The organism is Shewanella septentrionalis (genome assembly GCF_025370265.1).
Lineage (GTDB): Bacteria > Pseudomonadota > Gammaproteobacteria > Enterobacterales > Shewanellaceae > Shewanella > Shewanella hafniensis.
In genome coordinates this window covers 57,672-102,266 of the sequence record NZ_JAMTCC010000020.1, presented here as the reverse complement: position 1 = coordinate 102,266, position 44,595 = coordinate 57,672, and the positions used below count along the sequence as shown (strand labels likewise).

The 44,595-nt window shown below is 46.0% G+C and carries 41 protein-coding genes (1 of these 41 cut by a window edge); 25 read left to right on the top strand and 16 right to left on the bottom strand.

What is annotated here, in order from left to right:
* The coding region (locus tag NE536_RS13070; RefSeq protein ID WP_261272958.1) for an IS3-like element ISSba5 family transposase at positions 1-907 on the top strand (907 nt) is incomplete at its 5' end.
* 40 nt (positions 908-947) lie between these two features.
* Here the strand turns inward: NE536_RS13070 and NE536_RS13065 are convergent.
* Together NE536_RS13065 and NE536_RS13060 are read right to left on the bottom strand one after the other, a co-directional pair.
* Positions 948-1,775, bottom strand: a complete 828-nt coding sequence (locus tag NE536_RS13065; RefSeq protein WP_261272957.1) for a hypothetical protein — start codon at positions 1,773-1,775, stop codon at positions 948-950.
* Positions 1,776-2,183: 408 nt separating this feature from the next.
* Positions 2,184-3,095 (bottom strand): LysR family transcriptional regulator, encoded by a 912-nt coding sequence (locus NE536_RS13060; protein WP_261272956.1) that lies wholly within the window; start codon positions 3,093-3,095, stop codon positions 2,184-2,186.
* A gap of 111 nt (positions 3,096-3,206) precedes the next feature.
* On the opposite strand from NE536_RS13060, the gene NE536_RS13055 reads away from it, so the two are divergent.
* The 3 genes from NE536_RS13055 to NE536_RS13045 are packed head-to-tail and all read left to right on the top strand — an operon-like array spanning position 3,207 to position 5,970.
* Positions 3,207-4,343 (top strand): alkene reductase, encoded by a 1,137-nt coding sequence (locus NE536_RS13055; protein WP_261272955.1) that lies wholly within the window; start codon positions 3,207-3,209, stop codon positions 4,341-4,343.
* Positions 4,343-4,981, top strand: a complete 639-nt coding sequence (locus NE536_RS13050) for an ester cyclase (RefSeq protein ID WP_261272954.1) — start codon at positions 4,343-4,345, stop codon at positions 4,979-4,981. The genes NE536_RS13055 and NE536_RS13050 overlap by 1 nt, the downstream gene beginning before the upstream one ends.
* Positions 4,978-5,970: a polysaccharide deacetylase family protein gene (locus tag NE536_RS13045; RefSeq protein WP_006087074.1), complete on the top strand. Its 993-nt coding sequence runs from the start codon at positions 4,978-4,980 to the stop codon at positions 5,968-5,970. The genes NE536_RS13050 and NE536_RS13045 overlap by 4 nt, the downstream gene beginning before the upstream one ends.
* Positions 5,971-6,090: 120 nt before the next feature.
* Here NE536_RS13045 and NE536_RS13040 read toward each other — a convergent pair whose 3' ends face one another.
* The 5 genes from NE536_RS13040 to NE536_RS13020 all read right to left on the bottom strand — a co-directional run bounded on the left by NE536_RS13040 (position 6,091) and on the right by NE536_RS13020 (position 12,406).
* Positions 6,091-7,251, bottom strand: coding sequence for a putative sulfate/molybdate transporter (locus NE536_RS13040; RefSeq protein ID WP_261272953.1), 1,161 nt, complete (start codon positions 7,249-7,251; stop codon positions 6,091-6,093).
* Between the two features lie 239 nt (positions 7,252-7,490).
* Positions 7,491-8,879: a tetrathionate reductase family octaheme c-type cytochrome gene (locus NE536_RS13035; protein ID WP_261272952.1), complete on the bottom strand. Its 1,389-nt coding sequence runs from the start codon at positions 8,877-8,879 to the stop codon at positions 7,491-7,493.
* Positions 8,880-8,934: 55 nt separating this feature from the next.
* Positions 8,935-10,659, bottom strand: a complete 1,725-nt coding sequence (locus NE536_RS13030; protein WP_261272951.1) for a DUF3373 domain-containing protein — start codon at positions 10,657-10,659, stop codon at positions 8,935-8,937.
* Positions 10,660-10,851: 192 nt separating this feature from the next.
* Positions 10,852-11,187: a c-type cytochrome gene (locus NE536_RS13025; RefSeq protein ID WP_261272950.1), complete on the bottom strand. Its 336-nt coding sequence runs from the start codon at positions 11,185-11,187 to the stop codon at positions 10,852-10,854.
* Positions 11,188-11,674: 487 nt separating this feature from the next.
* The gene (locus NE536_RS13020) at positions 11,675-12,406 is read right to left on the bottom strand and encodes an SDR family oxidoreductase (RefSeq protein ID WP_261272949.1); all 732 of its coding nucleotides are present in this window, start codon (positions 12,404-12,406) and stop codon (positions 11,675-11,677) included.
* Between the two features lie 190 nt (positions 12,407-12,596).
* On the opposite strand from NE536_RS13020, the gene NE536_RS13015 reads away from it, so the two are divergent.
* Entirely contained in the window at positions 12,597-13,436 is an 840-nt protein-coding gene (locus NE536_RS13015; RefSeq protein WP_261272948.1) for a LysR family transcriptional regulator, read from the top strand.
* A 21-nt stretch (positions 13,437-13,457) separates the two neighbouring features.
* Here NE536_RS13015 and NE536_RS13010 read toward each other — a convergent pair whose 3' ends face one another.
* The 3 genes from NE536_RS13010 to NE536_RS13000 all read right to left on the bottom strand — a co-directional run bounded on the left by NE536_RS13010 (position 13,458) and on the right by NE536_RS13000 (position 16,957).
* Positions 13,458-14,246 (bottom strand): substrate-binding periplasmic protein, encoded by a 789-nt coding sequence (locus NE536_RS13010; protein ID WP_261272947.1) that lies wholly within the window; start codon positions 14,244-14,246, stop codon positions 13,458-13,460.
* A gap of 217 nt (positions 14,247-14,463) precedes the next feature.
* Entirely contained in the window at positions 14,464-16,002 is a 1,539-nt protein-coding gene (locus NE536_RS13005) for a tetratricopeptide repeat protein (protein WP_261272946.1), read from the bottom strand.
* Between the two features lie 118 nt (positions 16,003-16,120).
* A complete protein-coding gene (locus NE536_RS13000; protein ID WP_106649274.1) occupies positions 16,121-16,957 on the bottom strand; it encodes a mechanosensitive ion channel family protein in 837 nt (278 codons plus the stop codon).
* 169 nt (positions 16,958-17,126) lie between these two features.
* Here NE536_RS13000 and NE536_RS12995 point away from each other — a divergent pair, with 169 nt between their 5' ends.
* From NE536_RS12995 to NE536_RS12985, 3 genes are all read left to right on the top strand, one after another.
* Positions 17,127-17,606: a hypothetical protein gene (locus NE536_RS12995; protein WP_261272945.1), complete on the top strand. Its 480-nt coding sequence runs from the start codon at positions 17,127-17,129 to the stop codon at positions 17,604-17,606.
* 302 nt (positions 17,607-17,908) lie between these two features.
* Entirely contained in the window at positions 17,909-18,097 is a 189-nt protein-coding gene (locus NE536_RS22925; RefSeq protein ID WP_261272944.1) for a hypothetical protein, read from the top strand.
* Positions 18,098-18,249: 152 nt separating this feature from the next.
* Positions 18,250-19,425 (top strand): type III PLP-dependent enzyme, encoded by a 1,176-nt coding sequence (locus tag NE536_RS12985; RefSeq protein ID WP_006087063.1) that lies wholly within the window; start codon positions 18,250-18,252, stop codon positions 19,423-19,425.
* A 64-nt stretch (positions 19,426-19,489) separates the two neighbouring features.
* On the opposite strand, the gene NE536_RS12980 is transcribed toward NE536_RS12985, so the two are convergent.
* The gene (locus tag NE536_RS12980; RefSeq protein WP_006083288.1) at positions 19,490-19,702 is read right to left on the bottom strand and encodes an HP1242/YdcH family protein; all 213 of its coding nucleotides are present in this window, start codon (positions 19,700-19,702) and stop codon (positions 19,490-19,492) included.
* Between the two features lie 413 nt (positions 19,703-20,115).
* On the opposite strand from NE536_RS12980, the gene udp reads away from it, so the two are divergent.
* Positions 20,116-20,874 carry a uridine phosphorylase gene (udp, locus tag NE536_RS12975; protein WP_006083287.1) on the top strand — a complete coding sequence of 253 codons (759 nt, stop codon included), beginning with the start codon at positions 20,116-20,118 and terminating at the stop codon, positions 20,872-20,874.
* A 101-nt stretch (positions 20,875-20,975) separates the two neighbouring features.
* On the opposite strand, the gene NE536_RS12970 is transcribed toward udp, so the two are convergent.
* Complete coding sequence (locus NE536_RS12970) at positions 20,976-21,728, bottom strand: outer membrane protein OmpK (protein WP_261272943.1); 753 nt, start codon at positions 21,726-21,728, stop codon at positions 20,976-20,978.
* Positions 21,729-22,202: 474 nt separating this feature from the next.
* On the opposite strand from NE536_RS12970, the gene NE536_RS12965 reads away from it, so the two are divergent.
* From NE536_RS12965 to NE536_RS12955, 3 genes are read left to right on the top strand one after another with little or no spacing between them, the layout of a single operon-like run.
* Positions 22,203-22,673, top strand: a complete 471-nt coding sequence (locus NE536_RS12965) for an NfeD family protein (protein WP_106649276.1) — start codon at positions 22,203-22,205, stop codon at positions 22,671-22,673.
* 12 nt (positions 22,674-22,685) lie between these two features.
* A complete protein-coding gene (locus NE536_RS12960; RefSeq protein ID WP_012586651.1) occupies positions 22,686-23,621 on the top strand; it encodes an SPFH domain-containing protein in 936 nt (311 codons plus the stop codon).
* Positions 23,621-24,559 (top strand): SPFH domain-containing protein, encoded by a 939-nt coding sequence (locus NE536_RS12955; protein ID WP_198555603.1) that lies wholly within the window; start codon positions 23,621-23,623, stop codon positions 24,557-24,559. Before NE536_RS12960 ends, NE536_RS12955 begins: the two co-directional genes overlap by 1 nt.
* A gap of 210 nt (positions 24,560-24,769) precedes the next feature.
* Here the strand turns inward: NE536_RS12955 and NE536_RS12950 are convergent, their stop codons facing one another.
* The 4 genes from NE536_RS12950 to priA all read right to left on the bottom strand — a co-directional run bounded on the left by NE536_RS12950 (position 24,770) and on the right by priA (position 30,125).
* Positions 24,770-24,994: a hypothetical protein gene (locus NE536_RS12950; protein ID WP_006083282.1), complete on the bottom strand. Its 225-nt coding sequence runs from the start codon at positions 24,992-24,994 to the stop codon at positions 24,770-24,772.
* A 335-nt stretch (positions 24,995-25,329) separates the two neighbouring features.
* On the bottom strand, positions 25,330-26,046 hold the full coding sequence (locus NE536_RS12945; protein WP_261272942.1) for an SPOR domain-containing protein: 717 nt from the start codon (positions 26,044-26,046) through the stop codon (positions 25,330-25,332).
* 3 nt (positions 26,047-26,049) lie between these two features.
* Positions 26,050-27,795 (bottom strand): arginine--tRNA ligase, encoded by a 1,746-nt coding sequence (gene argS / locus NE536_RS12940; RefSeq protein ID WP_261272941.1) that lies wholly within the window; start codon positions 27,793-27,795, stop codon positions 26,050-26,052.
* Between the two features lie 134 nt (positions 27,796-27,929).
* A complete protein-coding gene (gene priA, locus NE536_RS12935) occupies positions 27,930-30,125 on the bottom strand; it encodes a primosomal protein N' (RefSeq protein ID WP_261272940.1) in 2,196 nt (731 codons plus the stop codon).
* Between the two features lie 102 nt (positions 30,126-30,227).
* Between priA and NE536_RS12930 the strand changes: the two genes are divergently transcribed.
* The 13 genes from NE536_RS12930 to NE536_RS12870 form a co-directional block, all read left to right on the top strand.
* Entirely contained in the window at positions 30,228-31,289 is a 1,062-nt protein-coding gene (locus NE536_RS12930) for a FimV/HubP family polar landmark protein (RefSeq protein ID WP_261272939.1), read from the top strand.
* 181 nt (positions 31,290-31,470) lie between these two features.
* Positions 31,471-31,683, top strand: coding sequence for a 50S ribosomal protein L31 (gene rpmE / locus NE536_RS12925; RefSeq protein WP_063883331.1), 213 nt, complete (start codon positions 31,471-31,473; stop codon positions 31,681-31,683).
* 536 nt (positions 31,684-32,219) lie between these two features.
* On the top strand, positions 32,220-33,464 hold the full coding sequence (locus tag NE536_RS12920) for a malic enzyme-like NAD(P)-binding protein (RefSeq protein ID WP_106649282.1): 1,245 nt from the start codon (positions 32,220-32,222) through the stop codon (positions 33,462-33,464).
* Between the two features lie 185 nt (positions 33,465-33,649).
* Entirely contained in the window at positions 33,650-35,593 is a 1,944-nt protein-coding gene (gene csrD, locus NE536_RS12915) for an RNase E specificity factor CsrD (protein WP_261272938.1), read from the top strand.
* A gap of 246 nt (positions 35,594-35,839) precedes the next feature.
* Positions 35,840-36,718, top strand: coding sequence for a type IV pilus biogenesis protein PilM (locus NE536_RS12910; protein ID WP_261272937.1), 879 nt, complete (start codon positions 35,840-35,842; stop codon positions 36,716-36,718).
* Entirely contained in the window at positions 36,715-37,317 is a 603-nt protein-coding gene (locus tag NE536_RS12905) for a fimbrial assembly protein (protein WP_261272936.1), read from the top strand. The genes NE536_RS12910 and NE536_RS12905 overlap by 4 nt, the downstream gene beginning before the upstream one ends.
* Positions 37,314-37,964 carry an MSHA biogenesis protein MshJ gene (locus tag NE536_RS12900; protein ID WP_261272935.1) on the top strand — a complete coding sequence of 217 codons (651 nt, stop codon included), beginning with the start codon at positions 37,314-37,316 and terminating at the stop codon, positions 37,962-37,964. Before NE536_RS12905 ends, NE536_RS12900 begins: the two co-directional genes overlap by 4 nt.
* Positions 37,951-38,271, top strand: a complete 321-nt coding sequence (locus NE536_RS12895; protein WP_261272934.1) for an MSHA biogenesis protein MshK — start codon at positions 37,951-37,953, stop codon at positions 38,269-38,271. Before NE536_RS12900 ends, NE536_RS12895 begins: the two co-directional genes overlap by 14 nt.
* A gap of 14 nt (positions 38,272-38,285) precedes the next feature.
* Positions 38,286-39,965: a pilus (MSHA type) biogenesis protein MshL gene (gene mshL, locus NE536_RS12890; protein WP_261272933.1), complete on the top strand. Its 1,680-nt coding sequence runs from the start codon at positions 38,286-38,288 to the stop codon at positions 39,963-39,965.
* Between the two features lie 6 nt (positions 39,966-39,971).
* Positions 39,972-40,880, top strand: a complete 909-nt coding sequence (locus NE536_RS12885) for an ExeA family protein (RefSeq protein ID WP_261272932.1) — start codon at positions 39,972-39,974, stop codon at positions 40,878-40,880.
* Positions 40,877-42,109 (top strand): tetratricopeptide repeat protein, encoded by a 1,233-nt coding sequence (locus NE536_RS12880; protein ID WP_261272931.1) that lies wholly within the window; start codon positions 40,877-40,879, stop codon positions 42,107-42,109. The genes NE536_RS12885 and NE536_RS12880 overlap by 4 nt, the downstream gene beginning before the upstream one ends.
* On the top strand, positions 42,106-43,866 hold the full coding sequence (locus tag NE536_RS12875; RefSeq protein WP_261272930.1) for a GspE/PulE family protein: 1,761 nt from the start codon (positions 42,106-42,108) through the stop codon (positions 43,864-43,866). Before NE536_RS12880 ends, NE536_RS12875 begins: the two co-directional genes overlap by 4 nt.
* Positions 43,867-43,868: 2 nt before the next feature.
* A protein-coding gene (locus tag NE536_RS12870) for a type II secretion system F family protein (RefSeq protein WP_259511419.1) crosses the window boundary here: on the top strand, positions 43,869-44,595 show its 5' portion. 494 nt of this gene lie beyond the right edge of the window; 727 of the gene's 1,221 nt are visible here — the first part of the coding sequence; it begins with the start codon at positions 43,869-43,871; its stop codon lies off the right edge, out of view.

Genomic DNA, 44,595 nt, shown 5'->3' with positions numbered 1-44,595 from the left:
CCGCTCTCTTGATGTCAGACTCGATGAACAATTTACGCTAATCAGCGCACTCAAGCAGAGCCACTCTATTCTCACAATTTGTAATGCATTCAAAGTGCATCGAAGTAGCTATAAGTATTGGCTAAAAAGAAAAGAACATATTGATGCAGACTTTACTATTTTATGCAGTGAAGTGAAGGCTGCACATCGTATTAGTCATGGCTCTGCCGGTGCGCGAACGATAGCGCAATTAGTGACTAACAAAGGGATTGGTCTCAGTCGTTATCGAGCCCGTAATCTAATGAAAAAGCTTGGGTTATTAAGCTGTCAGCAGCCTAAGCATTCTTATAGAAAAGCGACACAAGAGCATGTTGCAATCCCCAATACGCTTAATCGACAGTTTGCAGTAACTCAACCAGATCAAGTGTGGTGTGGCGACGTGACGTATGTTTGGGTCGGTAATCGTTGGGCCTATCTAGCTGTTGTTTTAGACTTATTTTCCCGCAAACCTGTTGGATGGGCTTTGTCATTATCACCAGATAGTGAGCTGACCTGTAAAGCTTTGAAAATGGCATTTGAGTTAAGGGGTAAGCCTGAGAATGTGATATATCACAGCGATCAAGGTTCACATTACACGAGCTTGAAATTCAGACAATTAATATGGCGTCTTCAGATTGAGCAAAGTATGAGTCGTCGCGGGAATTGTTGGGATAACGCACCAATGGAGCGTTTCTTTAGAAGTTTGAAATCTGAGTGGATACCCGCAAGTGGTTATGGGAATTTTACAGAAGCAGATAAAGAGATCACAAATTACATCACTGGATATTACAGTGAGACCAGACCCCATCAATATAATGGTGGGTTAACGCCAAATGAGTCAGAACGTTTATATTGGAATGACTCTAAAACCGTGGCCAATTTTACTTGACCATATATAAAGCCATCGCTTGACCTCTGATCCACTTCATTCATAACTGTAGATATTTACCAAAATATTCATCGACAGTTTTATGGCAGTATTTATCTTCACCTCGCCAATACTCAGCGAACACCCAGTCATTTTTGCCTTTAGAAGGGCGATTGTAGCTCCTTGGTCGTAACACTCCAATACTGGCTAAAATCTCTATTAATACCTGCCTTTCTGCTTTACTGGACTTTACGACCTTAGCCAATCTTTTTTCAAGAGCACTGGGATAATCAGTAGGTTCCGAACTTTCGATAGTGTTTAATATTTCTTTGAAACAATTTAAGTCTTCATCAGTTGGGTCAGGTATATCCTTATTTATAAATTGGTTTAAGTCAAAATATGTATATAAAATATCGCCATGACGGACACCACCCCATTTGATACGCTCGAAATTCAATACGTTTATATCTGTGTTGTTATAGTTGTGACTACCCCTTATCCCGTATTTGCAGTCTCGGCATACACCGCAGGTGTAGGAGTGTGAAGTTGGTTTTCCGTCGGAATATGAAGTGCCGGATATAACGGGTGTATATTTATGCTCTGGGATATTTTTGGCAATTGAATAGGATGATAAAGAAGATCTTAAGTCTAAGCGGCGAGTTGTCAGGCTACTTAAAAAACCTTTAGCAATTTGTGCTCTGGATATTATTTTTACTACTTTTGCAATGGTATCTATGCAGTCATCGTGAGAAATCGAAATCGGATCAAACATCAATCCTTGTGACTTTGCGTACTCAAAATCTCCATCAGATAAGAGTCTATCTTTTGAGTCTATCCATCCATTCTTCCAGTAGGTGGAGAATAATATTTTCTTCGCTTTCTTATCCATATTTGAATTTATGCTTTCACTTAACGTTTGAGTATTAATGTGTAGCGTTGTTTGCGAGACATAAATTACTTGTTCGACTTGGCTACTACGACGATGTTAATTGGTGTGAATGATGCTATAGGAATTTGTTTTGATAGAGTAGTGGTTTTTATACAACTTTGGTGGTAATTGCTTGATATCGTTTTAGCTTTATCATTACGTTTGCATTATTAGTGACGTTGATTTCGAGTATTCTGGCCTTACATTTTGGTTGACACAGGTACTACATCATCTCAACGACATTAAACCTATAAGGCATATTTACTTTTAGTTTTCTATCATCTAGCAACGACTTGATGGTGGTTATTTTCTTCACATGACCACTTGTTTATCGTGGTTTTCTATTAGGATACTTTGGACGTTTGTAATTTAGGGCAGTGGATAGTTTTGGGAGAACTGGCTGAGCTTTTCTACTAAAAACTCTATGGTGCGACGGATCTTATGGCTGGGATAATCGGTTTGTAGGTATACCAATTGCAGTGGGATCGGCGGGGCTATTTTATCGGCTAGCACTAGGTTGAGTCTGCCTTCGGTCACATCTTGCGCCACATCGAGCCAACTCTTATAGGCAATTCCACGACCTGAGAGTGCCCAGTCGCGGATCACTGCGCCATCGTTACAGAAACGTTGGCCCCTGACTTCGATTTCAACGGGTGCGCCGTTATGACTTAACTTCCATTTCTGCCACGGCTCACCGCCGCGATTTAAGATCAGTACTGCGTGTTGGCTAAGTTCATTTAGCGTGCTTGGTGTGCCGTGTTGTGCCAGATAAGCGGGTGAGGCGACCAGTACCCTTGGGGTCATGGCGAGCTGACGCCTTTTAAGGTTTGAGTCGTCAAGCTGGCCATAGCGCAAAGCCAAATGGATATTTTGGTCGATTAAGTCTGTCATATGATCGCCAAAATACAGCTGCACTGTCAGTTCTGGGGCGCTGTCCATTAATTCATCGAGCCAAGCACGGATCTGGCTGCGACCAATATCCGAAGGTAACGCGAGGCGTACTTCGCCCTTAAGCTCACCCCTGTGTTCGGCTAAATTGGCGCTGGCGGTTTCGAGAATCACCAGTGCGGGTTTCGCCGAATCGAGAAAAATCCGCCCTTCTTCTGTGAGCTGTAAGCGCCGCGTCGAGCGAGCAAATAGCTGACATCCTAGCTTTTTCTCTAATCTTTGCAGCGCGGCACTTGCCGCTGCCGGCGTCATGCCTATTTCTTTACTGGCTGCCGAGAGACTCTCTAAGGCTGCGATACGCAGCGCTAATTGCAGATCGTTTAAATGATACATATCAAATTATTTTTGAAAATGATTTTAATAATAGCCTGATTATCAATATAGATTAACTAATGCACAATTGCACCACTGATGTTTCATCTTAATTTCTGGTTCGGAGTGTGTATGAGTCTATTCATGTCTTATAAATTAGCGTCACTGGCATTAAACAATCGCATTGTGATGGCCCCTATGACTCGGGCGCGTACTACGCAGCCAGGCAATATTCCTAATGATCTGATGGCGCAATATTATGCCCAGCGCGCCTCGGCGGGGTTAATCATCACAGAAGCGACACAAATCTCCGATGACAGCCAAGGTTATTCATTTACGCCGGGCGTGTATACCGCTGAGCAAATTGAGGGCTGGAAAAAAGTCACAGCGGCAGTGCATCAGGCTGGTGGTAAAATCTTCAATCAAATTTGGCATGTTGGCCGTGTATCGCACCCGATTTTTCAGCAAGGTAATGCCCCTATTGCGCCATCGGCCATTGCGCCCGTTGGTACTAAAGTATGGATTGTGGATGAAGCGCATCCTGAAGGGCAAATGGTGGATTGCCCAGAACCTAAGGCTATGGTGCAAGCGGATATCGACCGCGTTGTGGCCGATTTTGCACAGGCGGGTGTGAATGCGGTTGCGGCGGGTTTTGATGGCATCGAAATTCACGGCGGCAATGGTTATCTGATTGACCAGTTTTTACGCACCAATTCAAACCACAGAACTGATGCCTACGGCGGTTCTCAGGAAAATCGCATTCGTTTTTTACTCGAAATTGTCCAAGCCGTGAGTGCGAAAATTGGTGCCAATAAAGTCGGGGTTCGCCTCGCCCCTTACGTGACGTTTAAAGATATGGCGTGTCCTGAAATTGTAGACACTATTCTGTTAGCGGCTAAGCATTTATCGGCATTGGGCGTGGCATATTTACATCTTTCAGAGGCGGATTGGGATGATGCGCCCAAGGTGCCAGAATCCTTTAGAGTCGAGCTGCGCAGAGTCTTTAAGGACAGCATTATTGTTGCGGGTCGCTATGATGTGGCGCGTGCCAATGAAGTGATTGATAACGGTTATGCGGACTTAGTTGCCTTCGGTCGACCTTTTATTGCGAATCCTGATTTGCCTTACCGTTTAATGCATCAATTGCCTTTATCTGCATTCGACAAAGGGCCCTTGTTTGGCGGCAGTGCGGCGGGTTATACCGATTATCCTACACACAACGAAGCATTGAGAGCCGTCATCCGTTCGGATGACGATGAGGTGGCATAATGGATAGGGTTAACCGTTTATCTGTGCAGCGATATCCCGCATGGCTCAGTCTAAGCTTATGGTTTTCAGGCGTTATTGGTATCGTAATTGTGGGTTTTAGCTTAGCAAGTCTGAGCATGGATGCGTTAGCCGCTCAAGGGGCAACAACACAGGATAGTGCTAAAGTGCGAGCGGCGTTAGTGCCAAAAGTGGCGGCAATGGAAACAATTTCTGATGAATCACCGCAGGTACAAGCTATCGCCCGCGCCGCTTTGTTATATGCCAGTTTTTGGCACACGGGCGATGCAAGTTTTGCCCACGGCGCATTGGCGACTGGGTTTATCGACCGTACTCTGCCCGCTGGCCGCGCACAGGGAATCACGGGGCCACTCGAAGCCTCAAAGGCATTTAGGGCAGCGGTCCCCGATCTCTCTGTTTCAGTTGAGCATTTGCTAATAGTTGGCGATCGTGCAGTGGTGCGGCTGCGTTTTAATGGCCGTTTTACTGGTGTCTTTGGTGAGCAACAAGGCCAGGGGCAGAAAATCGATTTTCGTGCTGTTGACATGTATAGAGTACGGGATGGTTTCATCACAGATAACTGGCACCTCGAAGATTATCAAACGCTATTTTCTCAATTAGCTGCAGGGACTCAATCATGAATCAACGTCGACGATTTTTAATGGCAGGTGGCGCCATCGCTGCTGGGTTCGGCCTAAGCCAAACGGCGCTTGCTATTGGTTTACCCTCATTAGATACCTTAGAAAATGACTCCAAAAGTTCAGGTGGCAGTGGTATGAACAAAATATTTTGGCCAAGTGGTGAGCAGTTAGTGATTTCAATCTCAATGCAGTTTGAAGCAGGTGCTCAAGATAAAAATGCCGAAGGGCCGTTTCCGCCGATGGAAAAGGGCTATCCAGATACCATCACCCCGACTTGGTACGACTACGGTATGAACGAAGGCATTCCAAGGCTGCTGCGTCTGTGGCGTAAGCACAATATCAAGGTGACTTCTCACATGGTTGGGCGCGCCGCTGAGCTACATCCTCAGCTTGCCAAACAAGTTGCAGATGAGGGGCATGAGATTTCGGGCCACGGACAAACATGGACGCCACAATACAGCATGTCGCCAGCAGAGGAACGCGCCTCCTATGTGGCGAGTATTGAGACGCTGCAAAGGATCACAGGTCAGCGCCCCTTAGGTTTTAATGCCTTTTGGATGCGCCACAGCACTCAAACCCTCAATATTTTGCAGGACTTAGGTTTTATTTATCACATCGATGACCTATCGCGGGACGAGCCTTCAATTATCCCTGTAGGAAATAAGCCCTTTGCAGTTGTGCCTTACACTTTACGTAACAATGATATCGGCCGTTTTGGTGGCAATACTGCTATGACTGCCGCGGCCTTTTTGCAGGAACTAAAGGATGAGTTCGATATGCTCTATCAAGAAGGTTCGACGCAGCGACGGATGATGTCGATCAGTGTGCATGACCGTATTGGTGGCGCTCCTGGATTGGTGACCGCTTTAGATAAGTTTATTCAGTACGCTAAAGGTCACACTAACGTAGGCTTTATGCGTAAAGATGCCATTGCTAAATGGGCGCTGGCGCAAAAGGACACACCGACCAATCCTGCAAGAACCTTTTAGCCTGCTATAACTCTTGCTCTCGTTGATGGCAGTTGGAAGAGGTTTGAATGGTTAACAAAAAGCGCGTTGTTTAACGCGCTGTTTGATTTTGGGAACCTTATTACTGCGGGTCGGAAGCGATTAACGCGTGGCGAACATGGCCCAAGTGCGGCGACCTTGCTCCAGAATGATCCCCACGGCAAGTCCCGCAGCGGCGTTGATAGCGAGGCAAGTCACAGCGGTTGATAAAATCACAAAGATACAGAAGGGCTTACCATCGATTAAGCGTTTCGACCATGCTAATTGTAGCCCCGCAGTGGTCAGTAAACTGCCGAGGATTGCCATAGGAATAAGGCTTAATAGCCAAGCGATATTAGTACCCCAGCACAGGGCTATCATTAAGCACGTACTGCCAAAAATTAACGGCGCCAGATAAGTGCGAGCGCCAAAATGGTATTGCACCGCAAGTCCGCCCGCACCGTGGCACATGGCCGAGGCACCAAAGGGCGCGAGCAATAAGTTGGCAAGACCTGAGCTAATGGCGAAGTTTTTGGGTGTGAGTTTGGCGGCATCTTCGGGGAACTTCTCCTGTGCCATTACAGAGGTGGCAATCACCGCATTGGTTAAGGTTAATGCCAGTTGTGGTAGCACTAATAAAATGGCGGCGGAAGTCCACTCAATAGAGGTCGGCCAAGCTAACTGAAATGGCGCTGTCATGGCTTGGATATCAAAGTTAGTGGCTAGATTAGTTTGTGTATTGGCCTGCCAAATCATCCCTGCCGCTATGACTAAGGGCATGGCAAGATAACGCAGCGGTAAAAACTTACTGATAAATAACAGGATAAAAGCGCCCACCCCAAGCAGCCAAAACTCACTCATCATCTTAGCGCCCATCCACATGAGTTGCAGACCAATCGCTAATTGAATGCCGACACTCACAGCTTGGGATAACTGTTTGGCTAACCAAGTAATGGCGCCGCTAAAGGCCAATATTAGCAGGATTACGCCCATCAACATGGCACTGGCTTGGAGCATTCCTGGCGTTAAGCCTTGGGCTATGACGAGGGCCGCAATGACTTTCATCGGTTGTATGGGAATGGGGCGGCGATAAAACAGCGCGCTTAGAATGGCGAATAGACCAAACCCCAAAAATATCCCTTGGGGCGAAAATTGATTGAGGGCAATCAGCCCTAATACTAAAGGCAAAAAAGTACCTAAGTCGGCGAAGGCGCCACTGGTTTCACCGAGTAAACGGTTGAATGAAAGATGGGATACAGTTTGGGGGATTTTGCCCGAGGTCATATAGGTTGCCGCAATTGAACACGTTATGACTACGCAAAATAAATGCCATAAAAATCAGATGATTTGGCGGATAGACAGAGTCAAACTACCGTACGGCGTCACTCAGTGAGACAAACTGGGGCAAGGCTGAGAAATGGCTGAGTCTAAATGTCTGTGTTTGTGCCAGAGTGGCAACATCATAAAAAAGAGATCTTAGTGAAACACTAAGATCTCAAAGGGTATTGCAGGGAACGGGCTAGTTAAGGCTGTTTATGTTTCGGTCCTTGTTTAGTTTTCATTGGGTCACCTTGATAACCTAGGGCTTGCCAATCGAGTCTTGAGCCTTTGTTATGGCAGTCGTTGCAATTTAAGGCTTGTGCTTTAGGTGAAACCATATGGTTGATACGCCACCACATTTCTGTTTCAGCAAAGCCATATTCGCCACTGTATTTCAGGCCTTTTTCTACCATAGTCGGGTTGGCTTCCATTCCAAGTTTGGCAGCTAAGCTCCAATCGAAATCGCTCCAGTAACCGCCTTTGCCATAGACTTTAGCGGTCACAAAGATATTGAGTTTTTTGTCGTAAATTTGCTTACCAGTGTGAACTTTAAAGGGATAAATTTTCGCTTTTGCATCATTGATATCGCCTATGGGGTAGGTGAGTTTTGTGATGGCATTCGGGTCCATTTTGTCGCCAGTCATGTACGCATTGGCTGTACCGTTATACCAAGCGTATTGGGGTTTAACCATTTTCTCCCAGACAAAATTGCCTTTTTTCTTCTGGTAGGTGTGTTTGCCGTATTGATCAACGGCTTCTGGTTTATCCTCGCCTGCGGTTGACCAATCCCAACGCATTTTGGTGGGTTCATTCTTAGCAAAGTAAGGGATATGGCAGGTTTGACAGGCAACCGTTGCCGTATGAGTGTTGAGCTTCTTATTGCTGTGCGGTGCGCTGTCGTGGCAGTTTTCACAACCAATATGGTCAATACCGCCAGGGGATACGCCCATCGCATTGCCCGATATCTGATGTTTTTCAGTGGTGTGGCAGTTCTGACATTGAAAGTCATTACCGTCGCTATCCATGTGTACATCGGTCGCTTTGTCTGGGTAAGAGATGGAAGAGTCAAGATCGCCATGTTTCACCGCATCGCCACCTCCGCCATAGAAGTGGCAACTGCCGCAGTTGTCGCGAACGGGCTTACCGACATTTTGGGCGATTTTAGCTAAGTCGAGTTTTGCCATTGGCTCGCCCGCGCCTGCAGGATCTTTTACATAAGTTCCAGTCGTATCGTGGCAGACAAGGCAATCGACTTTAGTTTTATCTTTAAAATCAAAGTCGTTATCTTTCCAGCCGTAGCCAGCATGGCAGCTGGTACAGCGAGGTTCGTTGCCTGAAATTGAGGTGCAGAAGTTATTGATACTGTTCTTTTTGCCCCTAAGTACGGTTCTGTCGGGCAGCTTTTGTTCTAACTCCCAAGTCCAGTGGGAGGTTTTCATAACGTCTGTGGCTTGGTCTTCATGGCATACTAAACATTGTGCCGTGACTTGCGTACCCGTCGCAAAGGGGCCCTCGAGCACCTCTTTATGGGGATTAGCGGCATAGGTATTTAATGTCATACCCGCCAAGGCAATAAGTAAGAGTCTTCTCATTTTTTACTCCCACCCTCGGCTTGACCGAGGGCTGATAGCTGTTATTTATGACGGATTAGAAGTTAATTGTGAGTGAGGCGTTCATGTCGAAGGCGGTATCGACCACTGGCAACATGGAGTAAGCCGAACCTGCTAACACATCATCAATTTTTTGCGGAGCACCCACTGGTGTGCCGCTACCTGTGTATTCATAGTCGTAGTAAAGCCCGGCCAGTTTGATAAACATTTTTGGATTGATATCAAAGATATAATAGGCTTCGGCCACATGACCACGGGTGGCAAGTTTGCTACCGATAGGGTCGTCTTGGGCTTGGGTGAAGGGTGTCCAATATTTAGAACCATAGTTATATTCCAGACCAAACTTGCCGTAGGGTGCAGGAATTTGTACGCCGACATAAATGCCGTAACCGTCTTTGGTATCACTATCGTCACTGGTTTTAGGCACCATGATGATCTCAGTGCCAGTGCTATTTAACTCAGCCTCGAAGATAGCGTCGGATAACATGCCACCAAACATACCTGCGTTGCCATTGGGCTCGGCGCGAGTCCAGCCGAGTGAGGCAAACCATTTAATATCGTTTGCTTCTTCACGCGCAAAGCCAATCCCGCCTAGGTACATGTCACCAATCACACCGCTGGGTTGTACTCGGGTAACAAAGTTAAAATTGTCGAACTTTTGCATATCTTGGTACATGGTCGGAGCAAAAATGCCCGCAAGCTGGGTCGGAAAGGCCATAGTGCCTTTAAAGCCGTCATTCACATCTTTAGCGCCAAACAGGGTGAACTGGAGGAAGTTGGTGCCATCGTTGATGGCATCGATATTAAAACCACCGAGGTGGGTATCTTTAGTGACTATGTCACCAAACATTTCGCCATTGCCCCATTGTGATTCAAAGCCTTGGCCGTAACAAAAACGGACAACTTGCCCTTCTACCCCGGTGATTTCCCCTAGGTTATAACCTAAGGTGGCGCCATCGAAGTTGAAGTTAACTAAATGGCCTGAAGGCGTGCCGCCACGTAGCTCGTTTTCACGGTAGTGGCTTGGTGGGCCATAGGTGGAAGGGCGACGGCCAATGGAGAGATAAAACTCGGAGCCGTTGATTTTTTTCCAGTCAAAATAGGCGCGTTCGACCCGCAACCAGTCGCCACTGGTATTGCCGCTGCTGGTGCCATCCATAGTGAAAGATCGCCAAGAGTCAAACACTTGCACTCCTGTGGAGTCGCCCCAGTTTTTGAACATACTGAGACGGCCAGCAAAGCTGACGTTATCCCATACTTTTGCCTTAAGGTTGAGGCGCAGTCGAGTGGTGTAGTAGATGTCGTTATCTATGTCTTGTACGCTTTTGGGGGCGAGCACATAGGGCATCACGCCCTGCAACATGCCATTTTGGAAGGCGGCGGCAAGGTCTGGATTGGCTTGCATCATTTTGCCAAGAGGCGAATTTAGATCGTTGGGCATGCCAAAGGCGCCCGACATAGCTTTGGCGCCAAAGTCGTTGAAGTTAACCTTCATCGCAGGGCTCCAAACCACATCTTGGAAATGCAATGAATGGGCTTTAGTGCGGAAATCACCTGTAATTTCAAGACGATCTAATGATGTGTGTCGCTCTGTTTTATCTACGCGATTATTAAGGTCATCCAATTGCTCGGTAATATCGGCAAGCTGTTGTTTAAGTTCGGTAATTTTTTGCGTTTCATTTTGCACATCGTTCGGTGCAGCAAGGGCTTGGCCCGACATAAACAAGGCATTAGCAACGAGTATTGAGATAAGGGTACGCATAAGGTTTCTCCCTGAGTTTTTTTGTTGGCGCTATCTCGCTAAGAAGCATTTCGCCAAATTTACCCAATAGGAGTCCCTGAGGTGTTTCCCCATTTTTTCTCGCATTGGGTTTTAAATTTTTAAGTCAATGATTTAGGTCGCAGTTGCAGGGCTGCTTTCTAGCATTGCCTTAGGCCGTTAAATGGGCAGAGATCAGCCGCAGGTTTGTGGTTGGTCTGAGTCGGCGGCGTGGTCATACAAAAATTGCTGTATGTCCTTGAGGTCTTGTTCTGTGAAGCCGTTGAATACCTCTGGTTTGAGTTTGTGCTTATCTTTATCAAAGAAGCGATCCCATTGGCTCATTGTCTTGGTCATAGGGGTAAGTTCACCGCCTTCGCCACCTTGGCTATGGCAGGCTTTACATTCTTTTTTGTATAAATGTTTACCTTTCTTTGGGTTACCACCGTCTGCTGCGTAGGCATTGATACCTAAGCTGCCTATTACGGCCATTGCTATTGCTATTGCTATCTTGGTTAATGTTTTCATCATCTCATTCCTTACTTTTGTGGCCATTTGTATAACTTTGTTGGCGAAGTGTTTTTATTGATTCCGCCTTGTGAACAAATTTATCAAAAACCACAGTGAGTAAATTTGAGGTGTATCACTTCCATTAAAAAAATCTAATTGATAAAAAATTCATTGATAAAAATCTAATTGACTGTGTTTTGTCGCGGTTTACGCTATTTTTATTTCAGTAAAACCAATAGGTTGATTTTTGGCTAAATTAGTCATGACGATTTTACTTGTCGTGTTTGGTACTTAACACGCCAAAAGCGACTGTGATTTAGCTAACACTTTGTAAAATATGCATTAACTAAAGTAGCTATTTTAAAATTAGCGAGATGGTTGCGGGATGTGGCACTAAGCTACAAATGCTAGAGCATGATCTGACATTTTTAGTTTTTGGCTTGGGTTGATGAGTGTTTCTGAACCGTATTCGCCTAAACAGTCTAGGCGAATACGGACTCGAGACGGATTAAGGCTGCTGGCGTGTTGGCGCTAAAACGATTTCGCGTACGCACACATTTTGCGGTTGTTGCCATGCAAACAGTGCGGCAGCGGCGACGTTTTCAGGCGCGATAACGCCGCCCATTTCTTCTTTCCAGTCATGGTAACCGGCTTTAATGTCATCGCTGGTGGTATGACTTAGCAACTCAGTTTCTACTGCGCCTGGGGCGATAGTGATAAGGCGTACGTCATCCATGGCGACTTCTTCACGAATGTTTTCTGTTAAGGCGTGCACGGCAAATTTAGTGGCGCAGTAAGCAGCGTGGTTTGGAAAGGTTTTACGCCCCGCCACTGAGCTGATATTAATGATAGTGCCAGTTTTGCGAGCTTTCATGTCGGCTAATACCGCATGAATGCCATTAAGCACGCCCATCACATTGATATTGAGCATGCGGCTCCATTCGTTAGGATCTTGCACATCGATCTGACCCAGCAACATCACACCCGCGTTATTGATAAGACAGCCGACAGGGCCAAATTGTGCTTCTGCTTGAGTTATGGCGATTTTAATGGCTACAGTGTCGGTGACATCGACGCTGATAGAGAGGCTGTTAGGTAATTCAAGTGCTTGCATTGCTTCAACCCGGCGTGCCAGTAATAACAGTGGGTGGCCTGCGGCGCTAAAACTTTTGGCCATAGCGGCGCCAATACCCGATGAAGCGCCCGTGATGACAACCAGTGATTTAGTAACTTGATTCATTAGTATTTCCTATTAATTGAAGCCAATCTGAGCCGTAAACAAACTGTTGTTCGGCGTCTTTAAGTTGGCAATCAGTATAGGCTGGGGATTTTTAGCCGAAAAATACTTATTCCAGCTGGATATGATAGTCTCAGCCTATGACACTATTATCGAGCTTTGTACTTAATTTGCCGTTGTCGGAGAAGATAAAATGGTTGATTTACGTTTACTGCGTTTCTTTATCGCAATTTTTGAAGAGAACAATATTACCGCAGCGGCTAACCGTTGCTTTGTGAGCCAGCCTTCACTGTCAGCTGGCTTAAAGCAATTGGAAGAAGAGTTAGGCGGCCAGCTATTTGAGCGTAGTAAGAAAGGCGTTAAACCCTTAGATAGCGCCCATTATTTGTATCCTTTGGCGGTTAAATTAGTCGAGGAGGCGAGTAAATTGCCGGGTCTGTTTATGGCGAAGGCGAGCCGACAAAAGCTACGTTTGGCTGTGATGCCAGATCTCAGTCAGCGGCGTTTGGCGGGTTTTTTACAGCAGGTGAATCAAGCCATTGAGAAGCTAGATCTGGAGCTGGTGGATTATCAAAGCCCCGCAGATTGTCGTTTAACTATCGACAGTTTACGCCATGAAGATGAAGTGTTTTTCCCGCTGTGGGAAGAAGATTATGTGCTGTGCGTCCCCAAGGAGCATGCCCTCGCCCAAGTCGATAGCCTACGCCCCGAGCAGCTAAATGGTTTTGACTTTATCGAGTGTCCACCCTGTGAAGCTCATCAGCAGACGATAGGTTTACTGGCGTGCAGCAATATGTCGCTCAATTTAGTCGCTAAGGCCGAATCTAAGTCTCTCGTGATGTCGCTGGTGTTGGCTGGATTTGGCGTGAGTTTTTTGCCTGATGGTTTAATTGAGGATGAGCCTAGACTCAAGCAAGTAAAATTTGATGGTTCGAGAATGTTTCGTCGTATTGGTCTGTGTTACCCGTCCCATCAGACGATTGCGCCAACGCTGGCAGCCTTGTTACGGCATTTAGCCGCACGCGCGAATTAATTCCAAGTTAGTTTTGGGTTATCAGTATTCAGAACAGTGAGTCGCTAAGGGCGATTCAGTGAGATTAAGCGGAGGCTCGACGCCATAGGACTCAAATAGCCGAGTGATTTCACCTGAGGTGCGCATATCGTTGACTATCTGGTGAACTTGCTTGGCATATTGATGCAGCGGCGACATGAGCGGAATGCTGAAGTAACGGCCGTTCTTGCTGATGTCGACGTATTCCATTTGCTTAAGCTGGGGATCGTTAGCAAAGAATTGCATTTCATGTTGTTCGGAGGTGATGGCTAAATCGATACGTCCAGCCTTCAACATATTGATTAACTGACCGTTATCATTAACAAAAGACACTTTTAGTTGGTTTTGATTGTCATTGAACTGCGGACAGTAAAAAGCGCCTCTGAGTGCGCCAATGATATGGGGTTTTAATTCATCGAAATGTTTGACCTCAAGCTGTCGATTCGCAAGCGCAAAGTAATAGACGTAGCGTTTGTCGTAGCCCAACAGCATAGGGTCTAGAAAATCCTTACGCTCGGGTGTCATCGAATGGACGGGAATGAGGTCGACTTGTCCCGTTTCGGCGACTTTAATCGTGCGTGCCCAAGGCACATTACTCCAATTTACCTTGTGACCTAGGCGGGTGATGACTTGATTGATCACCGCAGCACCTGGGCCTTTACACTCACCCTTTTCGACATAAATAACAGGATGCCTATCGCGGCAGTGTGCTTGCCAGACAACAGCAGAAGTTTCTGCCTTCGCTTGGGACAGAAATAAGCATGAAATGACAATGGTCAGTATCAGCCTCATTCATCTTGCCTATTAAAATGGTCAGTTTTAATTATCGGGCTGGACAGTTAATCCGACTAGGTTTTATGTCTAGTCATTTAGCCGTACAGGTTTAGTGAATACAATGATTGTAGTGCTTATATATCTACTGTGCTTTTTAAGGATTTATAAATGCACTCTATTTTGCCACTAAAAGGTTTGGCTTATTTAATTTGGCCAAACCTTTTTGGGACTAAACTTACCTTTCTGACTCAAGATAGGGCATAAATTGGGTTTCAATGGCCTCAATTTGGGTTTCGGCGTAGGCAAGTTCGGATTCTGTTAAGCAAGATTTAGCGCTGGTTTGATAGAGCAACTGAGCGCTATTCATCCCGTATTTACCAAAATGACGTAGCAATAAACTAGACCAAATAAACACTTGTACTGGCTTGTTTAATCGCTCCGCGCTGTAAATATTGACCAGTTCCCGCATCGCAATTTCATTACCTAGCTCTGCCGATTTGATGAACCAAGTTTCTGCTGCCTGTAGAGCCTCTTGAGTGGGTTTTTCACCACTTAAAAATGATTCAGCCTTATAGGCATAAAAATATTGTTGTTGCTCAGCGGGGATTGGATACTGATGCAAGAAACTGTCACGCAGCCGCTCGGCCTCTCTTATCTCTAAGGTGCCTAGTTGCTGACTGAATCTGGCTAATTCTTTTAGATGATCGGCTCTATTGCTCATGGCCGCGAGCTGGTAATACATTAACGCTTTAATCGGTTGGCGACTCACGCCTAAACCTTGCTCATAAATCTTGCCTAGGCCTAGCAGTGCGTCTTCATTCCACTTAAGTGCGAATTCTTCAAAGTCAATTTTAGCCTGTTGGTAATCACTTTCATTTTGTGGCGCTTTCAGTAAAAGATGAGCAAATTCAATCTTAGCGAAGTCATTACCTCTAGCTACAGATTGGCTTAACCAATGGCGCGCCTTGTCATAGTCGACAGCAAAATCTTCACCGTAGAGGAAACGTTTACCAAGATAATACTGGCGGAAATCATCGTCTGCGGCGCGCTCGCTAAGTAATGCCTCTGCGCGAGCTAAATCTTTAGGTCCACCTTGGCCTGCGGCAAGCATATGCCCTAGATCATCTTTTGCTAATTCATCACCAGCGGCGGCGGATTTTTCAAAGTATTCCCGTGCTTTGGAATAGTCCGAAGTAACGCGTCCATCATGCCAATAAAGCGCCCCTAGGTGGTAATCGGCATCTGGATGTTGTTGGGCTGCGGCTTTTTCAAACCAATTAATGGCTTGAGTCGCATCTGGATCGAGTAGAGGCTGCCTTTCATATAAAAGCCCAAGTTCATACTGAAACGTGGCATCGCCTGCTTCAGCATTGGGTTTGAGCTGAGCCTCCAGCATTTCTAGATCTTCCCGAGTTTGCGCCTCAGGCGAAAGCAAATTCGATAGCGTTAACAGTGATAAGTATTGGGCATCGAGTTCGGCCGCTTTTTTATACCAATCGTTAGATGCCTTGGGATCGGCGGGGATTTGTGGGAATCGGCCCGAATATAATTCGGCAAGGGTGATAGCCGCAACGGCCAGCCCTTTATCCACGGCTTGATGAATAAAATCTAAGCCAGCTTCCACTTGATTTTTATTAATCAGTGCGATGCCATGATGGAGTAGCGCATTGGGCTCTCCTGCGGCAAGCGCTTCGGCTTGAGCTTGTTTTTTTTGATATTTAGCGAAAAAAATAAACAGTACAATAAAAGCAATAATTATGAGTATCAACAACATAGTAGTCCATCACTATCGATATTTGGGAGTGTAGTAAACGTAAGTTTTTACAAGAATGCAAGTTTACCATGTGCGCTAGACTGACCGACTACGCCGGTCAACTCCATGAGCATTAGCGTTATTTATCTTGCAGATGGATCTCTCTGATGGGGCAGGCAATCTCGATTCCCGCCTGCTTAAGGGCGTTGTAGAGGGCTAAGTTCACCTTATATTTATGCTGAAAATAGCTTTGCGTTGGCACCCAATAGCGCACTCCCATTTCAATCCCAATGGCATTAAAACCATTGATGCCAATATTGGGTGCAGTCTCTTGATAAACATAGGGATTGTTACTCAATAATTCAGTGATCACACTAATGGCCCGTTCGGGATCTGTGTTGTAACTGAGATTGAACTGGGTTTCGACCAGTTTATTGCTAAAGGAATTATGCAGGATCTCACCGACGATATGCTTATTAGGAATGCTGATTTGCTCGCCTTCCTCATTGGTGAGTATGGTCATGCCTAAGTGGATACGTTTAACGACGCCGCTTTCCCCTTTGATTTCGATAGTATTCCCTACAACGAAAGGACGGGTGACGATAATGGTCACGCCGGCGGCATAGTTGGCTAACATGCCTTGCAAGGCTAAGCCTGCACCTAAGGAGGCTGCACCAATGGCTGCCACCATAGGGGTGACGCTGATGCCGATTTTGCCGAGAGCGATGATTCCAACCATTATGATGATCAGAATACGGATAAGGTTACTGACAAAATTACTTAAGGTAATGTCGATATTGTGTTTTTCGAACTGCTTTGCGACTAAGCGTGATGTCTTACTGGCGACCCACAAGCCCAGTAAAAAGATCAGTAAAGCGCCGACCAATTGGAAGCTGTAGGTGACTAAAAACTCAGTGATCAGTTGATAAACGCCTTGTAGTTGCTGCAATTCCTGATCGAGTCCAGGTGTTATCATTATGATATCCTTGTAATAAAATTAACTGTGCGATTATAGCGCAGAAATCCCATCAAATGCTTATTCACCTGCATGTGTGAAGCGTATCATGTAATCGCGGTTGATTTAATGAGTCGATAGGGGGAGTCAGGTATGCTGTCCGCCTATCCAATAATGGAGTCGAGTGTTTATGAAAACGCTGTTGTTATGTCTGTCTTGTTTATTAACCCCCATGTGGGCCTATGCTGCGAGTTATGTTGCGGGCGATGCGATTAATCCTATTTCACTTCTCGATCAAAATGATCAAACTGTAAGTGTGACAGATGAAACTCAAGTGTTGCTCTTTAGCCGCAGCATGAAAGGCGGTGATGTGACTAAAGAAGCACTCACGCCTCTAAGTACGGCTCAAATGCCTGCGGGTTTAGTTTATGTCGCCGATATCAGTGGTATGCCTTCTTTAATCGCTAAGTTTGTTGCTGTGCCACAAATGCAAGATTTACCCTTTGCGATTGGGTTAGATAGGGAAGGTGAGATCAGTCGTTTACTACCAGATACCAAAGATATGGCCACTATGATATTGCTCAATCAGCGTAATATTTTAGATATCGCCTATTTTGATTCCAGTGAAGCCTTGGGCCAAGCACTCACAAAACTCAATCAGCCGCAGTAACGATTCAATTTAATTGACCTAATTTAAGGCGCCACATTAGCCTTTTTTCGTGGCGCGCTTGCCCCTCAAGCTTATCACTTTAGGATGGATATGTTGGCTTGAGCCAGTCTATCTCTCTCCTTTGCGATAATGTCGTAAAAAATTCACTTTTTATTCTGATAATGCACACAAATTTACCTTATACCAATCACATTAAATATCTAATCAGTTCAGAGCCTCACAGGCATCTCAATCCAAGGCGCATTGACGCAGAAATGGTCATTCCCTTTTAAGTCAATGTAACACCGGAGTGGGATGCCTGTGTGGCTCCCGAAGGGCGGGTTTCAACGCGCTTTATACTGCGTTTAAGGCTTTCGACAGAGCACCACTATGCCTTCAAGCCTTCGCCTTGTCTAAAGCGCGTTGAACTCCCGCTGAATGAACAGATATTTAATACGATTGGTATTAGAGTTTGTGTGCATAATCATTTGTTTTATAGAGGCTTTTTTTGATGGTTTAGCCCCTTAAAACATTGTGGAATAAAAAGTTATGAATTCAGCATAAAAATTCGTTGCGTAAAGCGATAAAATATCGTTTACTGCGCACGTTTTTTAAGACATTACACTCACTTTTTTCTACTTGACCCAAAGGAGACTCTGGCCCAATGAGCCAATTTCAATCTATTGATGTTGCTGACTATTATGACGTGGATACATTCAAGCGTATTGAAGCGTTTGCCAAAGACAAAGCAACCCCGTTCGTAGTAATTGATACCAGTATCATAGCGAAACAATACGATGACATGGTTAATAGTTTTCCTTACGCCAACGTTTATTATGCAGTTAAGGCAAACCCAGCGGCCGAGATCTTATCTTTACTGAAAGATAAAGGGTCAAACTTTGATATTGCCTCAATTTATGAACTAGATATGGTCATGAATGTCGGCGTGACAACCGACCGAGTCAGCTACGGCAATACCATTAAAAAGCGTCAAGATGTACGTGCATTTTATGAGCGCGGCGTGCGTATGTATGCATCCGACTCAGAGGCCGATCTACGTATGATCGCCGAAGAAGCACCGGGATCGCGTATTTACGTGCGCATTTTGACCGAAGGTACAGACACGGCTGATTGGCCGTTATCGCGTAAATTCGGCTGCCAAAACGAAATGGCCTATGAGCTATTAGTATTGGCGCAGGAATTGGGCTTAGAACCTTTTGGTATTTCTTTCCACGTAGGTTCACAGCAACGTGATATCGGTGCTTGGGATTCTGCCATTGGTAAAGTGAAAAGCATTTTCGACCGTCTGCGTGATGAGCACAATATCACCTTGAAGATGATCAACATGGGCGGCGGTTTCCCTGCTAACTATATTGATAAAACCAATCAATTGGGTGTGTATGCCGAGCAGATTACTCACTTCCTGAAGGAAGATTTCGGTGACGATTTACCGCAAATTATTCTGGAGCCGGGCCGTTCGTTGATTTCTAACGCGGGGATTTTAGTGTCTGAAGTGGTACTGATCAGCAAAAAATCCTACACAGCGTTAGAGCGTTGGGTGTTTACCGATGTGGGTAAATTCTCAGGCTTGATTGAAACGATGGACGAGGCGATTAAGTTCCCGATTTATACTGATCGTCAAGGCGAGCTGGATAAATGCGTGATTGCCGGCCCAACCTGCGACAGTGCCGATATCATGTATGAGCACTACAGCTATGGTTTACCGAATGACTTAGCCATTGGTGATCGCATGTATTGGTTAACCGCTGGCGCTTATACGACGACGTATTCGGCAGTGTGCTTTAACGGTTTCCCACCGCTGAAAGATTACTATCTGTAAGCTATTGTGGTGACATGAATAAGGGCGCTTAGGCGCCCTTGTTGTTCGCTAAAGAAGTTTGGGATTACTCGTGGGATTTGAGGATCTGATAAATCTCTTCTTTTAGGTGTAACTTTCTGCTTTTGAGTTCTTTCACTGTCGGATTGAAATCACTGGCGACACGTTTTTCCAGTTGTTTGATTTCCTCGTCTAACTGATTATGCTCGTTAAACTTACGTTGAAAATGAGCATCTTGGGTTTTCAGGGTGGAAATTAATTCTCTGTACTCTGGAAACATCGGCATTCTCCTTGTCGTCATCTACTACACTTCTGGTTTCGCCTTAACCCTAACCTTTCACTCTACAGTGAAATGTGACTTAGATCACCTTTCGTCCCGCTTCAGATTAATACTAAATGATGATTTATTTTAATTATTTATAAATCATTGGATTAGATGATTTCGGCCGCTGTCTATGGCATGTGATTAGGATCTGGTTCACACTTTGTTAGGCATAAATCAGACTGGCATTCGCAGTGCGGGCAAATTTGCTATCTTGTGATCAGATGTGAGGGCGATTGGTAATTTGATTACGACTAAACAATTACTTCTTGCCGATAATTCTGTGATCAAGTTAACCTTCACCGCTTCGATACTAGGTTAAAGTCGATTTTATAAGAATTTAATTATCAAAAATGAAAGGGGTTTTCACAATGGCTGATGTATTTCATTTAGGTTTGACCAAAGCAATGCTCGATGGTGCAACTTTGGCAATCGTTCCAGGTGATCCAGAGCGCGTAAAACGTATTGCCGAACTAATGGACAATGCGACGTTTCTTGCTAGCCACCGCGAGTATACAAGCTATTTAGCGTATGCCGATGGTAAGCCAGTAGTCGTGTGTTCAACCGGTATCGGTGGCCCATCGACTTCTATCGCAGTAGAAGAACTTGCACAGTTAGGTGTGAATACCTTCCTGCGCGTTGGTACTACAGGTGCAATTCAACCCCATGTGAATGTGGGCGATGTGATTGTGACTCAAGCTTCAGTGCGTTTAGATGGCGCGAGCTTGCACTTTGCACCTATGGAGTTCCCTGCGGTTGCAAACTTTGAATGTACCACTGCTATGGTTGCAGCGTGTCGCGATGCAGGCGTAGAGCCACACATTGGCGTAACGGCTTCTTCTGATACTTTCTACCCAGGCCAAGAGCGTTACGACACTGTCACTGGCCGTGTAACGCGTCGTTTCGCGGGTTCAATGAAAGAATGGCAAGATATGGGCGTACTGAACTATGAGATGGAATCTTCCACCTTATTCACTATGTGTGCGACTCAAGGCTGGCGTGCAGCCTGTGTTGCTGGTGTGATTGTAAACCGCACCCAACAAGAAATTCCTGATGAAGCCACAATGAAGAAAACCGAAGTAAGTGCGGTTTCTATCGTGGTTGCTGCAGCGAAAAAACTATTAGCCTAATTTTTATTACGCTAAGCGACACCCCCTGCAAAGTGAGTGACCAAACTAAAAAAGGTGCCAATGGCACCTTTTTTGTTGCTTTAAAACTATGCCGATACCGATTAGAAGTGGTATTGGGCAATCACTGAGTAAGTGTCTTGATCGACGCCTTTCACACCGTATTTATTGGTCCACAGATCGTATTCAATACCCACCAATAGTTTATTGGCTTGATGATCACCGAACAGGCTCTTTCCAAGATCGTATTTCAACTGTGGATTGAAGTGGAAGTTCTCCTCGTAGCTATTATCATCGGTGGCAAATACCCAGTCGATAAAGCCATCAAGCACTATGTTGGCTGAGCCAACGGGAATGTCGATGCGAAATACTGGGGTGAACTGCCAGCCGTCACTATTGTTGCCAGTGCTCATACCATTGCGGCGATAGGTATTAAAGTTCAGGTAAGTGAAATAAGGCACGGCGACATCAACGCCTAAACCGTAAAGCAGGCTGTGAACTGGGCCTTCACCTTCTTCATAGGTCAGCGCCAGAGATAAATCTGTTACTGGACCAAAGGCGATTTTCTCGCCGAGGATTTTACTGGCACTGAAGCGTGGCGAAATTTCACCATAGGTGGTGCTTTCCATGCCTGTATCGTTGCCTTTGAAATAGATAAAGTCTTGGAAGGCAAACCAATCACCGTATTTCCAGCCGCCCGCCGTTTCTAAGGTGATAGTGGCTTGTTTGTCCGATGGTGCTAAATCGTAGTCTTCACCATAGAGAGCTGTTGCACTGAAATCCCACCATTGTACTAAGTCACCCGCAAATGCTTGAGGAGAAAGCATGAGTGCTAGGCATAGGCATGTTTTTTTCATTGTTATTTCCTGTTGTATAGGTCGAAGTTAATTCGCGTCTTACTCAATCCGCTCTCTGACCTATGGCATGGTTTGATGGGTAAGTTCAAACCTAGCGTGAGTGTACGTCAAAGGACTGGCACAAAAGTGGGGGCAATATATGCAAAAATTTACATTTATTCAAAGTTTTTATCGAATGTTGTTGTCAAAATCACATAATCATTATGGTGATAATCTGTTTTTAGCTAATTGATTTTAAATGGATTTTGCTATATCAGAATGAGTTATTCCTTTGGTGTTGGCTATCTTTTTGAATTGATTATGCTTAATTTTAAAACAACCTAAGGGCTTTGCCGTGTGGATATGGGAGAATGAGGCCTAACACAGAAGTGATTGATTGGGCATTTTGCTTCGTAAATTTTGACATATTATGTCGCTTATCCGAAAAGCTGCTGTTATAGTTGCTGCAAGGACACTCTCATTTCAGGGGGAAATATGGAGTTTTCAAATCCGATTTTAGTGTGGGCAGTGGTGGGGCTAGTATTTATGCTCGCCGAAATAGTGGTTCCCGGTGGCATCATAGTGTTGCTGGGCGCGGCTTGTTTAGTCGTGGCTGGCGCGTTAGGCATAGGACTAGTCGAAGGCGTAGTGCAGAGCATGACCCTGTGGTTTATCTCGGCCATTGTGTTGTTATTGACCTTCAGACAAGTAACTCAAAGGCTCGTTGGTGGTGATTCCCATGTGGATAACACGGATGAAGCAATCGATCTATACAATCAAGTTGTTCGCGTAAAGCAGACCATAGGTCCTGGACAAACACCCGGGCGGGTGGAATTTCAGGGGAGTGAATGGCCAGCGCTGGGCGATGGCACCACTATCGCTGCGGGGACCGAAGTCAGAATTATTTGTCGTGAAAATATCGCTCTAGTCGTTGAGCCTATTTCAATAGAAGCTTCCAAAAACTAAAGGATGGAATCTATGTTTGTATTTACCTTAGTCATTTTATTTATCTTTTTTATTCTCTATAAGTTGATGCTTATCGTGCCGATGCGTGAAGTGCATGTTATTGAGCGTCTGGGGAAATTCCGTGCAGTATTAAACCCAGGATTTCATTTTTTGATCCCTTTCTTCGACCGCGTCTCCTACCGTCACGATACCCGTGAGCAAGTATTAGATGTGCCGCCACAGAGTTGTATCTCTAAAGATAACACTCAACTGGAAGTGGACGGTTTAGTCTACTTAAAAGTGATGGATGGCAAATTAGCGAGTTATGGCATTGAAAACTATCGTAAAGCGGCGGTGAATTTAGCCCAAACCACAATGCGTTCTGAGATTGGTAAGCTGAGTTTGAGTGAAACATTCTCCGAGCGTGATAGCTTGAATGAATCCATAGTGCGGGAAATCGATAAGGCGTCAGAACCTTGGGGGATCAAAGTATTGCGCTATGAAATTCGCAATATTACGCCTTCGCGCCATGTGATCCACACCCTTGAGAAGCAGATGGAAGCCGAGCGTCGCAAACGCGCCGAAATCACGTTGGCCAATGCGGAAAAAGCGGCGATGATCAATATGTCTGAAGGTGAGCGCCAAGAGGCGATTAACCTGTCAGAAGGTCAAAAACAGAAACGGATTAATGAAGCCAAAGGTACAGGTCAAGAGATTGCTATCATAGCCAAAGCGAAATCCGAAGGTATGGCAATGATCTCGCAGGCGTTAGCGGTCAATGGCGGTACAGATGCGATGAATATGTTATTGAAAGAACAGTTTATCGCTCAAGTTGGCAAGATCCTCAATGATGCACAGGTCTCTGTTGTCCCCGCTGAAATGGCGAAACTCGAAGGTTTCTTCGAAGGCATGGAGCAAGTCACTCAGACTGTGAGTGGCCAAAATAATAGTGGCAAAGGAGCGCGATAATGAATCTTCCATTAGATACAGATTTGATTGTGATGGCAATTTGGGGACTTATCTTTGCCATTTTCGTGATTAAGCTTTTCCAATCGATTCGACTTGTTCCCACTAAGTCGGCTTATATTGTGGAGCGTTTAGGTAAGTACCACAGCACCTTAGATGCGGGTTTCCATACCTTGATCCCCTTCGTGGATAAAGTCGCTTTCATTCATGATTTGAAAGAAGAGACCATCGATGTACCGCCGCAGGAGTGTTTTTCGAGCGACGAAGTTAACGTTGAAGTGGACGGGGTGATTTATATCTCTGTGACCGACCCAGTCAAAGCCAGTTACGGTATTACTGATTATCGCTACGCCGCTATCCAGCTAGCGCAAACGACGACACGCTCTGTCATAGGGACGCTGGACCTTGACCGCACCTTCGAAGAGCGTGATGTGATTTCTGCCAAGGTTGTGCAGGTATTAGATCAAGCCGGTGCCATGTGGGGAATACGTGTGCATCGTTATGAGATTAAAAATATCACCCCACCTGAAACCGTTAAAAATGCCATGGAAATGCAAGTGAATGCTGAGCGTGAGCGCCGCGCATTATTGGCTAAGAGTGAAGGCGACAAGCAGAGCAAGATTAACCGTTCAGAAGGTGTTAAAGCTGAGACGGTAAACCGCTCTGAAGGTGAGATGCAGCGACGTATTAACGAAGCTGAAGGTAAGGCTGAGGAAATTTTAACTATTTCCCGTGCGACGGCGGAATCGATAGAACGTTTAGCCTCTGTGATTGCCGCGCCGGGTGGTCACAATGCTCTGCGGATGCAACTCGGTGAACAGTACTTTAAACAGCTCGATGGCTTAAGCCAGAAGAATAGCCGAGTGGTATTGCCGGGTAATATGGTGGATTTCGATTACTGGATGAATAGCATAGGCTTAACGGAAGAAAAACCGAGCTAAGGCCCTGGTTAACATCTGAAACTCGCTAGTTTATTAAGGCCAAATACTCAGGTATTTGGCCTTATTTTTGGGCTGTAATTGGATGATGTGTGTCGTGGCGGTTTATATAACGGCTTGTGTTGTGAGTTACGGGGAGATCATGCAGCTTCTGTTGAGTGAACCGCGAGAAGCTGCAGTTGGGCATAGATAAATTTTTCATTGAATGGAAGGCTAATAAGCTAGGCGTTCATGAATTTGGGAATGGGCGTGGGTTTCAATGAGCTTGGCAATTTGGTTTTGCTCTAATTGCTGAAGCGCAGAAATTTCGTCATAAATCTTGTCTTGAACATCCAGCGGCATGCGAACATGCTCCATAAACATTCTAATTCCTAGCATGTCACCACTTTTGAAAAGTTGGCTGAATTCGGTGGCTTCTATCTCGATTAATGCATTCATAATACTTCACCCTAAGGTTGGATTTGACACAGATACAACAGTCTTGCTGTTACTTAAGAGATACGCCTAAGTTTGATCTAGGTCAATTAAACTGCATATTAATCTTTATTAATAAAGGATTTTGTTGTTTATAAATAATCAGTTATAGATTTAGCAAAACAGTACTTTAAAAAATAGGGTTGTTTAAAACTGGGCGTGTCTAGATGAACTTGGAGCGAATGCTGGGTTATGCGGCAAGCTAAAGCGTAGCGGATAAAAAAATAGCGACGAGCGATAAACGCTGGCCGCTATTTTTGTGATTAGGTATTTAAAAAACGCCTAGAAAGGGTGAAGCCTTATTTAGGGATAGCCAGAATCTGACAACCATTAATCCCGGCATTTTGCAGCGTGTGACGCTTACGTTCGGCATCACGCTTACGTTCATAAGGACCTAAAGCGACTTTGTACCACACGCCAGTCGTACCTTCGACTTGTCTTACTTGCGCCTCCAAACCTTGGAAAGCGATGACAGCTTTCATCTCATTTGCCTGTGATTCTTGGCGGAAAGAAGCACATTGCAATTGATATTGCATTGGCGCTCGTGTTGCAACCACATCGGGAATATCGACCTCAACATGCTTGTTTTCAAGCTCATTGAGATAGGTCCATTCTTCCTTTGGTTGAGGCGGCAGAGCGTTAGGGTCCTTCTTCGGCGGAGCAACAGGCTCTGCTGTTTCCTCGGTCGCGACAGGAATAACGACGGCTTTACGCTCGGGTTCTTTCACCTTAGGGGTGAGCACCACATTTTCTTGCGGCTTAACTCGAGTTTCAGTTTTCTTGGCCGGAGTTGGCCTCGGCTGCTCTTCTTGCTGAGCATTATCTTTAATGCTCCATAGAAAATAGACGAAACAACCCACAGCGAGTATGACAAAGCCTATCAGCGTCAGCGGCAGCTTCTTACGCGGTGCTGATTTAGATTGTGAAGGCTTTGCTCGGGTTGGGCGAGTCGCGCGGACTGGGCGCGGTTTAGCGCCCGACTGCGGCCTTCTATTGGCATAATCGCGATTACTCATGGCTTACATCCGCTCTAAGGTTTCTATACCGAGTAGATTTAGGCCTTTTTGTAACGTACGAGCCGTCAATTGTGCGAGTAATAAACGGCTATTCTTTTGCGCGTCGTTATCGGCGGCAAGTACGGGGCAGGCTTCGTAGAAGCTTGAGAAAGCACCCGCTAATTCATACAGGTAAGCACACAATACGTGCGGTTGACCTTTATCGACAACGCGACTGAGGATCTCGCCGAACTGCGCTAACTTGTTACCGAGATCTTTCTCTTTTTCATGCTCAAGCACGATTTTCGCTTGGCTCAAATCCAGATCGGTTACACGCTTGAAGATGCCCGCAACACGGGTATAAGCGTACAGCAGGTAAGGCGCGGTATTGCCTTCGAAGCTGAGCATTTGTTCGAAGCTAAAGATGTAATCGCTGGTACGGTTTTTCGATAAATCAGCATATTTAACGGCGCTGATCCCAACGACACGGGCGATTTCAGCCAGCGTGTTCTCATCCATATCTGGATTTTTACTGCGAACGAGTTCTAGTGCGCGCACGTTGGCTTCTTCTAACAGGTCGACTAACTTAACGACACCGCCGCTACGGGTTTTGAATGGACGGCCATCTTCGCCGTTCATCGTGCCAAAACCTAAGTGCTCCAATGACATATCTTCACGAACAAATTTAGCCAGCTTGGCTAGGCTGAAGACTTGTTGGAAATGCAGCGCCTGACGTAGGTCAACAAAATACAGTACGCGATCGGCTTTTAATACGTTCGAACGGTAGCGCATTGCCGCAAGATCTGAGGTGGCATACAAGTAGCCACCATCAGCTTTTTGGATGATCACTGGCAGTGGCTCACCTTCTTTATTACGGAAGGCTTCTTGGAACACAACTTTGGCGCCGTTGCTTTCGGTTAATAAACCTTGGGCATCTAAATCTTTAACTACTTGTTCTAGATCGGCGTTATAGGCACTTTCACCGTGCACGTCGGCGCGGGTCAGGCTCACACCTAAACGGGCGTAGACTTCATGGCAGTGGCTTAACGAAATGTCGTTAAATTCGCGCCACAATTTGTTGCAGTATTCGTCGCCAGATTGCAGTTCAACCACTAATTGGCGAGCGCGGGTCGCGAATTCTGCTGATTCGTCGAAACGCAGTTTGGCGGCACGATAAAAGTTTTCTAAATCAGACAGTTCAAGTTGCGCTTTCTCACCGTTTTTGGCGCGTAGCTCTTCCATATAGGCCAGCAACATACCAAATTGTGTACCCCAGTCGCCCACATGGTTTTGACGGATAACTTTGTGGCCTAAAAATTCCAGTGCACGCACCACACTGTCACCAATGATGGTTGAACGTAGGTGACCTACGTGCATTTCTTTGGCGAGGTTTGGCGAAGAATAATCAACAACAACGGTTTGCGGTGTCGGTAACTTGATACCTAAATGCTCATCGTTGACGGCATTTTGCAGTTGATCAGCTAAGGCGCTGTCGTTGATAAAAAAGTTGATAAAGCCAGGACCTGCAATTTCAACCTTAGCCACAAAAGCCGAAGCCGGTAAGGTGTCGATGATCAGTTGGGCTAATTCACGTGGATTCTTGCCCGCGACCTTAGTCAGCATCATGGCTAAGTTGGTTGCCAAGTCGCCATGACTCTTATCCTTGGTTCGATCTACCTGAATGCGCGCTTCAAAGTCAGCAGGCACAATACCTTGTTGTTTAAAGGATTCTAGAGTTTGTTCAAGTAATGATTGGATATGTGATTTCATGGGTTCTAATCGGCACTAACTTTAAGAGTGAATACAGGGAATAACCGCATATTTTAGCCGTTTGTGGTTAACAATTGCTATCTTCCCGATGATTTTTTATCAAATGGCGCTTAAATACTTATCAAATACTCGACTCAGAGGAGATCCTGCGGATCTCTGTCTAAGCTCCATCGGCACCGCTTGGCTTCGATAAGCTGCTCTACAAGCGGATGAATACGTTCAAACTCTTGTTGCAAGCGATTGCGGTTTTTAGCTTGGAATAAGAGTTGGCGGCGGAACTTGCCGGCTTTTTTATCTAAGGGCGCTGGCATAGGACCAATCACCTCAAATTCTTTATCTTGGGGCAAGAGCGCGGCGAAGGCGTTGAGAAAGTTATCGGCATCACTGGCTAAATGCGCTTCGGCGCGCACCAACACCATATGCCATGCTGGCGGCAGCAGTGCCTGTTGACGTTCTTTGAGCTGGCTGCGAGCAAACTCGCCATAACCGCGGTGCAGCAAATCCCGCAAAATGGGATTGTCGCTCTGGTGAGTTTGCAATAATACCGTGCCGGGTTTACTGGCACGGCCCGCACGCCCGGCGACTTGGGTATAGAGCTGCCCAAAACGCTCGGGCGCGCGAAAGTCGGCGCTAAATAAGGCGCCATCGACATCGAGTAGCCCAACAAGCGTCACATCAGGAAAGTGATGGCCTTTGGCTAGCATTTGCGTGCCGACGAGGATTTTATATTCGCCCTTATGAATTGCGTTTAAGTGGGTTTCCAATGAGCCTTTCAAGCGAGTGGTATCGCGGTCGATGCGCACGACTGGATGTTTCGGAAACTCCTGTTGCAGCGCCTCGGCCAGTTGTTCAGTGCCTATGCCTTGGCCCATCAGCATAGTGCTACCGCATTTGTGGCATTGCTTAGGGATAGCGTATTGATTGCCACAATGATGGCAGCAAATTTCGCCAAGAGATTGATGCACAGTGAAAAACGCATCGCAGCGGTCGCACTCGTGTAAGTGCCCACACTCGTGGCAAAGCAGGGCGGGTGCAAAGCCGCGGCGATTGAGAAACAGTAACACTTGGTTGCCTGCGTCTAAATGCAGACGGATTTCGTTCAGCAGCGGCACCGACATGCCTGCTTTTAACGGCATATTTTTAATGTCGATAATGCCTTGACGCACTTTTTTAGCAACGCCCGCGCGCTCACCCAATTGCAAATGATGGTAACGGCCACTTAAAGCATTTTGTAGACTTTCGAGTGAGGGGGTTGCCGTGCCTAATATCACCGGAATCGATTCCAGATGGCCACGCATGACTGCCAAGTCGCGGGCGTGATAACCGACGCCTTCCTGTTGCTTGAAGCTGCTGTCGTGCTCTTCATCGAGTATGATAATGCCGGGATAGGCCATAGGCGTGAACAAGGCTGAGCGGGTGCCGATAATGATGGCGGCCTGACCGCAGCGGGCTTGGCGCCAAGCTTCGAGTCTCTGATTGTCGGTTAACCCTGAATGCAAAATGGCGACATTGACTTTGAAACGCCGCTTAAAGCGATTGATAGTTTGGGGCGTTAAACCGATTTCAGGCACTAAAATTAATGCTTGCTTGCCTTGCTTAAGGACTTCTTCGAGCACCGCCAAATAGACTTCCGTCTTACCCGAACCGGTAATGCCTTCTAATAAAGTACAGTGATATCCTTGTTGCAGATTTAAAGTGGCAACGGCGACGGCTTGTTCTTTATTGAGTTTATGTGGCGTTTCGTCCATTTCGAGTGTGGTGCGCCAGTCGAGGTTAAGCTCGGCGACTTTCTCATGACGTGCTACCCAGCCTTTATCTTCTAGGGCTTTAAGCACCGCCTTACTGATGTCTAAGCTGATAACCTCTTCTTGGGTTAAGCTGGCGGTTTTGAGTAACTCGAGTAGTTTTTTCTGTGCGGGTGCGCGTTTAACTGCTTCGGGCGCAATATTTTGGCCTATTTCAGTTAATTGCCAGAATTGAATCTTTTGTGGCGCGGCATTGAGCCCTTTGCGAAGGGCGACTGGTAAGGCTTGGGTTAGCATCTGCCCTTGGCTGCAAAAATAGTATCTCGCGGCCCAAAGCGTTAATTTATAAAGTGATTCAGGCAGCAAAGGTTTATCGTCGATAAACTCAAGCACAGACTTAATCTGCTTAGGCGCTAAGCTACATGTATCTGTGATACCTGTGACTAATCCGATCAATTGTTGACGACCGAAGGGGACTTTAACGCGCACGCCTATCTGCGGTGTACTAGGATAAGTTTCGGGTACGCGGTAGCTAAAGGTTTGCCGCATAGGCACAGGTAACGCAACTTCGACAAACAATGACATATGCAGGCAAGTCTTAGGCAAGAATGTGGTTTAGTGTACTCAGCGCGGCTGGCTAGGGCTAGCCCTAATGATGGTTTACCAAGGATAGTTGAGAGTAAATAAATGGCTAATATAGTGAAATCATTAGGTCTACTCGCGTTAGTGTGTAGCGCACCTAGCATGGCACAAGTCTCCCATGTGAGCGTTAACAGCCGCATGTTTGAGTTAGGTAGTTATCCTAAACTCAGGGTGAATGTGATTGCGGACAATCAAGACATGTCGCGTTTAGAGTTTGTAGTGCAGCAAGCCGGCGGCGAAGAAAAGTTAATGGTTGAGGAGCTTAATCGCTTTTTAGTTTTGCTCACGGGTGTTGAAGATGTCAAAGATGACAAGGCTAAACTCTTAGTGAGGGAGTATCGACTCGACCGTTGGTATGAGGTCAAAAGTATCAATCTATTTGGCGAGGCTAAGCCAACATCGGCTGCGCTATCTATGAGCGCGGCATCGGGCAGTAAAAATACGACGACAGCGCTGGTGCAAAAGCGTGCGGATAAAGTGAATGTTCAGCCTGTAAAAGTGGCCGCAGAATTCACATCAGTGGTGGGTGCTAAGACCGCGACGGCGGTTATTGCGGCTGCAAATACTCATGTAGATGCTCATGTAAATACTAAGCCCGCAGTGCCAGCGGCTGAAGTTGTGACTGGCTTTAAATTTCCTGAAGCAGCGGATGAGCAAAATACCCAGGTTGCCGAGGTAAAGGCTGTCGCCAAAAACTCTGAACCTGTTGCCGTTAAAGCAACGTCTGCTGAAACTATGATGCCTGAGCCTGTTATGTCTGAAGTCATAGTCACTGAAGCAGTTAAGACAACAAATAGCGAACTCAAAGTGAATGCCGCTGAAACGTCCCCAACAGCTTCGCAGACACCTGAACATTGTCAGTTAACTTATCTTGCAGGTGAGACCTTGTGGCGTATCGCCAATCGCTATGCCAACGATTGGGACGTGAGTGTTTATGGCGCTATGCTGGCGATCTATGAGGCGAATCCTGCGGCGTTCTCAAAAAATAAAATCAACGCACTCAAGAGTAATGCGGCTCTGTCCTGTCCTTCGAAAATGATTTTGGCACAGCATGCTAACGCCAAAGAGGCTCAGGCGATGTTTGAAGCTAAAGAGGCGGGAAAATGAAGCGGCGAACTAAAGTCAAAATAGACGCAGATTAACCGCCAAACGCTCAGATAATCTACTTGTATCCCTTGTGGGTATGCTGTACCATTCTGCGCCCTAAACATATTGTTATTAACATGCATGTGGTGTCCGACTACGGGTTGGAAGAGCGACATGGCCTTACACTTTTGAGGTAACCCCAATGAAACCAGGTATCCACCCAACATACGCTATCATCACTGCAAACTGTACTTGTGGTAACGTTATCAAAGTAAACTCTACTGCTGGTAAAGATCTGCATTTAGACGTATGTGGTGCTTGTCACCCATTCTACACTGGTACACAAAAAGTTGTTGATACTGGCGGTCGTATCGACAAATTCAACAAGCGCTTCGCAGTGCTTGCAAAGAAATAATTGCGATTGCAATGTTTCTAGAAAAGGCGCCTATGGCGCCTTTTTGCTTTCTGTCATTTGCTGAACTGCTTTATTTACGCCTATCTTAATACTTATGTTAAATCCCCCATCTGGTACGACTTCACTCAATTAATCGTCAACTTACTGAGTATTGCGAGTTCAAGTATGTAATTCGACTTATTTATAGCAATTATCTATAAGATAAATATGCTAGCCGTTATATATTGTAATTTAACCAACATTTTTGAGATTAACTCGCTACAACTAGCGCTATAACTACAAAATATATGTTTGTTTCCTACAAAATATATTAAGAAATGCAGCTTTATTATAGGAGATAAGTTTATAAAACTAAGCTTAGAGGTGATATTTGCAGGCTAAAGTGAAATTTCTGAATCTCTTATTTAAAAATCCCCCTTATTGGCGTATCTTACCCCGACCAGCCAGACTATTAACATCACCCTTTGGTGAGACTAGATGTGTGTTGGTAGGCCTTACTCTCATAAATTATAAATGTCGCATTTCAGGATTTTAAAATGTCAGATATTCGTCAACAAGCACTCGATTATCATGAATTTCCAATACCAGGCAAAACCGCAGTTTGCCTTACCAAACCTGCCGAAACGAGTCACGATCTCGCTCTAGCTTATAGCCCTGGTGTGGCTGAGCCTGTGCGTGAAATCGCGGCTAATCCTGACAATGCGTATCGTTATACCAATAAAGGTAATACGGTTGCCGTGATTACCAATGGTACGGCGATCTTAGGTTTAGGCAATTTAGGCCCCTTGGCTTCTAAACCTGTGATGGAAGGCAAAGCATTATTATTTAAGCATTTTGCAAATATCGATTCGACAGATATTGAGATCACCCACAATACGCCTGAAGAATTTATCAATACAGTTGCTGCGATTGCTGACACTTTTGGTGGTATCAATCTTGAAGATATTAAAGCGCCAGAATGCTTTGTTATCGAACGTGAATTGATTGCCCGTTGTAAAGTGCCAGTATTCCATGACGATCAACACGGCACCGCAATTGTGACCGCGGCGGGTATGATTAACGCGCTGGAAATTCAAGGCAAGTTGATCAGCGACGCAACGTTTGTGTGTATGGGCGCAGGTGCGGCAGCCATTGCTTGTATGACTATGCTGGTCAAGTGTGGTGCGAATCGCGCTAACATTTATATGTTAGACACTAAAGGTGTGATTCATTCTGGCCGTACGGATCTTAATGAATATAAAGCGCTATTTGCGAATGATACAGACAAACGCACGCTTCTTGATGTTATTAAAGGCGCAGACGTGTTTTTAGGTCTATCTGGTCCTGACGTGATAGGTGCAGAAGAAGTTGCGTTGATGGCCGATAAGCCAGTAATTTTTGCCTGTTCTAATCCCGATCCTGAAATCAAACCGGCACTGGCTCACGCAACGCGCAGCGATTTGATCATGGGTACCGGTCGCAGCGATTATCCAAACCAAGTGAATAACGTATTGTGTTTCCCGTTTATTTTCCGTGGCGCCTTGGATGTACGTGCGTCATGCATTAACGATGAGATGAAAATCGCCGCGGTTCATGCCATTGCTGCACTGGCAAAAGAGCCTGTGCCTGCGAGTGTATTAAAGGCTTATCCTAATGTGAGTTCACTGAGTTTTGGTCCTGAATACGTGCTGCCAAAACCTATGGACCCACGTTTATTGCCTAATGTTGCCCGTGCGGTTGCTCAGGCGGCTATCGACTCTGGTGTTGCTGCTATCCCTACTTTACCTCAATACGCCGACTAGGCTAAAAGTGGTAAAAACATCGAAAAGAGGCTAATGAGCCTCTTTTTTGTTTTTAAGTGGACATTAAAGTCACAGCGTCTTGGTTGCCTTTTAGGTTATGCTACTGAATAATCAACGGACAACTTTGTTGTACTCCTGTTAAAATCGCGCAAATAATTATAATAATCCTGCAGGATAGCGGATAGATGAAATTCACCCGAATGTTAACTACAAAATTAACCAGCTTTTGGTTAATGTCATTAGCCGCTATCGCCTTCGTCTTTTTGCTGAGCGCTATGATGAGTTTCGTGCAGCTGACCTATAAATTTCAGCAGCAGAAAGTCGCCGAACTCGAAACTATGTTAGTGGACCAATATCAACACCAACCCGATTGGGATTTGGAAGCTTGGCTGCCGCCCATGCTACTTGCCTACAATGCTGTTGATTTTCGGCTGACCTTGAAAGATGAAGTGATCTTTGCCTATGAAGGCAATCTGACTACGCAAAATGCCATGGTGTATGACCATGTGTTAGAACCTAAATCTGGCCTGCGTATGCAGCTGACCTTAACCCAACCCTTCGAGCATTACACTTTTAGTTGGTATGAAATCCTCATCCTGTTGGTCGGTGTGTTAGCTGTGGCTGCCTTAGTGCGTTTTGGCTATTTATGGTTTTCCCAACAGTTGGATGGCATTGAAGAATTAGCCTTACGCAGCCGATTGATTTTGCAAGGTAAGCACGAGCAAGCACTCGCGACCCCCGGAAATGGCAAGCCAAGGCTGATTAACCGCGCTTTGACCAAGTTGTTAGAAGAATTACAAGACGCACAAAAAGAACGTGGCCGTTTTGACAAGTTCATTCGTTCTAATACCTTTCTCGATGCGGAAACGCGCATTGGTAATCGGCTCTTTTTGAATAACCGTCTCGACGCCCTTAGTCATAATCAGGCGATGCTCGCCCATGGGGTGATTTATTTATTAGAGATGGATGATCTGGATTTATTGCAGCAATCCCAAGGTGAAGCGGTAACTAAAGAGTTATTAAATTCGACCGTCAACGCGATAAGCCAATTGCTGCAAACCCAAGCTAACAGTATTTTTGCCCGTCGTTCTCACAATCAATTTGCCATAGTCGTGCCGCAAATCTCGTTAATTGAAGCGGACCAATTCGCCAGTAAGTTGCTTAAGATATGTTTGAGCCAGCCTTTACCCGAAGTCGACAATAGCGATAACTTTTTCCACCTCGGATGCGCTTATTTTACCGCAGGCGATAATGCGGCACAGTTAATTGAAGAAGCCGATATGGCTTTGAGGGCGGCACAATTACAGGGCAATAGTAATTGGTTTATGTACGACAAAGGCGCAATTGATGAAGAGTTTGCTAAAGGCTCAGTACGTTGGCGCAGCTTTTTAGAAAACGCGTTAGTGCAAAGGCGATTCTTCCCCTTTAGCCAGCCTATAATCGATTCAGATGGTAATGAGCACCATAAAGAGATATTTACTCGGGCGCGGGATAATCAAGGAGCGCTAATTCGTGCCACACTGTTTATTCCAATGGCGAATAAATGTGGTTTAATGCCGCAGGTCGAACGGCAAATTATTGAGCGGGTATTGTTGTTACTGTCGAATGAATTAGCGGGTGGCGTATCGAATACTCAAACAAATAAAAAACCAGCGTCACAGATATACAGTATTAATCTGAGTTTGGATTCGCTAATGAGTCGAGCTTTTACCCAATGGCTAAAAACGACGCTGTTAGAATATCGCCATCTGACCACGCGACTGATTTTCGAAGTGTCGGAAGATATCGTGATTCAACATCAAGAAAAATTACAGCCAAAATTAGACATGATCCGTAAAATGGGTGCGAGATTATGTGTTGATCATGTGGGTCAGCAGGTCGTTGGCACTTACTATATTCGTGAATGTCACTTTGATTTAATTAAGCTACATAGATCGATTGTACGGCATATTCATTTACGCCCAGAAAACCAATTATTCATCCGTAGCTTGATTGGCGGTTTGTATCGAACGGAAGTGCAAGTCTGTGCCGAGGGGGTCGAAGTCTTCGAAGAATGGCAGACACTGCAAATCCTCGGTGTTGGCGCAGCGCAGGGAATGTATTTCAGCGAACCCATAGAGGCTAAGTAATGAAAGTGTGGTATTAGGGTGATAAATGTCGTCTTATAAGGCAAATTAATCCGATTATTCACGTATTTATCTATAAAATACGAGTATTTGCAGCTAAACTATTCAGTGCCAAAATAATGACGTTTGCTGTTTAAATTAGCGATAAAGCAAGTCAGAGGGCAAGGAACACTGGAGAGTGGAGTGACAGGAAGTTTAAGCATAAGAGACTACTCACGCTTTTAAATTCAGTTGGTTACAGGCATCTTTATGGAAAAAAGTCTTATAGGTCGACTCGCCTTTTGGCAGAAAAGAACGGATCCGACTAGCCTTGGCGTCTATGTTTGTGCCGATAAATTATGGGTTTACGCACCTGCTCAAGGAGATAGTGCTGAGCAGTGGTTACCGTTTGAGCTTAAAGATGAACACTGGTCATCGGCGTTTGCTGCCGTCGCTAAATCCTTCCCTAATGCCCAGTTACAACTGATTTTGGCTTCAGGGCTTTATCAATTACTGCTGACCGATAAACCCAATGTCGATACTGTCGAATTATCCCAAGCCTTGCTGTGGTCAATTAAAGACATGGTTACGCTACCTGTGCCGCAAATCCATCTAGACTATTTCGAGTCACCCATTCCCAGTAATAAAATCAATGTGGTGGTGGTCGATAAAGCTAAACTCGTGAGTATGGTACAGGCCATTCATGAACAAAATTTACAACTTATCGGTATCAGTATCGAAGAGTTAGCCATGACCAACTTATTTGGTGATGACCACCAAGCTCGTCTGGTGGTTAGCCATCATCCAGGGCAAGAGTTGTTATTGACTGTGGTTAAGCAAGGTCAGCTGTATATGCAGCGGCGTGTGCGCGGATTTGCTCAGCTGGATAAGACCCAAGCCGATGAGTTAACTTATGGCATGGCAGACAATTTAAGCTTAGAAATTCAGCGCTCTATGGATTATTTTGAAAGTCAATTGAGACAGGCTCCGGTATCTTCTATCGAACTCCTCGCCGATGGCGCCGTGGATACTTTAGCTAAGCTAGTGTCGGCGAACTTTAATCAAGCTGTGAATGTTATCGATAAAAGCTGTGTTGGCGCGCGAATAGCGGGATTAGCCTTTGCCGAATTTTCCAGAGGTGCTGAGTGATTAAATACCGAGTCAATCTCTACACTCCTTCCTTACTTCCGCCTAAGCAAAGATTAACCTTTGGCCGTTTGGGAGCTTATGCTGCAGGATTTTTGGTCCTATTTGCGGCATTAGGCGGTTATAGCTACTGGCAAGTCAGTGAGTTACAACAGGCCCAGCAATTGGCTGCCCAGCAAAAGCTGCAATTCGATACCCAAAAACAGGCATTAGAAGCACAAATTGCAGCGCGTAAACCCGATGCCGAACTCGTTGCGCGAGTCGATTTAGCGGCACAACAGTTAGAGCTGAAGCAGTTACTCATGGGTGAATTGAGTCTTAGGGCCTCTTTAACCAGCCGAGGGTTTGCGCCTGTACTTAAAGATTTAGCGGTCGTGTCGGATGCGAGCGTGTGGCTTAGTCATATCGTCATTAATGAGCAAGATTTTATGTTCGAAGGTTTTGCCGACCATCCTCAAAGCATTCCGCAGTGGATTGGCAAACTTAAAACAACGCAGACTTTAAAGGGGCAAGCTTTCTCGTCGATGAGTATGGATCGCGGTGAAGATAAACCTTTGGCCTTTACCTTGAAGAGCGATAACAAGGAGGAGGCCGCGCAATGAAGCAGAAGTTAGCCCAACTAGGACAACAGTTTGATGCGTTAAGTCGCCGTGAGCGAGTGCTTATCTCAGTCGCCATTCTGGCCGTGGTCGGTATGCTGAGTTATTTACCCTTAGAGTCCCTATGGAAAACCCATGCGGCGTTGTCACAACAGCTAAAAGCCTTAGAGCAAGAAAACGCGATTTCGGCCCAGCAGGTTGACTTGTATCAGCAACGTTTAGCGTTAGATCCCAATCAAGATTACCAACAGCGTTTAGTCTTGTTAGAGCAACAGAATCAAGCCTTAGATGCCCAGCTCAATGAGCAGATGGTGGATATGGTGCCGGCAGACTATATGCCACAGCTGCTGGGTAATTTACTGGGACAAGTGCAAGGGATTAAATTAATTAAGTTTATGTCGATTGCGCCTATTCCCCTGTTAGCTGTGGGTGACGAGAAGAAACTCAATCTGTATAGCCATGGTATTCGTATGAGCTTAGAGGGCGATTATTTCTCTGTGCTGCGCTTTGTGGAAGCCGTGGAGGCCATGCCAGATAAACTTTATTGGAAGCGTCTCGACTATAAAGTCGCAGAATATCCCCAAGCGACAGTAGAGATTGAACTTTATACCTTGAGTATTAATAAGGACTTTATCAGTGTTTCTAAATAAGTCTTATATTATCAGTGCGTTGTTATTGGTCTGCAGCCCTATAGCGTCTGCTGAATCACTGCGCGACCCTACCTTGCCCGGTAAAGGTTTTGCAGTGGTCGGTCATGCGAGTCAAGCGCAGGATCAGGCAATGGTACTTAACAGCATAGTGAGTTCAGGCAACACGGCTTATGCTGTGATAAATAACAAAATATTGTCGGTTGGCGACAGCATTGAGGGGCTGAGTATCGTCAAGATAACCCCCACTTATGTGTCGCTGTCCGATGGACGGAAAATGGCATTGTTTCAAGCAATAACAGAGAGATAGGGAATACACCTCAGATGAAAGCGATTAAATACTTTACACCTCTGCTCTCACTTTGCCTTGTGGCGTGTCAGACCACAAACAGGCCACAGCCGGAGGCGAGTAAGGCGGAATTAGCGGCCTCAATGGCGACGGCGACGGCATCAACCACGCCACCACCTGCGACTATGCCGGATGCGGTTCAGCGGGAATTGAATTCAGGCGCATTGCTATCAGGTTTGACTCCTGCGCTGGAAACTGAGCGCCGTTTCGATGTCTCTGCCCATGATGTTGATGCTAAAGTATTTTTTCCAAGTTTAGTCCAAGGTACGCCGCTGAGTGTTGCCGTACATCCTGATGTGCAAGGTACGATTTCGCTATCCCTTAAAGGTGTAACCTTAAGCGAAGCGATTCAAGTGGTTGAAGATATCTACGGTTACGAAGTGAGCCGCGAAGGGCGCATTCTAAGAGTGTTCCCCGCTGGAATGCGTACCGAGACGTTTCCGCTGAATTATCTCTATATGGAACGTGACGGCTTATCTGTGACCTCAGTGAGTTCTGGACGCATTTCCGATAGCAATAATTCCAATAGTAATTCGAACAATAACAACTCAAATAACAATGGTTCGAGTAATAATAATTCCAACAGCAGTAACGGCAACAACTCCAGTAGTAATGGCAGCAGCGATAGCAGTAACGGAACATTTATTCGCTCGCGCACTAAGACTGATTTTTGGGGCGAGCTGAAAGAAACGCTGACGGCGATTATTGGTGACACTGGTAATGGGCGGCAAGTGGTGGTCACGCCGCAGGCGGGGTTAGTCACTATTCGTGCTTTCCCAAGTGAATTACGCCAAGTGCGTACTTTCTTGAATTCCGCCGAGAGTCACCTACAGCGACAAGTGATCTTGGAGGCTAAGATCCTCGAAGTCACATTATCCGATGGCTATCAGCAGGGTATCCAATGGGACAATGTGCTGGGTCATGTTGGCAATACGAATGTGAATTTTGGGACTTCGAAAGGCCCTGGTTTGAACGATAAAATCACCTCGGCGATTGGTGGTGTGACCTCGTTGAGCATTAAAGGCTCCGACTTTACAACTATGATCAATCTATTAGATACCCAAGGCGATGTGGATGTATTGTCTAGCCCAAGGGTGACTGCATCGAATAACCAAAAAGCTGTGATTAAAGTGGGTACCGATGAGTACTTTGTCACCGACGTGTCATCGACTACCGTTGCGGGCACAACGCCAGTGACCACTCCACAAGTTGAATTAACACCATTTTTCTCGGGCATAGCTTTAGATGTAACACCGCAAATCGATAATGACGGCAATGTGTTATTACACGTGCATCCATCCGTTATCGATGTGAAAGAGCAGACTAAAGACATTAAAGTGAGTGACGCTTCGTTGGAGCTACCTTTAGCGCAGAGTGAAATTCGCGAGTCTGATACCGTTATCCGCGCCGCTTCCGGTGACGTAGTCATCATCGGTGGCTTGATGAAGAGTGAAAACATTGAAGTGGTATCGCAAGTGCCTTTGTTGGGTGATATTCCTTTCCTCGGTGAATTGTTTAAAAACCGCAACAAGCAGAAGAAGAAAACTGAGCTGATTATTCTGTTAAAACCTACGGTAGTTGGCGTCGATACCTGGAAAACTGAGCTACAACGTTCTAAGACCTTATTAGATCGTTGGTATCCGGAGACAAAGTAAGCTTCTATGTATCAGAAGCATTTTGGCTTAAACCAAGCCCCATTTTCACTAACACCCAATACCGGATTTTTTTTCGGCCTGTCGCCACACGTGGAAGCCTTGCAAGTGTTGCAAACTGCGCTACAAACGGGCGAAGGTTTTATCAAGGTGACAGGGGAAGTGGGGACTGGTAAAACTCTGATTTGCCGTAAGCTTATCAATGAGCTGCCGGATAAGTTCCATTGCGCTTTTTTGCCTAATCCTTATCTCACGCCTGCAGAGTTACGTTGGGCATTGGCGAGTAAGCTGGGGCTCAAATTCGCCAGTGATATGGATCAGCAGCAGCTCACTGGTCGTATCCAAAAGCAGCTACTCGCGTTAAGTGCTCACGGTCACACCATCGTATTAGTGCTCGATGAAGCACAGGCATTGCCGGACGACAGTTTAGAGGCGCTGCGGTTATTCACTAATCTGGAAACCGAGACACGCAAATTATTACAGGTAGTGTTATTTGGGCAACCTGAGCTAGATGACAGGCTTAAACGCCAAGAATTCAGGCAATTAAGACAACGCATTACTTTTAGCTACAATCTTCGTCCACTGACATGGGATGAAACCGACGCTTATATTCGTCACAGATTAGCCATAGCAGGGCGTGCGGGCGAACCACTCTTTACATCACGGGAAACACGCCAGATAGCCTATGCGTCCCGAGGGATCCCTAGATTGATCAATATTCTTGCCCATAAAGCCTTGTTACTGAGTTTCGGCGAGGGCGCTACGCGTGTGCAAACCTCCCACGTTAAAGCGGCGATTCAAGATACTGAAGATGCAAGTGTTCGCCGATTATTATCGTGGAAATGGCTGCCTTTTTTCACTCTGATAACTGTGGCTTTTGGTTTGGGATTACAACACGTTTTGAGGAGTGTTGTATGAGCGTGATCAATAAGATGCTGCAGGATCTTGATAAACGTCAGCAGGGGCACGAACTCAGTAACGTCACTCAACCGCAGGTGCAGTATTTAGCTCGCAGGCGCGCTCCGTTTAACGGGCTGCTGCTCTGTGGAGTGTCACTGCTACTCGGTGGCGGCGCGGTTTATGGCTGGCAATCTTTCATGGCAAAGCCTGCAGAAGCGACTATTTCGGCTCAAGTTCAGGAACAAAATACTTTAACCGCTCAAACTGAGCCTGTGCGAACGGAGAGCATTGCCTCAAGCGAAGCTTCATCTAACCTTGATGCCGCTGCAGAGCCGTTGAAGCTTGCGACTACGCAGAAGATTGCGGCAGCGATGACAGCAAATAGTGAAGAGTTTGAACCAAGTGCCAGCGACGTGGCATCGAGTCAGGCACCTGAATTTGAAAGGAATATAGAACCTGAGCGACAAGCGCAGTCGAAAACAGATGTGAGCCTTGCACTTGAAAACAACCAAGTTGACACGGTAAGCGAGCCAAACCATTCACAGCCAAGACATTCACAGCCAGATAGTGCGACATCGAGTGTGCGAAGCGCCGAGGTCACTGCTGGCGCTAATCGACTTGCGCCCAAAGCACAAGGGCAAATGGCGATTACTGAGGTGACGTTGACGCCAAAGCAGCTAGCAAAGAAGCGGTTTACACTTGCGAGTGAGGCTGAAAAGGATGGCAAGCTCAAAGAAGCCATTAGTTATTATGAGCAAACATTAGCGCTCGACCCCAGTATGCATGAAGCGCGCAAACAATTAGCTGCGCTGCATTATGGCCAAGGTCAATTAGCCAAAGCCAGTGAAGTATTACAGCAAGGCATGCTGTTATTCCCGCAGCAATTAGACTTTGCTTTATTGCTCGCTCGGGTTCAGCAAGCCTCTGGCCAGGCTGATCTCGCATTAGCGACCTTAGCCAATATACCTGATACACATCCGCTGGCGAGACAAAAGTGGATGGCACAATCGGATTTGGCGCAAAAGCTAGGGCAGTTTTCATTGTCAGAACAAGCCTATAGACAACTATTACAACAAGAACCTCAACAGGCTAAATGGTGGATGGGACTGGCTTATGCGCTTGATTCGCAGCAGCAATTCCCCCAAGCACGCCAAGCCTATCGGACTGCATTAGGCCACAGAGGCTTATCGGCGCAGGCGAGTGCCTTTATCGAACAACGCTTGACTCAGCTAGGAGATAGCCAATGAAACCCAGATTAAAAATGCGTTTAGGCGATCTGTTAGTTCAAGAAGCCATTATTACCGAAGCGCAGTTGCAACAGGCGTTAGGCGAGCAGCGCAATACGGGCAAAAAACTGGGCCGTACCCTCATCGATCTGCAATCGATTACTGAGCATCAGTTGCTGCAGTTCTTGTCGCAACAATTGAATGTGCCTTTGCTGGATATCAGTAAAATGCCAATCCCTGCGGAAGTGGTACATCTTATTCCAGAGGTGCAAGCCCGACGTTTCCGCGCTTTAGCGGTTGAAGACAGGGGCGATAGCGTATTAGTTGCAATGAGCGACCCCGCGGATTTGCAGGCGCTCGATCACCTCGAAATGCTTATCGCACCTAAGCGTTTGAAGTTAGCGGTAGCGCCCGAGCAGCAACTGCTGCAAGCGTTTGATAACTTATATCGCCGTACAGATCAAATTGCTCAGATCGCCGGTAAGCTCGAAGAAGAATACGCCGCCGATGAGATGTTCGATTTAGCCAGTCTGACTTCGGGCGACAGTGACAATGAAACCACAGTGGTTAAGTTGCTGCAGTCGATTTTTGAAGATGCGGTGCAAATGCGCGCCTCGGATATTCATATCGAACCCGGTGATAAAGCCTTGCGTATTCGCCAGCGTATCGATGGCCAGCTACACGAAACGATTCTGAATGAAGTTAATATTGCCGCGGCTTTAGTATTGCGACTTAAGTTAATGGCTGGACTCGATATTTCTGAAAAACGTTTGCCGCAGGATGGTCGTTTCCACATGGAAATCAAAGGTCATCATATCGATGTGCGTATGTCGACCATGCCGATTTACCATGGCGAATCTGTAGTAATGCGGTTACTCGATCAATCGGCGGGTTTATTGACCCTAAACGAAACCGGTATGCCGCCTGCTATTTTGGCGCGTATTCGTAAACAGATTAAACGTCCTCACGGCATGCTACTGGTCACAGGCCCCACGGGTAGCGGTAAAACCACCACCTTGTACGGTATTTTGAGCGAGCTCAATACCGCCGACCGTAAGATCATTACGGTGGAAGATCCGGTTGAATATCAATTGCCGCGGATCAACCAAGTTCAAGTTAACCATAAGATTGGCTTAGACTTTTCCAACGTATTGCGCACCACCTTACGTCAAGACCCCGATATCATCATGGTCGGGGAAATGCGTGACCAAGAAACCGTTGAGATTGGTTTAAGGGGCGCATTAACGGGTCACTTTGTATTATCAACCTTGCACACTAACGATGCGGTTACCAGTGCACTGCGTTTGCTCGATATGGGCGCCGCCAGTTATTTGGTCGCCAGTGCCTTGAGGGTGATTATTGCCCAGCGTTTAGTGCGCCGCGTTTGCCATAACTGTGGCGTTGAGTATCAGCCGACAGCGCAGGAAAAAGCCTGGCTGAGTAGTGTGAGCCATAAAGACTTTAGCCATGCGAACTTTAGAATTGGTACCGGCTGCCAGAGTTGTAACGGCAGCGGTTATCGTGGGCGGATCGGTATTTTTGAAATCCTCGAGTTGGATGAGAAGATGATCGATGCGATGCGTACCGGTAATCCGCAGGATTTTGCCAGAGCCGCGTTGCAGAGCCCGAATTTTACTCCGCTCGCCGAGTCAGCGTTGCAATATTTGAGCGAAGGCATGACGACCATTGAAGAGGTGGCTAAGCTGGTAGAGGATGTGAGTGAATCACAAATACCTTTGTCGAAGGATATTATTAGCCAACAAGGCGTTGAGGCGTAATTATGCCGATTTATCAATACCGTGGACGCAGTGGTCAAGGTCAATCCGTTACGGGACAATTGGATGCGGCATCGGAAAGTGCCGCTGCTGATATGCTATTGGCGCGGGGGATTATCCCCCTTGAGGTCAAAGTCGCTAAAGTGGTTAAGTCATTCTCACTGGCTAAGTTATTTGGTGGAAAAGTCGCGTTAGAAGAATTACAGATTTTTACTCGGCAAATGTACTCCTTGACCCGTTCTGGCATCCCGATTTTGCGGGCGATTGCGGGCTTGTCTGAAACCGCGCATTCCCAGCGCATGAAAGATGCGCTTAACGATATTTCTGAGCAGCTCACCGCAGGGCGCCCCTTGTCATCATCCATGAATCAACATCCCGATGTATTTGATTCCTTGTTTGTTTCTATGGTGCACGTGGGCGAAAACACAGGTAAGTTAGAAGATGCCTTTATTCAGCTTTCTGGCTATATCGAGCGTGAGCAGGAAACACGGCGGCGAATTAAATCGGCCATGCGTTATCCCATGTTTGTCTTGATTGCGATTGCGCTCGCTATGGTGATCCTCAATATTATGGTGATCCCTAAGTTCGCTGAGATGTTTTCCCGCTTTGGCGCCGACTTACCTTGGGCGACAAAAGTGCTGATAGGTACATCGAATCTGTTTGTGAATTATTGGGCGCTGATGTTGGTGGTGTTGATTGGGACTATTATCGGCATTCGTTACTGGCACCATA

Bases quoted from the DNA above. Each gene is read 5' to 3' on its own strand.
- NE536_RS13065 (WP_261272957.1), bottom strand. From the start codon at position 1,775: ATGGATAAGAAAGCGAAGAAAATATTATTCTCCACCTACTGGAAGAAT.
- NE536_RS13060 (WP_261272956.1), bottom strand. From the start codon at position 3,095: ATGTATCATTTAAACGATCTGCAATTAGCGCTGCGTATCGCAGCCTTA.
- NE536_RS13055 (WP_261272955.1), top strand. From the start codon at position 3,207: ATGAGTCTATTCATGTCTTATAAATTAGCGTCACTGGCATTAAACAAT.
- NE536_RS13050 (WP_261272954.1), top strand. From the start codon at position 4,343: ATGGATAGGGTTAACCGTTTATCTGTGCAGCGATATCCCGCATGGCTC.
- NE536_RS13045 (WP_006087074.1), top strand. From the start codon at position 4,978: ATGAATCAACGTCGACGATTTTTAATGGCAGGTGGCGCCATCGCTGCT.
- NE536_RS13040 (WP_261272953.1), bottom strand. From the start codon at position 7,251: ATGACCTCGGGCAAAATCCCCCAAACTGTATCCCATCTTTCATTCAAC.
- NE536_RS13035 (WP_261272952.1), bottom strand. From the start codon at position 8,879: ATGAGAAGACTCTTACTTATTGCCTTGGCGGGTATGACATTAAATACC.
- NE536_RS13030 (WP_261272951.1), bottom strand. From the start codon at position 10,659: ATGCGTACCCTTATCTCAATACTCGTTGCTAATGCCTTGTTTATGTCG.
- NE536_RS13025 (WP_261272950.1), bottom strand. From the start codon at position 11,187: ATGATGAAAACATTAACCAAGATAGCAATAGCAATAGCAATGGCCGTA.
- NE536_RS13020 (WP_261272949.1), bottom strand. From the start codon at position 12,406: ATGAATCAAGTTACTAAATCACTGGTTGTCATCACGGGCGCTTCATCG.
- NE536_RS13015 (WP_261272948.1), top strand. From the start codon at position 12,597: ATGGTTGATTTACGTTTACTGCGTTTCTTTATCGCAATTTTTGAAGAG.
- NE536_RS13010 (WP_261272947.1), bottom strand. From the start codon at position 14,246: ATGAGGCTGATACTGACCATTGTCATTTCATGCTTATTTCTGTCCCAA.
- NE536_RS13005 (WP_261272946.1), bottom strand. From the start codon at position 16,002: ATGTTGTTGATACTCATAATTATTGCTTTTATTGTACTGTTTATTTTT.
- NE536_RS13000 (WP_106649274.1), bottom strand. From the start codon at position 16,957: ATGATAACACCTGGACTCGATCAGGAATTGCAGCAACTACAAGGCGTT.
- NE536_RS12995 (WP_261272945.1), top strand. From the start codon at position 17,127: ATGAAAACGCTGTTGTTATGTCTGTCTTGTTTATTAACCCCCATGTGG.
- NE536_RS12985 (WP_006087063.1), top strand. From the start codon at position 18,250: ATGAGCCAATTTCAATCTATTGATGTTGCTGACTATTATGACGTGGAT.
- NE536_RS12980 (WP_006083288.1), bottom strand. From the start codon at position 19,702: ATGTTTCCAGAGTACAGAGAATTAATTTCCACCCTGAAAACCCAAGAT.
- udp (WP_006083287.1), top strand. From the start codon at position 20,116: ATGGCTGATGTATTTCATTTAGGTTTGACCAAAGCAATGCTCGATGGT.
- NE536_RS12970 (WP_261272943.1), bottom strand. From the start codon at position 21,728: ATGAAAAAAACATGCCTATGCCTAGCACTCATGCTTTCTCCTCAAGCA.
- NE536_RS12965 (WP_106649276.1), top strand. From the start codon at position 22,203: ATGGAGTTTTCAAATCCGATTTTAGTGTGGGCAGTGGTGGGGCTAGTA.
- NE536_RS12960 (WP_012586651.1), top strand. From the start codon at position 22,686: ATGTTTGTATTTACCTTAGTCATTTTATTTATCTTTTTTATTCTCTAT.
- NE536_RS12955 (WP_198555603.1), top strand. From the start codon at position 23,621: ATGAATCTTCCATTAGATACAGATTTGATTGTGATGGCAATTTGGGGA.
- NE536_RS12950 (WP_006083282.1), bottom strand. From the start codon at position 24,994: ATGAATGCATTAATCGAGATAGAAGCCACCGAATTCAGCCAACTTTTC.
- NE536_RS12945 (WP_261272942.1), bottom strand. From the start codon at position 26,046: ATGAGTAATCGCGATTATGCCAATAGAAGGCCGCAGTCGGGCGCTAAA.
- argS (WP_261272941.1), bottom strand. From the start codon at position 27,795: ATGAAATCACATATCCAATCATTACTTGAACAAACTCTAGAATCCTTT.
- priA (WP_261272940.1), bottom strand. From the start codon at position 30,125: ATGTCATTGTTTGTCGAAGTTGCGTTACCTGTGCCTATGCGGCAAACC.
- NE536_RS12930 (WP_261272939.1), top strand. From the start codon at position 30,228: ATGGCTAATATAGTGAAATCATTAGGTCTACTCGCGTTAGTGTGTAGC.
- rpmE (WP_063883331.1), top strand. From the start codon at position 31,471: ATGAAACCAGGTATCCACCCAACATACGCTATCATCACTGCAAACTGT.
- NE536_RS12920 (WP_106649282.1), top strand. From the start codon at position 32,220: ATGTCAGATATTCGTCAACAAGCACTCGATTATCATGAATTTCCAATA.
- csrD (WP_261272938.1), top strand. From the start codon at position 33,650: ATGAAATTCACCCGAATGTTAACTACAAAATTAACCAGCTTTTGGTTA.
- NE536_RS12910 (WP_261272937.1), top strand. From the start codon at position 35,840: ATGGAAAAAAGTCTTATAGGTCGACTCGCCTTTTGGCAGAAAAGAACG.
- NE536_RS12900 (WP_261272935.1), top strand. From the start codon at position 37,314: ATGAAGCAGAAGTTAGCCCAACTAGGACAACAGTTTGATGCGTTAAGT.
- mshL (WP_261272933.1), top strand. From the start codon at position 38,286: ATGAAAGCGATTAAATACTTTACACCTCTGCTCTCACTTTGCCTTGTG.
- NE536_RS12885 (WP_261272932.1), top strand. From the start codon at position 39,972: ATGTATCAGAAGCATTTTGGCTTAAACCAAGCCCCATTTTCACTAACA.
- NE536_RS12880 (WP_261272931.1), top strand. From the start codon at position 40,877: ATGAGCGTGATCAATAAGATGCTGCAGGATCTTGATAAACGTCAGCAG.
- NE536_RS12875 (WP_261272930.1), top strand. From the start codon at position 42,106: ATGAAACCCAGATTAAAAATGCGTTTAGGCGATCTGTTAGTTCAAGAA.